Source organism: Arthrobacter sp. UM1 (assembly GCF_020483305.1).
Lineage (GTDB): Bacteria > Actinomycetota > Actinomycetes > Actinomycetales > Micrococcaceae > Falsarthrobacter.
In genome coordinates, this window is sequence record NZ_JACWAB010000009.1 from 1 (window position 1) to 56,745 (window position 56,745).

Genomic DNA, 56,745 nt, shown 5'->3' on the forward strand with positions numbered 1-56,745 from the left:
CCTTGGTCCGCACGCCGTCTTTGCCGGCGGCGATGACGCGGTGGGTGTGGGTCTCGGTCGCGCCCGCTTGGCTGAAGGAGACGATGTCGTTCTTCTTGAGGTCGGCGACCTGGGCGGGAGCGGTGAGCACGAGGGAGCCGACAGGGGCGGCTGTGCCCATGGAGGGCGTCTCCATGATGAAGGCCCTCAGGCCGAGCAGTGCGCCGACGAGGACGGTGACGCCGAACAGCGCTCCGGCGATGATGAGGGCGAGGGAGCCGGGGGAGATCCCGCGGCCGGGTCGAGCGGGCTCCTCGGGGGAAGGAGCCTCGGGTTCCTCAGGGCCGAGGAGGCGAGCCGGGGATGATGCTTTCGCTTCGTCGTCGACCCCAGGGGATGAATGGGTCATCTGACTGTTCTCTCAGAGAGTTCGCTGAAGGGACAGCGGACGCCGGCCCGGGGGAGTGCCGGCGTCCGCTGTGCCCCTCTGCGAAAGGGTGAAACTAGGCCGTGTAGGTCCAGGTCAGCGGCTGCGAGATCTGACCGCCGGCGGAGGCCGTGGTGGCGGAGGCCGGGAGCGTCGTCGTGATCTGGTAGTTGTTCGCAGCGCCGGCAGCCGGTGCCGTGAGGCTGATCGGGCCCTTGGCGGCGAGCGCCGCGGCGGTGCCGGACCAGATCTGCGTGCCGTTCTCCGTGATGACGATCTGCATCTGGGAGCAGAGGTCGATCGTCGTCGGGTTGTTGGTGCAGTTGCCCGGGGTGAGCGTGGCGGCCGTGGCGTTGACGGTGCCCGTGTTCTTGAGCGTGATCTGCGTGGAGACCGACTGGCCCGGGGACATGGCCGTGTTGCCGCCGTACTTGTTGATCGTGGCGCAGGTGGCGGCGTTGTTGGTGCCGTCCGTGGACGTGCAGGTCACGGCAGCGCCCGTGGAGTCCTTGCCCGTCTCCTGCATGACGAGGGAGCCGGCGCCGGCGGTGTTGTTGCTGTTCGTGATGGACGCGGTGTACGCGCCGAGGGAGCCGGTGAAGAGGCTGGCCGCGAGGGCGGTGGTGCCGAGGGCGGCGGGGACCATCCAGCTGGCGCGGCGGCGGTTCTTCGGGGAGATGCTGTTCATGGGGGATCCTCAGACGTGGGGGAGGGATGAAGACGAGCCGTGAGGCCCAGCGCAGGCGGGTATTCCTTGCGCTGAAGTCAAATCCTACACCACATCAGTTCATTTCGGAAAGGCCTCCGAACTATGTGACGTCCGCCATGCGCCCTCTGCGGACGCCCGCGCGCTCCCCGAGGAAGCCGGCGGGCGGGCCGTCCGCGGAGGCGGCCCGCTGAACGCCTCAGACGGCGAAGCCGCCCTGCCAGAACGAGTCGAAGGGCAGGCTCCCGCCCGTGACGCGGTGCCGGATGCCGGCGGTGACGAACTCCTTCGCCGTCGCCGCCGCCTCGAACGGCGTGGCGCCCTTGGCGAGCTCGGCCGTCACGGCCGCCGCGAGCGAGCACCCGGCGCCGGAGACGGGGACGTCCCCGACCTTCTCGGCGGAGAGGACCTCGAGGCGCTCGCCGTCGTAGAACACGTCCACGGCCTCGCGGCCCTCGAGCCGCACGCCGCCCTTGGCGAGGACCACGGCCCCCGCGGAGTCGTAGATGCGGCGCGCGGCCTCCTTGAGGTCCTCGACCGAGTCGATCGAGTCCATGCCGGAGAGGGCCGTGGCCTCGAAGTGGTTGGGCGTCACGAAGTCCGCGAGCGGGAGGATCTCCGCCTTGAGCGCCTGGTCCGTGTCCAGGGCGTGGCCGGGCTCCTGGCCCTTGCAGATGAGGACCGGGTCCAGGACGAGGTTCTTCGGGGCGTGCTCGCGCAGCGCCGTCGCCACCGTGCGGATCGTGTCCGGGGAGCCGAGCATGCCGATCTTGACCGCGTCGTGCTCGAACGCAGCGAAGTCCGTCTGCAGCTGCTGGGCGATCACGTCCTGCGGGAGCGGGAAGACGCGGTGGTCCCACTCGTTCTCGGGATCGAAGGACACGATCACCGTGAGGGCCAGCGAGCCGAAGACGCCGAGCGCCTGGAACGTCTTGAGGTCGGCCTGGGCGCCCGCTCCGCCGGTCGCCTCGGAGCCGGCGATGGTCAGTGCGTGCGCGGGGACGGAGAATGCAGGCTGAGTCATACTGCACATTCAACACCGAGGCCCGTGGCTTCGCGACCCCGTCTCGTCCTGCGCCGTGAAGTCCTGGGGCATGGAACGCCGTCAAGCGCCGTGAAGCCCTGCCCGGCCGCACGCCGTAAAATGGCCAGACCGCCTGTCCCCGCCCTGACGGGCGGACCGTCTCCGCCGACCACGAGAGAGCGTGCCCGTGAATTCCCCTCTGCCCGTCCGCATCGAGGAGCGCACGGTCCGGATCGAGGACCCGCTGTCCGCGACCCTGGCCCTGCGCGAGCGCTACGGCGACGACCGCGTCTTCCTCCTCGAGTCCCTCTCCGGCCCCATGGCCGACCGCCGGGCCAGCCTCATGGGCCTCACGGGCCTCCTCGAGGTGACCGTCTGGCGCGGGCGCGTGGAGGTCACCGGACACGAGGGGCTCGTCCGGCTCGCCCGCACCCGCCTCGAGGACGCGGGCGTCATGACGGGAGAGGGCGTCCTCACCTCGGACGAGGCGCTCTGGGAGCTTCCGCGGGCTCTCGACGCGATGGCGGACTTCCCCCGCTCGGCCGAGTCCTTCGGCTTCGGCGTCATGGCGTTCTACGGATACGACGCGGTCCGCTACATCGAGCAGCTGCCCCGCGTCATCCAGGACGCCGAGCACCCCGTGCCGGACGCGGCCTTCAGCCTGGTCCACGCCCTCGTCTCCTGCAGCCCCGAGGGCGGGGAGGGGCGCGTCAGCGTCGCCTCGGCGGACCTCTGGCCGGAGCTCGACGTCGACGCCCTCCTCGCCGTGCTGGCCGAGGCCCCGGGCGGACTTCCGGAGCTGCCGCAGGTGCCCGAACCCCAGGCCGTTCGGGATGAGATGACGGAGGACCAGTTCCTCGCCCTCGCGGACCGCTGCCTCGAGCACATCCGCGTCGGGGACATCTACCAGGTGCAGCTCGGCCACGAGATCACCGTGGAGAGCCAGATCGAGCCCGTCCACGTCTACCGGCGTCTGCGGGAGCGGAACCCCTCGCCGTACATGAGCCTCATCCCCATCGCGGGCCGCACGATGCTCTCGGCCTCGCCGGAGCTGTTCGTGCGCGTGGAGGGGCGCGAGGCCACGATGCGGCCCATCGCCGGCACCGCGCGCCGCTCCATGACGGGGGACGAGGCGGTGGACCGCGCGGCGAACGACCAGGCCACGGCAGACCTCCTCGCGGACCCCAAGGAGCGGGCCGAGCACATCATGCTCGTGGACCTCTGCCGCAACGACATGGGCCGCGTCTCCGTGCCGATGACCGTCCGGGTCCCGGACCTCATGGTCATCGAGACGTACTCCCACATGTTCCACATCGTCTCCAACGTGGTCTCCGGGCTGCGGGAGGGGGCGGACGTCTACGACATCATCCGGGCCTGCTTCCCGGCCGGCACCATGACGGGCGCGCCCAAGGTCCGGGCGATGGAGATCATCGAGTCCATCGAGCTCTCCCGCCGCGGCTACTACGCGGGAGCGTTCGGCCTCATCGGCTTCGGCGGGTGGACCATCCTGGGGCTCGCCATCCGCATGACGGTCTTCTCTGAGGGCGCCTACACGCTGCGCGCCTCGGCCGGGATCGTCGCCGACTCCGTCCCCGCGAGCGAGTGGCGGGAGACCCTGACCAAGCTCGGGGCGACCTACTGGGCCGTGACCGGGAAGGAGATCCTGTGAAGACCGTCCTCATCGACCCGTTCGACAGCTTCACCCACGTCATCGAGCAGTACCTGGCCGGGATCGGCGCGGAGCCCGTCGTCGTGCGCTCCCACCCGGAGAACGCGGCGCGCGTCGAGGAGATGGTGCCCGACGTGCTCGTCCTGGGGCCCGGCCCGGGCCACCCGCTCGAGTCCGGGCACGTGGAGCTCATCAAGGCGTTCGAGGGGCGCATCCCGATCATGGGCGTGTGTCTCGGCCTGCAGGCGATCGGGTGCCGGTTCGGGGCCACGGTCTCGCCGGCGGCGAACATCATGCACGGCCGCACCTCGGAGATCTCGCACGACGGCAAGGGCATGTTCGCGCTGTCCCCGAACCCTCAGACGGTGACGCGGTACCACTCGCTCATCATCGAGGACGCCACGCTCCCGGAGGAGCTCGAGGTGACGGCGAGGTCCGTGGACGACGACTACATCATGGGCGTCCGCCACCGTTCGCTGCCGATCGAGGCGGTCCAGTTCCACCCGGAGTCCATCACGACGGACGAGGGCCTCAACCTGTTCCGCGCCTTCTACCGGAGCTATGTGCCGGGCTTCGAGGAGAAGCAGGGGACGTAGGGCTCCCGTCTCCAGTCGGGGAGGGGCTGCACCGAGGCCCCCCCCGATTTGTGGCGCGTTTCGTGCGATTTCGGCCCGGTTTTCGCACGAAAAGCGCCACAAATCCTGTGGAGTCGGGCTGGGCTACTTCTGGGAGAGGTTGTCGATGAGGATGTCGTCCCCCACCGGCCTGGTGCCCCCTGAGGCGATGGTGGTGTCCGTGAAGACGCCTCCCCGTGTCGTCCGCGGCAGACTGGAATACAGCTTTCCGTTGATGTTGAACTCGCTCCCGCTGCCGTTGCTGTACACGGAGAAGTAGCTCCAGCGGTTCATCGGCACTGTTCCGGCGCGCGCGACGACGATCCAGGTTTTGCCGTCGTATCGCCGCACCGAGCCGTCCGGGAAGATGCCGAGGTGCATGCCCCGCTGCACGCTCCCGTTGGGCATCCGCACATTCTGGGTGATGGTCATCGCCGTGGTCAGCGTGGACGGCCTGACGTGGAAGCCGGTGGATGTCTTCCAGGTCGGATCGATCTGCTTCACCAGGCGCGGAATGGCGGTTGGGCTGCCGTCCAGGATGCGGATGGCGTTCATGCTCTCGAACCCCTTCCCCGCCTCGGTCAGAACGCTTGCGCCGGAGCCGGTTCCCAGAGCGCTGACGGCCGCTGGAGGCATGCCGGGAACGTCGTTCTCGAACGTCTCATGGTCCGTGTACACCCGCATCTCGGACACGAGAGCCTGGACTGCGGCGGAGCTGGAGACCCGGATGTAGCGGGCCCGGATGGGTGCGAAGCTGCGGTCTGTCAGAGCCCGGTAGGCGTCGGAGCGCGCCCACGAGGCGGCGCCGGTCCAGCGGGCGCCGTCGGCGGAGAGCTCGAGGCCGGCGCTCGCGCCCGTCGTCGGCATCGCCAGGCCGACTCCGCGGACCATGTACGGCTTGCCGAGATCGAAGGTGAAGGTGCCCGTGCCCGTCGAGGAGACGAGTCCCGCGTCCGGCTCGACGGACGAGTCCGCGATGCCCTCCGCCCGGGAGCTCGCGGTCAGCGCGCCCGTGAAGGTGTTCTGGGTCAGCCGCATGAGCCCGAGCCGCATCCCGGCGGCGAGGTTCACGGTCTGGCCGTCGGCCGGGGTCAGGTGGAACGGCTGGGAGAAGATCCCGGAGGCGCGGCTCGGCCCGTCCTGCTGGGTGTAGCACCAGTTGGAGCCGAGGTCGCCGAAGAGGCGGTAGTGGTTGGGCGAGCCGGTGCTGGCGAGGGACGTGTAACCGGAGCTGCGGATGTCCGCCGAGGCGGAGGAAGCGGCCCACGCGTCCCCGGTCCCGTCGTTCGAGACAAGGATCTGGTTGTAGGGCCGGCCCACGCTGAGGAGGAGCTGGCCGGTCGCGGCTCGGAGCAGATGCGGATCGGAGGAGCCCGTCTGCACGCCCGGGATGGCCACCTGCTTGGGGCGGGACCAGGTGCGGCCGAGGTCGTCGGACACCGCGGTGGCCACGCTCGTGTTCCCCTGCGAGGAGCCCTGGCAGACGCTCGGGTTGATGGCGCCGGCCATCCGGTATGCCACGACGAGCTGTCCGCGGGAGTTGAACTCCACGGTGGGCTCGGTGACGCCCTCGCCCCACGTGAGCAGCCGGGCGCCGATCTCGGAGACGCCCGTCCAGGTCCGGCCCTGGTCCGAGCTCGAGAGGAGGAACGAGGACCAGCGGCTGTCGCCGGTCTTGTGCGCGTAGGCCGTGGCGAGCCAGCGGCCGTCCGGCGCGATGACGATGCTGCGGTGGAAGTACAGGTCCGCGAGCGACCAGGGGACCCGGACAGCTCCCGCCGCGGTTCTCCAGCTCGCCCCGTTGTCCTTCGAGGTCCAGTAGCGGGTGGTGAAGCGCTGGAGCGAGACGTCCGGCTCCGGCTCGTACGGGGGCTTCGTGCCGTCCGGGTTCGTGGTGTCGGAGAGGCTCGGGGGCTCGTCGTTGCCGCCGACGCCCGGCTGCTCGAGCACGGGCCCCGGCGTGGCGCTGATGGGGCTCGGAGGCGTGCTCGTCGACGACGTGCGGAAGTTGACCGAGTAGAGGAGTCCCGTCTTGGTGCGCACGGTGTTCGTCATGGGGACGGCCTGGCTGAGGCTGGTCCACGTGGCGCCGCCGTCCGTGGACCGCTTGGTCTGCAGCTTCTCCGCAACACTGCCCGAGTCCATGTTGACGTTGTAGGACATGAGCAGGGTTCGGGCGGAGCCGCTCCCGGACGGGAAGGACGTCACGAACGGGAACTGGCGGTACTCCTGCGCGGCGGCGACCTCCGGCGTGCTGTCCGTGCTCACCTGGGACGGGTCCAGGACGGTCCGGGGCCCGACCACCGGGCGTGGCGCGGGAGCGGTGTCGCGGCTGTCCACGGCGGACGCGGCGGAGGCGGTCAGGGAGAGGACGACGACGGCGGCCGCGGTGAGGCGGGCGCGGCTCAGTCCGGGGGGGGGGGTGGTTCATGCGGTGCTCCGGGGAGGGGCGGCGGGGGCAGGGGAGCGAGCCGCTTCGAGGGGGACTCAGGAGAGCAGCGCGGGATCCTTGAAATGAATTATATTCATGAAATCCAGCAGGTCATTCGCAGCTTCTCTGCCGCTTCCGGCTTCTCTGCCGCTTCAGCCGTCCCGGCCTTCTGCGCGCGCGTTGTGGCGCGTTTCGTGCGATTTCGGCCCGGTTTTCGCACGAAACGCGCCACAAATCGAGAGGGGGGGGCGAGTGGGGGTGGGGGCCCCTAGGCCTCCAGCGCGTCCACGGCCTCGGTGAGGAAGGCGAGGCCGGCGTCGTCGTGCAGGAGGCCCTCGTAGGTGATGACCTCGTACGGCTTGCCCTCGGGGACGCCGTCCGAGGGGCGCACGTCCACGTGCGCCACCTCGAGGCCGAGCTCGTGGAGGCGGTCCGCCATCGCGTAGTCGGTGCGGGAGTCGCCGACGGTGCGCCAGACGAAGCCGGCCGGGTCCACGCCGTCCGCGCGCAGGAGCTCCAGCGCCCGGTCCGTCCCGAAGGCCTTGCCGAGGCGGTTGTCCTCGATGTCGGTGGAGATGATGGTCGGATCGATCCGGACCCGCTCCGAGAGGCCGTGCCGCTCCAGGAGGGCCGCCGCCTGCTGGTCGAATCCGGCCTGGGCGCGGACGTAGAGCTCGTTGCGCACGTCGGTGTTCTGCTCCACGGAGATCATGGCGCGCTTCGTCTCGTCGTAGAACATGAGGTCCGAGTGCTCCGCGGCGAGCGCCCGCACCTCGTCCCGGAGGGACTCCGGCAGGCGCATCGCATCGTCCACGTGGAGCTCGACGGACTCGGGAGTCGTCACCGAGAACCACGTGGCGCCCTTCTCGCAGACGGCGTGGACCGAGGCCTCCGCGCCGAGCCCCCGGCTGTAGAGCTCGGGCAGGACCGTCTGGGACACGAAGGCGTCCGAGCGCCCGGTGTTGAAGGCGATCGGCGAGCCGGCCCGGGCGAGGACGGCGAGCGCCTCGGCGATCTCAGGGCGCACGGAGCGGGAGACGGGGGAGGCGATGGGGCCGTCGACGTCGAGGAGAAGGGCGTATCGGGGGCTCATGCGTTCATCGTATGACCACCTGACCGGCCAGCGGCAGGGGACTCGCCCGGAGGGGGAGCGCGCGGGGCTGGGACTCAGGGTCGAGACCTACAATAGGCGTGACAGAGAGTCTCCTGCCCGCGCCCCGAACCGAAAGCCTGAGCCGAAGCACCGTGTCCGATCAGTCTCATTCCCCCTCCGAGCCCTCCGGGGCCGGCTCCTCAGCGCGCTCCGGCGCGCCGCAGCGGGACCTCTCGAGCCTGCCTGCCGAGTATTCGGCCTCGGCGCCGCGGGACGGGCGGAAGCGCCGCGAGACCGGCCGGGAGCGCGCTGAGCGGTACCGCCGGAAGCGGAAGAACCAGTTCATCGGCGTGATCGTGTTCTCGGTGCTCGTGCTCGCCGCCGTCGTGCTCGCCGTCATCGTCAACCGCGTCACGGACGCGCGCCACGCGCAGCAGGACCCCCTGGCCAAGAACGTCTGCACGGACTCGGTCACGCCCTCGGACCCCCAGCAGGCCACCGTCAACGTGTTCAACATGACCACCAAGACCGGCATGGCCTCGGACATCGCGGACAAGTTCCGGGAGCGCCACTTCAAGGTGGGTGCGGTGGGCAACTACTCGGGCTCGCTGACGATGCCCGGGCGGACGTCGGTGACGGCTGTGGTCCGAGCGAAGTCCTCGGCGCTGCCGCAGGCGCTCGCCGTGCAGCGGCAGCTCCCGGACTCGGTGTTCCAGGAGGACGAGAAGCGCACGAGCGGCACGGTGGACGTCTTCCTCATCGACCAGGTTCCGAGCCTCAACGAGCACGTGGACAAGAGCCCGGGAGGCCTCGTCTGCAAGTAGGGCCTCGACGGCACGCAGGCGCCCTAGCGCCTCGCCCGGTCCAGGTCGTCCCGATCCAGGTTGCCGCGGTTCATGAAGGCCGCGATGAAGGCCGCCACGAGCGCCGCGCACGCGGGGACGATGAGCGAGTGGCCGAGCGCCGTCGAGAACGGTCCGTGCAGCATCTCCGGGAGCGTCCCGCCCATGAGGGCCCCCTCGCCGCCGGTCTGCTGGGCGTGCGCGCCCCCGCGCGGGCCGAGGCCCTCGAGCTCGCGCGCGATGTTGGACTCCATGAGCACGGCGACGACGGCGGAGCCGAGCACCGCGCCGGACTGGCGGATCGCGTTGTAGACGCCTGAGCCGGCGCCCGTCTCGTGGGGAGCGAGCGAGGAGGACATGCCCGTGGAGAGGGGCGACCACATGAATCCGCTGCCCACGCCCATGACCGCCGAGACCACGAGGAACCACCAGATCGGGGTGTCCGCGGCCATCGTGAACGCGTAGAGCAGCATGCCGAGGCCGTTCATGCCGGCGCCGAACGCCGCGTAGGTGCCGGGGCGGGCCGTGCGGAGGCGGCGGCCCACGAACGGCGCGAGCACGCCCGAGACCACGGCCATCGGCGCCATCATGAGCGCGGTCTGGGTCGGGGTCATGCCCCGGACGTTCTGCATGTAGATCATGACGGGCAGGGGCATCGACGTGATGAAGAGGCCCACGAAGAAGATGGCCGCGTTGCCGAGCGCGAAGTTGCGGGTGCGGAACAGGCGCAGCGGCATGAGGGGCTCCCGCCGGTTCCGCGACTGCCAGAAGACGAACGCCGCCATGACGAGCACGCCGGCGGCGATGAGCATCGGGATGGTGATCGGCCCGAGGATCGAGCCCCAGTCGTGCGTCTTGCCCTCCTGGATGCCGAACGTGAGGAGGAACATGCCGACGGCGGAGAGGCCCACGCCCAGCCAGTCGAAGGCGTGCCGGGACGTGGAGAGGGCGGGGACCCGCCGCCACGCCATCCAGAACGCGAACGCGCCCACGGGGACGTTGACGAAGAAGATCCACTCCCAGCCGAGCCAGTCCACGAGGACGCCGCCCAGGATCGGGCCCACGAGGGTGGCCACGCCCGCCGTCGCGCCCCAGACGCCCATGGCCGCGCCGCGGTGGGCCGGAGGGAAGACCCGGGCGATGATCGCCATCGTCTGCGGGGACATGAGGGCCGCGCCGAGCCCCTGGAAGACGCGGGCCACGATGAGCTGGCCGATGTCCGGGGCGAGGCCGCACCAGAGGGACGCGAGGGTGAAGAGCGTGAGGCCCGCGAGGTACATCCGCTTCGAGCCGAACCGGTCCCCGAGGCGGCCCGTGATGAGCAGCGGCACGGCGTACGCGAGGAGGTAGGCGCTCGAGACCCACACGACCCCGTTGATGTCGGTCTGCAGGCCGCGCATGATCGCGGGCATGGCCGTGGTGACGATCGTCTGGTCCACGAGGATCATGAAGAAGCCGATGAGCAGCGCGGAGAGGGCCGCGTTGGCGCCCTTCCTGTCGAAGTCGGCGCCGCCGGGGGAGTGGGCCGCGGCAGCCGCCGCGCCGTGCGCCTCGGAGCGCGGAGACGCCCCGGCCGGCGCGGAGGGCTCGGAGTGCGGCTGCGGCGGGGTGACCGACGACGACATGCGGGTCCTTCCACGGGGAGTCAGGGGCGTCTCCCATCATGTCACTGCCCGGCGGTGGCCCTGCCCGGCCGGGCCCCGTCCGCAGCGGCCGCCGTTGAGGGGCTCCGACGCCCTCCACTAGGATGTGGACTCGAGCGCACGCGGGGCAGCGCGCTGGGCTCGCCGATCCGCAGCACCCGACCATGCCCCGCATCCCCGGGGCCAGAAGGACGCCATGACTCCCACCCCCGAGTCCCCCGAGCAGTCTCGCGCTGAGCACACCCGGCCCCGGGACGAGCGCCCCGAGCCGGCCGCGGCCCGCACCGCGCCCGCCCCCGGCACGGGCTCGGGCACCCGGTTCGCCCGAGTGGGCAGCGCGCGCTACGCCGTCGTCGTCGCCCTCATGGCCGTGGTGCTCATCCTCTCGAACATCGGCGCCTCGAAGGGCGTGGAGTTCGGGCCGATCATCACCGACGGCGGGTTCTTCCTCTTCCCCCTCGCCTACATCCTGGGCGACGTGGTGAGCGAGGTCTACGGGTTCAAGGCCTCGCGCACGGCGATCTACACGAGCTTCGGGCTGTCCGTGTTCGCCTCGCTCTGCTACTGGGTCATCATCGCGCTGCCCTCGGCGTCCTTCTACGAGGGGCAGGAGGCGCTCGCGGCCACGCTGGGGCCGGTCCCGCAGATCGTCGTCGCGTCCCTGCTCGGGTTCCTCACGGGGCAGACGGTCAACGCGTGGATCATGACGGCCATGAAGAAGCGCCAGGGCGAGCGGCGGCTGTGGATGCGGCTCATGGGCTCCACGGGCGTGGGCGAGCTCCTGGACACGCTCGTGTTCTGCGTCATCGCGGCGAGCGTCATCGGGATCACCACGTTCGCCGAGTTCATGAACTACTTCCTCGTGGGCTTCCTCTACAAGACGCTCGTGGAGTACCTGTTCGTGCCCGTGACCACGCTTGTCATCGGCTGGTTCAAGCGGGCCGAGCCCACGTACGGCCTCGCCGAGAGCGAGCAGACCCTGGAGAGCCTCCCCCGCTGATGCGCATCCTCCCCACGCTGGCGCTGCTCGCGCTCATGGACTCCTCGAGCTTCGGGACCTTCGACATCCCGATCCTCATGCTCGTCCAGCGCCGCGTCCGCGCCGCCGCGGTGCTCGCCTACCTGGGCGCGCTCGCGGCGTTCTACTGGTGCCTCGGCATGGCGCTCGTCTTCGGCGCGCGGGGGCTCGTGGACGCCGGGCAGCACCTCGCCCGGCTGCGCGCGTTCGCCGTCGGGGAGCTCGTGCTCGGCGCGGCCCTCATCCTCGGCAGCCTCTTCATGAGCCAGAAGCGCGCGACGGCGAAGAAGGAGGCCCGGCTCGCCTCCGGGGCGCCGCCCACCCTCATGCAGCGCTGGCAGGCGAGGCTCGTCGGAGAGCGGGCGAGCATCGGGGCGGTGGCCGGCATCGCGGTGGGCGTCGGCGCGCTCGAGGCCGCCTCGATGCTCCCGTTCCTCGGCGCGATGACCATGGTCCTCAACGCCCACTGGCCGCTCGGACTCGCGGCGGCCGTGCTCGCGGGATACGTGCTGCTCATGGTCACGCCGCCGATCGTTATGCTCTTGTTGCGCGTTTTCCTGGGCCCGCGTATTGAGAACCGCCTGGCCCGCGTGTACAGCTGGATGGAGAGCCACTCGACGGTGATCTTCGCCTGGGTCCTGCGGGCCGTGGGGGTGTTCCTCCTGTGGGACGCGGGCCACCGTCTCCACTGGTGGCGCTGAGTCTCAGACGGCCCAGGCCGGACGGCGCGGGCCGCGGAAAGGATCCGGCATGCACGCGGACGTGCCCTACGACTACCAGGAGTTCCTCTCCCAGGGGAGGTGGAGGGCGGCTCGGGCCGCGTACGTCATCCTGTTCCCGGCCGTGTTCTTCGCGCCCCTCCCGTGGTCGCTCCTGGCGGCCGCGGGCGTGGCGGCCCTGAAGGCGACGACGACGGCGCTCGGCCCCGCCGCCTATCGCCGCTACCGCGCGGAGTGGACCCGCCTGGGCAACGGGGCGGACCCGTTCGGCGGCGGCCGCGAGGACTCCCTGTACTTTCTGGAGACGGGCTGGCGGGGCTGGGCGCAATGCGGCTTCGTCGCGGTGATCGCGGTGCTCCTCGCTCTGCGCGCTGTCTCGCCCTGGTTCCTCGTGGCGGCGTTCGGGGCCGCGTTCGTCTCCGTCCTGTGGACGGTGTTCGCCGAGATCAGCCGGCGCAAGCGGTTCAAGGCGGAGCCGTCCGGCGCTCTGCCCCAGGGCACGATGCAGGGAGCGTGACCGAGGTGGAGACGGACAGAACACAAGTGCCCGCCGAGACAGGGCGGACCCCGGACGCCGGTGGCCAGCCGGAGATCCCCCTCGGCTTCTCGCAGTACGTGTGGCGCGGGCCGCGGCTTGTGGCCAGGGTGCTGGTGGCCGTCGCCGTCTTCGCCCTGATCTTCCTCGACGGGGCTCCGAGCTCTCTGGCCTACGGCGTCGTCCTGGGGTGGGTCGTGGCCGAGACCCTCGTGGCTCCGAGACGGTACCGGCAGTACCGCGAACGGTGGAGCCGGGAGCACGGCGGGGCCCACCCGTGGACGAAGCCGAAGGGCGACACCCAGTACTACCTCTCGACCGGTTGGCGGCGGTGGTTGACGGTCGTCGTCGCTCTCGTGAGCGTCACCCTGCTGTACCTGGGATCCCTCGAGATCGGCCTCTCGTGGCTGTCCCTCCTGGGCATCCTGGCGGCGCTCGCGTGGGAGGCTTTCGGCGCGGTCTTCGTGCACGACGGCGGCCCCGGAACCTCCGCCTCACACCCCGAGGACCCGCCCAGGCACCAGTCGGCCTGAGCCCTCGGAGGCGCCCGTCTCGCTTGAGAACCAGCTCGTTTGTTGCGAGTTGGAGGAAAGAGGCCGCCCATTCCTCCAACTCGCAACAAACGAGGAGGGAGAGGAGGGATAGGAGGGAGAGGAGGGAGATGAGGGGGGGGAGAAGAGAGGGGCAGGGCCGGGCTAGCGCCTCGTCGTCGTCATCCGCTCCGGGACGGCGCCGTAGTACCGGCTGAGGGCCTCCTCGCGGACCTCGGCGTAGGTGCCGTCCTCGATGCCCTGCCGCGCCCGGTCCACCATGCGCACGATGAAGCGCTCGTTGTGGATGGAGATGAGCGTGTGGGAGAGCATCTCCTTGGCCTTGAAGAGGTGGTGGAGGTACGCGCGGGAGTAGTTCGCGCAGGTGGAGCAGTCGCAGCCCTCCTGGAGGGGGCCGAAGTCCCGCTTGTACTTGGCGCCGGAGAGGTTGAGGCGCCCGTAGTCCGTGTAGAAGGCCGAGTTGCGGGCCACGCGCGTGGGGGAGACACAGTCGAAGGTGTCGGCGCCGTTCTCGATGGCCCAGAACATGTCGTCCGGCTCGGAGATGCCGAGCAGGTGCCGGGGACGGTCCTCGGGGAGCTCCTCGGAGCACCAGCGCACGATGGTCCCGAGCTCGTCCTTCTCCAGCGCGCCCCCGAGGCCGTAGCCGTCGAAGTCCATGGCGCCGAGGTCCCGGCAGGCCTTGCGGCGCAGGTCCTCGTAGTTGGCGCCCTGGATCACGCCGAAGAGCGCCTGGTACGGGCGGTGCGAGCGCTGCTCCGTGAGGCGCCGGTGCTCCTCGATGCAGCGCAGGGCCCAGAGCCGCGTCCGCTCGAGCGAGGCCTCCTGGTAGGGGCGGGAGTTCTGGAGCGTGGTCAGCTCGTCGAACGCGAACATGATGTCTGCGCCGAGGCTGTGCTGCACCTGCATGGAGATCTCCGGGGAGAAGCGGTGCAGGTCCCCGTTGAGGTGGGACTTGAACCAGACGCCGTCGTCGTCGATGTGCGCGAGCCGCTCCTTGCCGGGAGCCACCGCGTCGTCCTGCCCCGGCTGGGCCACGGCGTCCATGTTGATGACCTTCTTGAACCCCGCGCCGAGGCTCATGACCTGGAAGCCGCCCGAGTCCGTGAAGGTGGGACCCGGCCAGTTCATGAAGGCGCCGAGCCCGCCGGCCTCGTCCACGATGTCCGCGCCCGGCTGCAGGTAGAGGTGGTACGCGTTCGCCAGGATGGCCTGCCCGCCGAACTCCTTCACCGCGTCCGGCGTGACCGCCTTGACCGTGGCCTTGGTCCCCACGGGGATGAAGGCGGGGGTCTTGATGTCCCCGTGCGGCGTGCGGATGACGCCGGTGCGGCCGAGCGCCGGCTGCGGGGAGGCGCCGCCGGACACCTCGGCGGGGGTGCTCGTCTCGGCGAGGCGGGTGCCGAGGGCGAAGCTGAAGCGGTCTCGGGAGTTCTGCGCGGTCACCCTCGCATTGTCTCAGGAATCCGGGCTCGGGCGATCCGGGCGGGGCCCTGGCGCCGAGGGGCGGGGAGGCTTAGGCTCGGGGCATGTCAGTCGTCTACAACGCCCAGCTCAGCCCGACCAAAGACGAGCTCATCGCCGAGTGGATCGCGCAGCAGCCGTGGTTCGAGGGCGACGCCTCGAGCCTGGAGAAGGCCGCCGGATTCCGGTGGGACGATCCGGCGGGCGCCGTCGGCATGGAGCACATCATCGTCAGGGACGGGTCGGGGAAGCACTACCTCGTCCCCCTCTCCTACCGCGGCCTCGAGCTCGACGGCGGCCGCCTCATCACCCGCATGGAGCACTCCGTGCTCGGCACGCGGTACGTCTACGAGGCCGAGAGCGATCCGGTCTACCGCCACGCCGCCCGGGACGCGGTCCGCAAGGGGGAGCCGCAGTCCGTCGTCGAGCTCCACGAGGGCGAGGACGTGAGCGTCCAGGAGCCCACGATGGACGTCGAGGTCATCGGCGGCCCCGGCGACCTCCACCATGACGAGATCGGCGACTCCGAGATCAGCGTCAACTACACCCTGGACCCCTCCGTCACCGCGGAGACCGGCGTGCGGGGCACGTGGCCGGGGCAGGACGAGCCTGTCGTGTTGGTCACCGTGAAGTAGCGGATCCGCATGATTCCGGGGGTCCCGGAGCGCGCCCGCCCCTAGACTGGGGGCATGCAGCTGCTCCGGGACTTCTTCGCGTTCGAGCCCGGAATGCGCGACCGCGAAGCCGCGATCCGCTGCACCTTCGGCGTCATCGCCCCGCTCGTCCTCCTCATGCTCATCGGACGGCCGGATCTCACGGTCTTCGCGGTCTTCGGCGCGTTCACGGGCGTGTACGGGCGGAACATGGACTTCAACGAGCGCGTGGCCACGCAGGTCCGCGCCGGCGGCCTCATGGTGGCCGTCATCGGCCTCGCCGTGGCCAGCCACACGCTGTTCCACCACCTCAACCCGTGGCAGCTCGTGGCCGCCACGACGCTCGTGGCCGGGGTGGCGGCGAGCTTCGCCCGCCTCTGGGTGCTCCGCCCCAGCGGCTCCCTCTTCCACATCTTCGCGTTCGCGGCCATCGCCTCCCTGCCCTTCTCGCCGCCCCCGGCGGAGGCGATGACGACGGCGGTCCTCACCGCCCTCCTCAGCGTGGCCGTGGGCGCCGCGTGGAAGGTCCGGCCCGGGGTGCGGCCCCGCTGGCACCTGCCGAGCGGCGTCTACACCCTGGCGAATGTGCGGGACGCGCTCAAGGACGGCCTCATGAACGCGCTCGTGGCGGGCGTGGCCGGGTTCATCGCCGTGGCCGTGGGCCTGCAGACCGGGTTCGGGCACCACTACTGGGCCATGGTGGCCGCCGTCGTGCCCCTTCAGGCGCTGCGGGCGCGGCACGCGGTCTTCCGCGGCACCCAGCGCATCCTCGGGGCGGTGCTGGGGCTGATCCCGCTCGGGATCGTGCTCGCGCTGCACCTCGACGCGTGGGGGACCGTGGCGGCGGTGGCCGTGTGCCAGTTCATGGTGGAGCTGCTCGTCATCCGGCAGTACCTCTTCGCGCAGATGTTCGTGACGCCGCTCGCGCTGCTCTCGATCAGCCTGGCGGGCAAGGCCTCGCCGGGCGCCCTGCTGGGGGACCGGATCGTGGAGACGGCCGTCGGGAGCCTCGTGGGCATGGCGGTGCTGCTGGCGGTGCGCTACCCGGACCGGGTCGCGGCCCGGCTGCCGAGGCGGCCGCGGCCGTCGAGGCCGCGGCGAAGCCGAGCGAGCTGAGGGGCGCACGGCCTCGGGGCTGCCTCCCGCCTAGCGGCCCCAGCCCACGTGCGCGAGGGCCTGGCGGAGCAGCTCGCCCCGGCCGCCCGTGAACTCGGCGAGGACCGCCTCCGTCAGCGCCTCGTCCGGGGAGAGCCAGGAGAGCTCGAGCGCGTCCTGGCGGGGCTGGCACTCGCCCTGGACCGGGATGACGTACTCGAGGGCCACGGCGTGCTGCCGCTCGTCGGTCAGGCCGGACTGGGAGGGGGCGGGGAAGTACTCCGCCACGGCGTACGGGACCGTCGAGGGCGGAAGCTGCGGCATGGCCATGGGCCCGAGGTCCTTCTCCAGGTTGCGCAGGAGCGCCGCCCGGACGGTCTCCCGGTAGCGGACCCGGCCGGAGACGAACGAGCGGGTCATGCGCCCCTCGCTGTCCGCGGTGAAGAGCAGCCCCACCTCGCTCACGTAGCCCATGGGGTCCAGGCGCACGGGGAGCGCCTCCACGTAGACCATGGGGACCATGTGCCGGACGTCGAAGAGGTCGTCCTCGGACATCCAGCCCGGATTCTGGTCCGGTGTGCGCAGGTTCATCGGCGTGCAGCCTCCTCGATGCTCGCGGCGGCCTCGAAGACCGTCCATGCCTGGACCTGGGTGGAGAGCTCCACCGGGGTCTGGCCGGGGTACTCCCGCACGGCCTCGGCTCCCGGAGTGCGTGGGAACACGAGGACGCGCTCGGGGCGCTTCACGATTCCCGTGTGCGCCCAGCGCTCGCCGCGGCCGTCCCAGAGCAGGCGGGCGGTGGTGGTCACCAGCGTGGCCGCCCGGCTGCGCGTGTGCTCGGGCAGACGCTCGTCCACGGCCGCCGTCGCGAGGTAGCGGCAGAGGATGCCCGTGAACAGGCCGCCGTCCCCCTCGCCGTGTGTGGTGAGGATGTGGGTGCGGCGCTCCGTCAGGTGTCCCTTGACCGCGTCCACCGTGCGGGCCGCCCGGCGGAGGTTCTCCTCCCCGCCGAGCTCGAGCAGCGCGCCGAGCACCGGCCCCTGGTTGTAGCTGAAGACCGCCTCGTTGAGGACGGGCTCGCCCTTGGTGATCCGGACGCCGTCCCGGTAGAGGCCGCGATCGTCGAGCACGTGCTCCTCGAGCCAGTCCACGAGCCCCTGCGCCTTCTGGCGGTACTCCGGGGTGCGGCGGCCGAGCCGGGCCAGGTGGAGGGCCGCCGGCGCCGTCGCCGCCGTGTTCTTGAAGTCCCGCTTGGTGTTCCAGAAGAGGCCGCCGCCGAGGTCCTCCGTGGCCGCGGAGAGCAGCTGGTCCGTCAGGGCGTGCTCCAGCTTGAGGCGCTCGCCGGGGCCCGGCTTGCCGGCCTCGCGTGCGAGGGCGTCCAGGCGGCCCATGGCGAGGGCGAGCCACGCCATGTCGTCGTAGTACGAGTTGGTCACCCGGAAGAAGTTCCGGGAGACGAGCGTCTTGACCGTGCGGGCCGCGAGCTCGCCGGCGCTCGGCAGGCTCGGCCCGTTGACGCGCTCGCCGGTCCGCAGCTCCCGCCAGCCGACGTCCACGAGGGCGTCCGCGTAGTGGGCCTGCCACCAGTAGTGGAAGGGCCGGACGAAGTTGTTGACCGAGCCGGGGCGCCGCACCGCCGCGAGGTGCGTGCCGGGCAGGCCGAGCACCGGGCCGCCGAAGTGGCGGATGACCGAGCGCGCCGCCGCCGAGGCGATGGCCGGGAAGCTGTCCGTCTGGTCTGGGTCGGAGGAGGTGAACGCCATGAGACCAGCCTAGTGAACCCGAGCGAACCCGGCGCGCCAGTAGTGCGGCGAGACCGGCGGCTCGCCGTCCCCGAGCTCGACGGCGGCCGTGACGGGCCAGTTCGGATTGCGCAGCGCGCCGCGGGCGATGGAGACGGCGTCCAGCCCCTGGACGAGCAGGTCCTCCGAGACGCGCGGGTCCTCCAGGACGCCGACGGCGGAGACGAACAGGTCCGGCACCGCCTGCTTCACGGCGAGTGCGAGCCCGGCCTGGTAGCCCGGGCCGGAGGGTCCGTGGTACGGCCCGATCCCCGCGGAGCTGCACTCCAGCATCGAGACGCCCTCGTCCCGGAGGATCGGCGCGAGCGCCACGGTGTCCTCGAGGCTCCAGCCGTCCTCCGTCCAGTCCGTGGCGGAGATGCGGACCATGAGCTCCACGCCCTGGGGGAGGGCCTCGCGCACGGCGGCCGCCACCTCCCGCAGGTAGCGCGTCCGGCCCTCGAAGCCGCCGCCCCACTCGTCCGTGCGCCGGTTGGTCAGAGGGGAGAGGAACTGGTGGATGAGGTAGCCGTGGGCGGCGTGCAGCTGGACCACGTCGAACCCCGCCTCGGCTGCGCGGCGGGCGGCGGCCGCCCAGTCCTCGATCGAGGAGCGGATCTGCTCCGGGGTCATCTCCTGCGGCTCGGCCGTCCCGAGCAGCTCGCCCACGCCCGCGCTCGGGGCGAGGGTGGTCCAGCCGCCGTCGTCGGCCGCGAGCGTGCCCCGCGTGGCGGTGGGGTGGCGCTCCGGCTCGCCCTCGAGCCACGGGATTCCGGCGGCCTTGGCGCCCGCGTGGTTGAGCTGGATGCCGGCGAGCGCCCCTGCGCGTGGACGAACTCCGCCACGGGCTTCCAGGCGTCCCGGTGCGCGTCCGACCACATCCCCGGGCAGTACGGCGAGATGCGCCCCTCCGGGGAGACCCCGGTGGCCTCGGCGACGACGACGGCGAAGCCGCCCGCCGCCCGCGCTCCCAGGTGGACGAGGTGCCACGCGCCGACGATCCCGTCCTCGGCGGTCAGCGCATACTGGCACATGGGCGCCAGCATGGTCCGGTTCCGCAGGGCGAGGCTTCCGACGGCGGCGGGTTCGTTGAGCATGGCTCCACCCTAGGACGGTCCGCTGGGAGCGCACTCGGGCTAGGGTGTGAGGAGAAGCACAGTCGAGGCCCTCTCGCGGGGCTGTGAGGAGAGAGCATGCGCATCACGGACTCAACGGTCGCCCTCGTCACGGGCGGCGCGTCCGGACTCGGATTCGCCACGGCGAGGTCGCTCATCGAGGCGGGGGCGCGCGTCGTCGTCGTCGACCTCCAGAAGGAGGCGGGCGAGGCCGCCGCCCGCGAGCTCGGGGAGCGGGCGGTCTTCGCGGCCGCGGACGTGACCCGCGAGGAGGACGTGCAGGCCGCCGTGCGGACGGCCGAGGAGCTCGGCGAGCTGCGGATCGCGGTGAACTGTGCGGGCGTGGCGACCCCCGGGAAGGTGCTCGGCAAGGAGGGGGTGCTGCCGCTCGAAGCGTTCGCGAAGGTGGTGTCCATCAACCTCATCGGCACGTTCAACGTGGTGCGCCTCGCGGCCGAGGCCATGTCCCGGCTGGAGCCGGTCTCCGCGGGGGCGGACGGGTTCCCGGACTCGGAGGAGCGCGGGATCATCGTCAACACGGCCTCGGTGGCGGCCTTCGACGGGCAGATCGGCCAGCCCGCCTATGCGGCCTCGAAGGGCGGGGTGGCCTCGATGACGCTGCCGCTCGCGCGGGAGCTCGCGCGCTCGCTCGTCCGGGTGGTGACCATCGCGCCCGGCATCATGGAGACGCCTATGCTCGCGGGTCTGCCGCAGGCGGCGCAGGACTCGCTCGGCCAGCAGGTGCCGCACCCCTCCCGCCTCGGCAAGCCGGCCGAGTACGCGGGGCTCGTCCGCCACCTCGTGGACAACGCGCTCCTCAACGGCGAGGTCATCCGGCTCGACGGAGCCATCCGCATGGCGCCCAAGTAGGCCGGAGCCGGTCAGACGGTCGGCAGGGCCTTCTCGCCCGCCGTGACGGGGGCCGGGATCGAGTTGCCGAGCACCGGCGCCGGGCAGACGGCGTACGGGCCGAACGCCATGGGGTAGCAGAGCGCCCGGTTGAAGTCGATGACGGCGTTGTGCTCGCCGGGCGCCCACCCCTCGGGGCCCGGCCGGCCGAAGACCACCACGGAGACGAACCGCCAGCGCGGCGTGGACTTCCCGTTCGTGGAGTCGCTGAACGTCAGCGTGTACGCGGTGTTCTCCCCGACCTCGCCGCTGCTCTCGACGGCGGCGACGACCTCCTCGTCCAGCCCCGGGATGTGGAAGCGGACGGTGCCCTCGATCGTGGTGAAGACGGTGGTGTCGTCCCGGGCGGAGGCCACGCTCTCCACGTACGGGGAGGCCGAGGGCTCGAAGACCGCGGAGACGATCCAGGACGGGTCGTACGGGTAGGTGGGGATCTTGGCCAGCTCCGGCTTCGGGAGGCGGGTGCGGATCATGTACCGGCCGCCGCGCACGCCCAGCTCGATGTGGACCATGCCGTGGTCCACCCGGCGGCGCGAGCCGTTGCGGAAGAGGGCGTCGAAGGGGCGGCGGGCGGCGTCGAAGCGGGCCACGATGTCGGACTCGCCCTCCGCGAGCGTGACGGTTCCGCCCTTGAGCGGCTCGCCGGCGAGGTTGAGCAGGATGGGCGACTCGGGGTTCTGGGGCGCGATGTGCGCGGTGCCGTCCTGGGCGGACCACAGGCCGGGGACGCTGTCCAGCTCGGAGGGGCTCTTCGGCAGCCATTCGTAGGAGGCGAGCGTCAGCCATCCGTAGTCCGTGTGGAGGGACGCGAGCCTGCGGCCTCGCCAGTCGGCCCAGTCCAGCTCCTCCGGGCCTGCCCACGCGGGCAGGACGGGAGTGAAGAACTCGGGGGTCAGGTCCAGGCTGGGCATTGCTTTCCTTTCAGGTCCCTGCACTGCGGCCGACAACGGCGTCGGCACGTCAGACCAGGGTACCTTCACACAGCCTGGGAGCCCCATTCGGGGCAGGGGGCCTGCAGGGGCCCGGCGGACGCCGGGCCGCTACGGGGCGGTCTTGCCGCTGCCCTTCCCGTTGCCCTGGGCGCCCTGGGCGGGCGCAGCCGGGGCCGCCTTGGAGGCCGGGGGAGCGGGCTTGGACGCCGGGGCGCTCGGCTTCGGCGCGGGAGGCGACGACGGCGCCGGCTTCGCCGGGGTGCTCGGCTTGGGCTTCGGCTTCGGGGCCTGCGGCGGAGGCGTGTAGGCGGGCGGAGGCGTGTACACCGGCGGCGGGGTGTACGCGGGCGGAGGCGTGTAGGCCGGCGGCGGCGTGTAAGCGGGCTGCTGAGGCGCCTGCTGGCTGGGCTTCGGCTTGGGCTTCTTCGAGGGCTTGGGCTTCGGCTTCGCCGACGCCGTCGGAGTGGCGCTCGGGGAGGGCGAGGCGCTCTTGCCCGGGGAGGACTGCCCGGCTGAGGGCTTGGCCGAGTCCTTCGACTTCGCGCCGAGCGTCAGACCCCCGCCGGAGACGCCTCCGCCTCCGCCGACGACCGAGGCGAGCGCGAGGAGCACGAGCCCTCCGCCCATGAACAGGACCCCCGTTCCGCGACGGGACCGGCGCTGGCGGCGTCCGGTGATCCAGCCGATGCGGCCCGTGAGGAACACGAAGGCCGCGACGAGCATGAGCGCGACGGCGGCGACGAGCACCCCCGCGATCCAGCCCCCGAGCACGGTGGCGGCGACGACGCCGACGAGAGTCAGCCCCAGCACGGCGAACAGGGGCCATCTCGAGGCCGGCTCGCGGGTGAGCGGCTCGTCGTCGTCGTAGCTGTACTCGTCTAGCAGATCCTGCATGGGGAGATAGGCACCTATCGGATGAATGGACGAGGAAGGGGGTGTTCCTCTGGGGACCAGGCGAAGAGGCCTTTCCTCATCATAGAGCGCGGCTCGGTTCGGGCGGCCTTTCGAGATCGAATCGAGAGCAGAATGTGAGGTTCCGTCCCGTGTGGGGGTCTCGGAAGGCGATGCTGCGAGCCAGCAGGCCCAGGGGGCGGGCGTAGTCGTCCGGGGCTTCGTCGAGCAGCACGGGGTAGAACGGGTCGTTCTCGATGCCCAGCCCGAGCCCGGCCATGTGCAGGCGCAGCTGGTGGGTCTTGCCCGTGTGCGGTGTGAGGCGATACAGCGCCCGCCCGCGGCCGCTTGGCGCGGACGCATCGGGTTCGAGCACCGTGAGCAGCTCGATCTCCGAGTGGGCGTTGGGCGGCCCCTCCTCCTCGAAGGCGCGGAGCTGGGCCTTGACCTTGTTCAGGCGGCTGCGCACGTGGACGGGCCCCAGGGCGAGCCGGTCCGCGAGCTCGCCGCGCGGCGCCGGGGCGAGGGCCTCGTAGGACTTCTCGATCCGCCGCCGCTCGAAGAGCTGCTGGTAGGCCCCGCGGTCCTCGGCGCGCCGGACGAAGAGGACGACGCCCCACGTGAGGCGGTCCAGGCGGTGCAGGGGAGTGAGCTCCGGCTCGTCCAGAAGGCGGCGCAGCCGGACGAGGGCGGTCTCCTGGAGGAACCTGCCGCCGGGCGTTGTGGGCAGGAACGGGGGCTTGTCCGCGACGACGAGGCGCTCGTCCTCGTGCAGAAGCCTCACCTCGAAGGGAATGCGCTGCTCCGCCGGAGGGCTGCGGTAGTACCAGATGAACTCGGCGGCGCCGAGGGGCGTCTCGGGCCGGATTCGGGTGCCGTCCGCTGCGGCCACCTCTCCTTCGGCGAAGCGGCGGCGGATGCCCTCGGGGTCCACGTGGCCGAACCGCTCGAGCACGAACTCGAGGACGGTCCGCCACGGGCCGCTCAGCGGGACGCGGAGGCGGGTGGCGTTGACGCCGTCGCGGACGGGGAGCGGGCTCTTCACGGCGACTCGCTCTTCCAGTCCGGATCACAGGCCGCGATGCGGAGCAGGCGGGCGTCTCCCTGCGTGTCCACGGGGATGAAGCCGTGGGCCCGGTCCAGGTGCAGGAAGCCCTGCCGGTAGGTGAGCTGGGAGCCGTTGACGCTCGCGTGGCCGAAGTCCAGGACGTACTCGAGGCGCAGGGTGCGGGCGGACGCGCAGACCTTGGGGTCCGTGGCCGCCTGGTCCAGGTGGGACATGACGTAGCGCCCGTCCTCGGTGGGGGCCGGACCGTTGGTGGGCTGGACCATGTCCACGGGCGCGTAGACCTCGGCCAGCCCCGCGCCGGTCAGGGGATCCCCGGCGATGACGGTACCGCGGGGGACCCGCTCGCCGAGGCGCTTGAGGAGGGCCGTCTCGTCCTCTGTCACGAGCAGCGAGGTGGGGGTCAGGGCGTACTTCTGCCGGCCGTCCTCCACAGAGCGCTGGAGGCTCGGGCTCGCCGGCACGATGAGGACGGCGAGCACGGCGAGAGCCGCTCCGGCGCACCACCCTGGCCAGGCGGGAGGCAGCGGACGCCGGCCCCGGCGGGCGCGGCGTCGGAGAGCAGCCGCCCCGAGCGAGGCCGCCGTGCGAGCGGCCCAGGCGATCCCCAGCCCGGTCAGGGGCACGGCGAGGAGAGCCGCGAGGGAGGAGATGCGGAAGTAGTCGTTGTACCAGACGCCCGTGAGCGCCCAGCGCAGGTCCCCGCCTCGACCCCAGGAGCCGACGACGAAGGCCGCCACGGCGAGGCAGTACGACCCCACGAGCCACCTGAGCCTGGGGGAGGAGAGGGCGGCGGCCACGCCGAGCAGCACGAGCACCGCGAGCACTGCGTTGACGGGGTAGCTCAGCTGGGACTGCGTCAGGCTGTCCCGCAAAGCCGAGAGCGGCTTGCCCTGAAGCTCCCAGTTGGACGAGGCGTTGCGCTTGGGCCGGACCTGCCCCCAGACGACCGCGAGAGACACGAGCCAGAGCGGCGGGGCCAGCCTCCGCATCCACCGGTGCGAGAGGCGGGCCGCGCGGGAGAGGACGAACGGGGTGAGCAGGAGCATGGCCGTGTTGAGCATGCTCGGATGGGCCAGAAGGACCCCGGGCGCGGCGAGGACGAGGAAGAGGCCGGCGCGGAACGACGTCGTCGGCAGCCGCGAGCCGCCGCAGGCGGTGACGGCGAAGCCGAGCACCGCCGGCAGGAGGGCCACGGCGTACAGGTAGGGGTAGATGACTCCGAACTGGATGGGCAGATAGGGGAAGAGGGGCATGGCCGCCGCGGCCGCTGCGGAGCCCGCCGTGACGAGGCGGGACGGCCCGGCCACGACACGGGTGAACCAGAGGACGCCGAGCGGCCAGACGCAGGAGGCGATGACGAGGTTGACCGCGTTCATGGCCACCGGGACCGGGGTGCCGAGGAGTAGCGCGGGCAGGGCGGCGGTGTCATGCCAGGCGGCGGGGTAGAAGCTCGCCCGCGGGTCGAACGCGAGGAGGCCGATGGTCAGGGAGGAGGCATGGCCCGTCTCGACGATGTACTCGACCGCGGGAGCGTGGAAGATCGTGTCGTGCGCCTGGGCGAGCAGGTCCGGCTGGGGGATGGTGCGCAGGAGAACCCAGGCGATTCCGGCGGCGCTCGCGGTCAGCGCCGTGGCGAGCACGGCCCGGTTGTGCCGGGGCAGGCGGATCCGGGCGTCTTCGGAGTGGAGGAGGGGCCAGCGCTCCTCGGCCACAGCCCGCAGCCCCCACGCGAGCCCGGCGAGCACGAGCGTGGAGACGGCCAGCTGCCACAGCCCCCACCCGAGCTCGAGCGCGTCGAAGCAGACGGCTCCGAGGCCCACGGCGGTGGCGGAGAGCGGCGCGGCGGAGGCGAGCAGCGCAAGTCCCCTCAGACGGAGGACCAGGCCCGTGACGAGCCCGGGGAGGACGAGGACGGCTGCGCTCAGCGCCACGGCAGGCAGGGCGAGGAGCCAGGTCATGGCCGGTATCTCACTCCCTTGGGCGTTGCGTAGAAGCCGTGGTCCGCCAGAGCCCTGGTCACCGGGTGGCTGGAGGCGCCGAGCAGGTCCGCACCGTCGATCCGCTCGATGCTGACGGGCCCGATTCTCCCGCGACGGACCGCTACAGCATATGCGACGGCGGCCCGCGACTGCGCGCCCTCGTCCTCGGTGAAGGTGAGGACGGTGCGGCCGCCGCGCTCCACGTAGAGTGCCAGAGACCCGTCCACGAGGACGACGACGGCGCCGGCCTTGCGCCCGGGGCGGTGGCCTTCGGCCTCGGGCCATGCCAGGGCCGCGCCGTAGGGGTTGGCGGGGTCGGTGGCGGCCAGGGCGACGACGGGCTCGTCCGAGCGCTGGTCCGTGCCCGGGACGCGAAGCGCGTCCTCGGTGAACGTGCGCAGGCGGTCCACCGTCTCCGGAGAGGCGAACTGGGCGGCACCGAGCTGCTCCACGAAGTAGCCGCGCCGCACCGCCCCCGCGTCCTCCAGCGCGGACGCGACCTTGTAGACCGCGCTGAACCCGCCGGGGGTCTCCTCCGCGGCGACCGCGCCGCGGGTGAGCACTCCGTGCCGTTCCAGGAGCAGGTGGACGGACGCGGTGATCCGGACGGTGGGGTCCGGCTCGAGGGAGGGCAGCAGGGACCACCGCGCGGCGAGGAGGGGGTCCTGGGCCAGGTCCGAGCCGCCTTCTCCGGCTCCTGAGCCGCCGCCGAAGCCGGATCCCGCCGCGGACGGACCGCCGCTGCCGAGCGCGGAGCGGCGGAGCGCCGCCCGGCGCATCGCGCTCGGGCGCAGCGAGCGGGCCCGCGATGTCGAGGAGGCCCGCTTGTGCGCCGAGCCGCCTCCGCTGAGGAGGCTCCGCAGGGGCCCCAGCGAGTCGAAGGTGACGGCCGAGGCCCAGAAGAGGTCCCACAGGGCGGTTCTCAGCTCGGGCGCGGTGGCCGGAGACCCGGTTCTGCGCACCGGGGACTCGGCGAGCTGGCGGGGGAAGTAGGCGCCGGACGAGCTCATGAGGGCCAGCAGGTCCTGTTTGAGCTCCACGGGCCCCTCGTCCATCGAGGAGGACGCCTGCGCGAGGGTCAGGTCTGCGGTCTCCGCGGTGTGGAGGGAGATCCACCCGTCCGCCGAGCCGATCCGGCCGTGCCCTTGGACGATCACGTCTCCCCGCGCCACGAGCTCGTCCAGCATGGAGGGCGAGTAGTCCGGCACCCGGGCCGGGAGCACGAGGGTCTCGAGCGACGACGCCGGGATGGGCGAGCCGGTCAGCTGCTCGGCTGCGGCGAGCACGGCGTCCGTGCCGTGCAGGGCCTCGGCGCCCTTCTGGGCCCCGAGGACGTGGTGCCAGGCCGGGAGGAAGCGTCCGAGCGTGGGGCCGTCCACCGGCTCCACCTCGCTGCGGAGGCGGGCGAGGGAGCGCCTGCGGATCTGCCGCAGCACGTCCGCGTCGCAGAACTCCGGCCCGGTCCTCGCGGGCTCCGCCCGGAACTCTCCCTCGACGACGCGTCCCTGACGGGCCAGAGACACGAGGGCCGTCCGCGCCACGGCCTGTCCCAGGCCGAGGGCCGCTGCGGTCTCCGCCGCCGTCACGGAGGAGTGGGTCCGGGCGTACCGTGCCACAAGGTCCTCCACCGGGCTCTCCACCGGCTCGAGGAAGTCCGCGGCGACCCCGTGCGGGATGGGGGCGCCGAGGGCGTCCCGGAGCCGTGCAGCGTCTTCCACGGCGGCGACGACGTCCCTTCCGGCCACCCTGGTGCGGAACGCCCGGCGGGAGCGCACGAGCTCCTCGAGGAAGACGTTCGCCTGCTCTTCGGCGATGCACTCCTCGCTGTCTCGGGCGAGCCTCAGCCGCTGGGCCGCCTCGCCCGGGCCCAGCGGGCCCACGAGCCGGAGGAGGTCCGCCGCCCCTTCCAGGCCGGAGAGCCTCCGCGAGGGGGCCAGGCGCTGGAGCTCCTCCTCCACGGCGGCGACGATCTCAGGGTCCAGCAGCTCCCGCAGCTCCACCTGGCCGAGGAGCTCCCGCAGCAGCGCCGGATCGAGGGAGAGCGCAGCCGCGCGGCGCTCCGCCAGGGGCGTGTCCCCCTCGTACAGGAACTGCGCAACGTACCCGAAGAGCAGGGACGTGGCGAACGGCGAGGGCGAGGGCGTGGAGACGTCCGTCAGCGAGATCTCGCGCTGCTGGACGCTGCGGGCGATCCGCTGCAGCGCCGGGAGGTCGTAGACGTCCTGGAGGCATTCGCGGACGGCCTCGAGGATGATCGGGAACTGCGGGTAGCGGTGGGCCACCTGGAGCAGCTGAGAGGCACGCTGGCGCTGCTGCCAGAGCGGCGTCCGCTTTCCGGGGTCCCGGCGCGGAAGGAGCAGGGCCCGTGCGGCGCACTCGCGGAAGCGGGAGGCGAAGAGGGCCGAGCCTCCCACTTCCTGCGTCACCACGTCTTCCAGCTCGTCCGGGTCGAAGAGGAACAGCTCGGCGCCCGGGGGGTCCTCGTCCGTGACCGGGACGCGCAGCACGATTCCGTCGTCGGCCGCCATCGCCGAGGCGTCGATCCCGTACCTCGCCTGGATGCGGGCCCCGACGGCGAGGGCCCAGGGGGCGTGGACCGGCATCCCATACGGGCTGTGGAGCACGATCCTCCAGTCCCCGATCTCGTCCTTGAACCGCTCCACGACGAGCCGGCGGTCATTCGGCACGGTCCCGGTGGCCTTCCGCTGCTCGGCGATGTACCGCTCGAGGTTCCCGCGGGCGAAGGCGTCCAGCCCGGCCCGGTCCAGCTGCTCCGCCAGGTGGGACGGCAGGGGCCCCTCCGCGGCGGCCTCCCGGAGGAAGCGGCCGAGTGCCTCCCCCAGCTCCACCGGGCGTCCCAGCGTGTCTCCCCGCCAGAAGGGCAGCTTTCCGGGCTCGCCGAACGCGGGGGTCACGAGCACCCGGTCATGGGTGATGTCCTGGATGCGCCAGCTGGACGCGCCGAGCGCGAAGACGTCTCCCACGCGGGACTCGTAGACCATCTCCTCGTCCAGCTCGCCGACCCTCTTGCCGCCGCGCTCTCCCTCGGCGGACGCGAGGAAGACGCCGAAGAGGCCGCGGTCCGGGATGGTGCCGCCGCTCGTGACGGCGAGCCGCTGGGCCCCGGGCCGTCCCTCAATAGTTCCGGCCGCCCGGTCCCAGACGATCCGCGGCCGCAGCTCCGCGAACTCGTCACTCGGGTAGCGCCCGCTGAGGAGGTCCAGCGTCGCCTCGAACGCGCTCCGGGGCAGTGAGGAGAACGGAGCGGCCGCGGTCACCGTGGCGAACCACTCCTCGACGGGCACCGGCTCGAGGGCGCAGGCGGCCACCGTCTGCTGGGCCAGGACGTCCAGAGGGTTCCGGGGGATCGAGAGGGGCTCGATGGCGCCCTCGAGCATGCGGCTGACCACGATGGCGGTGTTGAGGAGGTCCCCGCGGTGCTTCGGGTAGAAGACGCCCCGGGAGACCTCGCCGACCCCGTGCCCGGCGCGGCCCACGCGCTGCAGGCCGCTGGCCACGGAGGGAGGGGACTCCACCTGGATGACCTGGTCCACGAGCCCCATGTCGATGCCCAGCTCCAGGGAGCTCGTGGCCACGACGCAGCGCAGCTCCCCGCGCTTCAGCGCCTCCTCGATGAGCGAGCGCTGGTCCTTGGAGACGGAGCCGTGATGCGCGCGGGCCAGGACGGGCGCGTCCTCATCCCGCCCCGCGCTCTGCCCCGCCTGGGCCATGACCTGCGCGGGCGGCGCGGAGGCCTGCTCCGGGTCCAGCCCGAATCCGAGCCGGTCCGCGTAGATCTCGTTGAGCCGGCCCGTCAGGCGCTCGGCGAGACGCCGCGAGTTCGCGAAGACAATCGTGGAGCGCTGGGCGAGGACGAGGTCCACGATCCGCTCCTCCACGTGCGGCCAGATGGACGCCTCCGGGGAGAACCCGGCTCCGCGCTGCTCGTGGCCCGTGCCGTGGCCGGTGAGGGGAGGGCCGCCGCGCGCGTTCTGCGGCCCGGCCGCGCCGGCCTCGAGGCTCGCGAGCGTCTCGGCGAACGTGGGGACGGACGCCGGGTCCTCCTCCGTGCGGTCTGCGGGCAGGGGAGCGGGCGTGCCGGGCAGCACGGAGGAGCCGCCGAGGGAGCCCATGTCCTCCACGGGCACCGAGACGGAGAGGTCCCAGCTCTTCCCGGACTCCGGGGCGACGATCTCGCAGGGCCTGCCTCCGGAGAGGAATTCGGCCACGCGGTCCCGGGGCTCCACCGTGGCCGAGAGGCCGATCCTCTGCGGACGCCTCTGGCCCCGGGCGGCGAGGTACGCGTCCAGGCGGGCGAGCGAGAGGGCCAGATGGGCGCCGCGCTTGGTCCCGGCGACCGCGTGCACCTCGTCCAGGATGACCGTGTCCACCGAGGCGAGGCTCGAGCGCGCCTGCGAGGTGAGCATGAGGAAGAGGGACTCCGGCGTGGTGATGAGGATGTCCGGAGGGTGCGTCTGGAGGCGCCGGCGCTCGCGGGCGGGGGTGTCCCCGCTGCGGACCCCCACCGAGACCTCGGAGGCCGGCAGGCCCAGCCTCAGGGCCGTCTGCCGGATGCCGATGAGGGGCGAACGGAGGTTGCGCTCCACGTCCACGCCGAGCGCCTTGAGCGGGGAGATGTAGAGAACCCGTGTCCCTCCGGCCCGGCGGGGGCGCTCAGGGGCAGGGACGCCCGGAAGCTGCGCCGGCTCCGCCTCCGCGCGGCGCACGAACTGGTCCAGCGCCCACAGGAACGCCGCGAGCGTCTTGCCGGATCCGGTGGGCGCGACGACGAGCGCGTCCTTCCCGGAGCTCACCGCGTTCCACGCGGCCTCCTGGACGCGCGTGGGCGCGGAGAACGCCGAGGCGAACCACGTGCGCGTGGCCTCGGTGAAGCGCTCCAGGATCCTGCTCATGCGCTCGATCCTCCCACGAGGGGCGGACACTCTAAGCGGACGCGGACCGGGGCTCTCCCTGGTCCGCGCCCTGCTCCTGCGACGGCCAGGCCCGGGCGGGTCACTCGTGGTGGTAAGGACGCCCGGCGGAGATCTCCTGCGCCCGGTAGACCTGCTCCGCGAGGATGAGGCGCACGAGCTGGTGCGGGAAGACGAGCTTGGACAGGGACCAGACGAAGTCCGCCCGGCTGTGGACGCGCTCGTCCACGCCATACGCGCCGCCGATGACGAGCGTCACCGAGCGCCCCCGGTCGAGCGGCTCCCGCAGGGTCCGCGCGAGCTCGGGCGAGCCGATGTTGCGTCCCCGCTCGTCGAGCAGGACCGCGAAGTCCCCGGCGCTCTTGCCCGAGAGCTTCGCGAGGATCGCCTCGGACTCCTCGGCGCGGGCCGCGTCTCCGCTCTTCGCGGAGTGGGGGATGCTCTGCCACGTCAGGTCGAACGGCTTGGAGAGCCGCTTCTCGAACCGGGCGATCCCGTCCGCCACCCAGGCCTCGTGTTTCCGCCCGACCATGAGCACGCGCAGCGCCATCCGCTCTCCTCTCGACGTGGTCCTCCCCCTATTCTCACACCGCCCCGTAGACGTGCTCGGGCCTCCCGGTGGTCCCGTACTTGAGCTCGAGCACGAACTCCCCGCCGCGGGCGGCGGCCGCGAGGTGGCGCTGGGCGGTCGGCCGCGAGACCCCGGCCTTCGCCGCCACCTGGGAGGCGGTGAGGCCCTCCGGCTCCGCGGCCAGAACCTCGCGCAGCCGGACGAGGGTCGCGTTCTCGGCCGCGGGCTCCTGTGCGGCGCGGACGCCGACGGCGAGCGCCCGCAGCGCCCGGTCCGCCACGTCCTGGTCCATCTCCGCCGCGCCGTCGAGGATCCGGCGGAACCGGGCGTAGGCGGTGAGCCGGGAGGTCAGCTCCGAGGCCTCGAACGGCTTGTAGAGCACGCCCAGCGCTCCGCGCGCCAGGGCGAGCCGCGTGCTCCTCGGAGAGCGGTCCGCGGTGACGAGCAGGGTGTCGGCGTCGGTCTCCCGCAGCAGGTCGGTTCCGAGCCCGTCCGGAACGTACTGGTCCACGAGCAGGAGGTCCGGCGTCGCATCCCGCAGGGCCGCGCGGGCCGCCGCGAGCGAGCCGACGGGCGGAAGGGCCCGGAAGCCCGGCAGGGACGCGACGGCCTCGCAGTGGAGCCCGGCCACCCGGTAGTCGTCGTCCACCACGAGCACGGTGTAGGCGCTCATCGCTTCTCCTCGCTCTCGTCCGTCTGCTCTGTGTCCGTCTGCTCTGCGTCCGTCCGGTCTGTGCCGGCCCCGTTCCGCCCGGTCTGCTCCCGTCCGATCTGCCCCCGCGCAGCCGGGTCTCCGGCCTGCGGGCCCTCGCCGGCCTCGGCGAGCACTCCCGGGAGCCTGGCGCACATCGTGGCGCCGGGCCACGCCCGCGCCTCGGGGGAGGCGGCGGCCGTCCCGCTCCCGCGCTGGACCGTCTCGCTCCCGCGCCAGGCCTCCTCGCCTCCTGCTCCGGAGCTCTCCTCCCCGTGCGCCGCGCCGATCCACACCTCTCCGCCCCGCGCGCGGGCGATCTGCCGGACGAGCGGCAGCCCGATCCCGTGCCCTCCGGCCTCGTCCCGGGCGGTGGGGAGCCCCGAGTACCCGGAGTCGAACACCCGCTCCGGCTCCGCGATCCCGGGCCCGGTGTCGGTCACGGCGAGGTGGAGGACGCCGTCGTGCTCCACAAGGTCCGCGAGGACCGCGGGGGAGGGGCCGCCGCCCGCCACAGCCGCGGAGACGGCGTTGTCGAGGAGGTTGCCGAGGACGGTCGTGACGTCCTGGAGCCCCTCCGGGAGGGCGAGGGCGGAGGGCGCGTCGCTCGACTCGCTCACGAGGACCGCCACCGAGCGCTCGTGCGCCTGCGCGGCCTTCGCGGAGAGGAAGGAGCGGAGTGAGTCGTCGCCGATCCGCTCGAGTCCCGGAATCCCGCTGCCGAGCCGGTGGGCTCGCGTGAGCGAGCGGACGTAGTCCGCAGCCTCCCGGGCGGAGCCGGAGTCCACGAGCCCCGCGATCGCGTGGAGCTGGTTGGAGAACTCGTGGCGCTGGACCCTCAGCGCGCTCGTCAGCGCGCGGGCGTCCGCGAGCTCGCGGCTCACCGCCTGGACGTGCGTGCGGTCCCGGAGGACGACGACGAGCCCGAGGTCCGTCCCGTGCCTCGAGACGCGGCGCGCCGTGCAGACGAGGACCCGCTCGCCGGCCACCACGGTCCGCGCCTCGCCCTGGGCGGTCCGGCCGTCCCGCACGCCGCGCAGCATCTCCGCGAGCTCCGGGGGAAGGCCGGCCTCGGAGGCGGGCACGTCCAGGCGGAGCCCCGGCAGCAAGGCGCGTGCGGACGGATTGGCGAGCCGGACGACGAGGTCTTCGTCGAGGCCCACCACGCCCTCGTCCACGCCGTGGAGGACCGCCTCCTGCTCTGTGGCCATGGCGGCGATGTCCTCCGGCTCCAGCCCGAGGATGTCCTGGTGGAGCCGGCGGGCGAACGCGGCGGCGGCCGCGAGTCCCGCGAGGGTGGCCACCGCCGTGATGAGGATCCCGTACTGGGCGTCGTGGAGCCACTGCTCGGCGAGCGGCTGGCTCTCGAACCCCACGGACACCTCGCCGACCACCCTGCCGTCCTTCCCGTGCACGGGGACCTTGGCTCCGGCGGACGGCCCGAGCGTCCCTGTGTTGCCGGTGGTGACCTCTTTGCCGGCGAGGGCCTCTGAGGGGTCCGTGCTGACCATCTGCCCGAGCCTCGAGGCGTCCGGGTGGGTGAGCCGGATCCCGGTCTTGTCCGTGATGACCACGAAGAGCGCGCCCGTGCGGTCCTCGGTGTCCGAGGCGGTGCGCTGCAGCGGACCGGCCTTCAGAGCGGCGCTGTCCGGGACCCGGCCGGCGGAGATGCGGGAGACCTCCTCCCTCACGCGGGCGTCGCTCGCCACGGCGCGCGCCAGGGTGAGGGACTTCTCGTGCGTCGTCGCGGTGATCTGCTCGTTGAGGTGCCACGCGTGGGCCGCGCCGAGGAGGACTCCCATGAAGAGGACGAGCCCGGTCATGACGAGCATGAGCCGCTGCTCGAAGGTGCCGCGGCGGCGCACGCCGGCGGCGGGGCGGCGGAGTCGCGCCGGCCGGCGCCGGGTGAGACGAGGGTCACGGCGGGTCATACGAACAAAATGCACGAAACGAGCCGAAAGATCAATTCGCGCACTATGAGCCAAAGCACACGGACGTGATGGGTGTCACGGTAGCGTCATCGCACGACTCACCACCACTCACACCGACCCAGGAGATCGCCATGCTTGTGCTCCTCGGCTTCCTCATGATCGGCGTCTTCATGGCGCTCATCATGACCAAGCGGATGACGCCCATCCTCGCGCTCATCATCGTCCCCACCGTCTTCGGCCTCTTCGCCGGCGCGGGGCTCGGCCTCGGCGACATGGTCATGAAGGCCATGAAGTCCATGACCTCGACTGCGGCGCTGCTCATGTTCGCCATCATGTACTTCGGCCTCATGATCGACGTCGGGCTCTTCGACCGCCTCGTGCGCCTCATCCAGCGAGTCTCGGGGAACGACCCCGTCAAGATCGTCCTCGGCACCGCGGCGCTCGCGGCGGCCGTCTCGCTCGACGGCGACGGCTCGACGACGTTCATCCTCACCACCGCGGCCCTGCTCCCGATCTACCGGAAGCTGCACATGAGCCCCGTGGTCCTCACCGTGGTGGCCGGCATGGCCAACGCCACGATGAACATCATCCCCTGGGGCGGCCCGACCGCCCGCGCCGCCACGGCCCTGCACCTCAACGTGACGGACGTGTTCGTCCCGCTCGTGCCGGCCATGGCAGTGACCATGGTCTGCGTCTTCGCCTTCGCCTGGCACCTCGGCCTCCTCGAGCGCCGCCGGCTCAAGGCCGCCTTCCCCGACGCCTGGAAGGGCCTCAACCTCGTCGAGTCCCGCCTCCCCGCAGCGGAGGCGGCCGACGAGCGCGCGGCCGGCATGGCGGACGGAGCCCTCGACCCGAACCGCTCCACGCTCCGGCCGAAGCTCTTCTGGTTCAACCTCCTGCTGACCCTGGCCATCATGGTCCTGCTCGTCCTCGACGTCATGCCGCTGCCGGTGGTCTTCATGATCGGCGTGGCGCTCGCGATCATCGTCAACTTCCCTCACCCCAAGGACCAGCTCGACCGCGTCACCGAGCACGGCCGCTCCATCGTCGCCGTCGTCGGCATGGTCATGGCCGCCGCGGTGCTCACGGGCGTCCTCAGCGGCACCGGCATGGTGGACGCGATGGCGCACTGGCTCGTGGACGTCATCCCGGACCAGTGGGGCTCGCACCTGCCGCTCATCACGGGACTGCTCTCCATCCCGCTGACGTTCCTCATGAGCAACGACGCCTTCTACTTCGGCATCCTCCCGATCCTCGCGCAGACCGCGAGCCAGTTCGGCGTCGACCCGGCCTCGATGGCCCGCGCCTCTCTCACGGGCCAGCCGTTCCACCTCCAGTCGCCGCTCGTCCCGGCGATCCTGCTCCTCGTCTCCCTCGCGGGCGTTGAGCTCGGCGACCACCACCGCAAGGTGCTCTGGCGCAGCCTCGTCCTCTCGCTCGTCATGCTCGGCGTCGCGCTCCTCACGGGCGCGGTGGTCTCCGGCTGACGCGGCGGCCGCGGCGGACCTCCCGTCCGCCGCGGCAGAGGGGACGACGACGGCTCCCGCTGCTCGTTCGGCACCCTTTCTGTCCGATAGGCTCGCACCGGGCGAGAGCCGCCTGAACGAGCCGATCAGCGGAGGATGCCTCAGCGTGCAGCGGGAGTCAGTCGTCACCATCAGCTCCGGGGAGTCGTGCGGCGAGCCCCGTTCCGAACCCCGCGGTGCGGACCTCGCCCGCCTCGCCGAGGCCTGCGCCCCGGACTGCGAGGGCCGCGAGGAGCCCGAGGCCGGCCGCCTCGAGCGCGTCCTGCGCGCATTCGAAGCCCAGTGGGGAGACCTGTCCTCGGCCAAGCCGAGCCGCGTCTGGACCGCCCTCGCGAGCACCGCCGCCCTGGACCTCGGCGCCGTCCGGATGGCCGAGCCGCACCTGGACGCGCTCGCGATCCTCGCCCAGGCGCGGGCCGCGGGGGAGCCCTCCTTCGAGCCGCCCGCCGGGAGCACGTGGGGCGTGTTCGCCGCGGAGCGCCCGGACCTCCGCCTCGAGGCGCGGCCCACCGGCCCGGCGGAGGGCACGTTCGCCGGTCCCGCCCCCTTCTCCCTGTCCGGCGTGAAGCCGTGGTGCTCGCTCGGCGGGCAGCTCTCGCATGCCGTCGTCACCGCGCACACGGGGGAGGGCCGCCAGGCGTTCGCCGTCGACCTCCGCGGCGAGGGCGTCCGCGCCGTCGAGGACCCCTGGCCCTCTCGGGGACTCGCCGAGATCCCGAGCGGCTCCCTCGAGTTCAGCGGGGCCCCGGCGTTCCCTGTGGGCGGCCCGGGCTGGTATCTCGAACGGCCCGGCTTCGCGTGGGGCGGCATCGGAGTGGCGGCGTGCTGGCTCGGCGGCGCTGTGGGCCTCGCGAGGACGGCCGCCCGCGCCGCGGAGCGCCGCCGCAAGGCGACTGACTTCCCCGTCACCGGCTCCCTCCTCGCGCGTCTCGACGCCGTGCTGGAGACGGCCCGCCTCAGCCTTGAGGCCGGCGCCGCCGTCGCCGAGGGGCGCCGGGAGAATCCCCTTCCCAGCGCGTGGGCGCTCGCCCTGCGGACCCGCAACACGGTCTTCCGTGCGGTCCGCGAGGCGCAGTCCCTCGCCCGCGAGATCGCGGGCCCCGCGGCGCTGGCAGGGGACGTGCGCTTCGCCAAGGCGGACGCGGACCTCACGGTCTACCTCGCTCAGCACCACGGCCAGCGGGACGAGGCCTCGCTCGGCGCCCAGCTCGTGGAGGAGGGATTCCCGTGGTGACCTTCCGGCACACGGACCCCTCGACGCCGGAGGAGGACTGGGCCGCGGCGGGGGCGCTCGACCTGCCCCTCCTCGATCCCGACGTCCTGGACCGGGCCGGGGGCATGGTGGTCGCGGCCGCCCATCCCGACGACGAGCTCCTCGGCGCCGCCGCCCTCCTCGCCGAGGCCGAGCGCCGCGGCCTTCCCCTCGTCACCGTCCTGGCCGCCCTCGGGGAGGGGTCGCACCCGGACTCGCCCACGCACGCCCCGAAGGAGCTCGCCGAGCGGCGGCGCGAGGAGTACGCGTCCCTCGCCTCCCGCCTCTTCCCGAGTGCGGACTCCCGCGTGCTCGGACTGCCCGACGGCGGCCTGGGCCGCCGCCGCGATGACCTGGACCGGGCCCTCGAGGACGCGCTGAGGGCGGTCCCCGCTCCCGCCGTCGTCGTCTGCCCCCACCGGGAGGACGCGCACGCGGACCACGTCGCGGTGGCGGAGGCGGCCCGGGCCGCGGCGCAGAGGGCCGGGGCGGTGTTGCTCGAGTACCCGATCTGGTACTGGCACTGGGCTCGGCCGGAGGACGGCCGGTGGCGCTCCTGGAAGCGGGTCGCCGACCCCGAGGGGCTGGACCGCCGCGCGCTGTGGACCGTGTACCCGTCTCAGACGGAGCCGCTCTCGGCGGCCGAGGGGGACGAGGCGATCCTGCCGCCGGGCGTCCTCGCGCACTTCCTCCGTGGCGCGGACACCGTGGAGGCAGCGGATTTCAGCGCGGCCGCGCAGGACGAGGAGCGCGATGCGTCCGTCGGAGCCTCCGTCAACGACGCCCGGACGGCCGCGGCGGTCTTCGACCGCCTCCACCACGAGTCCGAGGACCCCTGGGACCTCTACGAGTCGCCGTACGAGCGGCGGAAGCGGGACCAGCTCGTCGGGCTGCTCGAGCGGGAGCGGCTGTACGGGCGAGCGTTCGAGATCGGCTGCTCCGTGGGCGCGCTCAGCCAGGCGCTGCTGCGGGTGAGCCCGGACGTGGTCGCCGTGGATGCGAGCTCCGAGGCCGTCGGGACGGCGCAGCGGCGCTCGGAGGGCATCCGCGGCCTGGACTTCCGCGTGGCGACCGTCCCCGACGAGTGGCCCGAGGGCGAGTTCGAGCTCGTGGTCCTCTCCGAGACGGGCTACTACCTCTCTCGCGAGCAGCTCGAGGCGGTGTGGGGCCGGATCGAGGCGAGCACCCCGCGCACCTTCACGCTGGCGCTCTGCCACTGGCGCGGGGACGTGGAGGACTGGCCGCTCGACGCGCGCCAGGTCCACGCCTCGGCGCGCGAGCACTGGCCCGAGGCTGCTGTCCGCTCCGTCGAGGACCCCGAGTTCCTTATCGACATCCTCACCGTGGAGCGAGGCGCGTGAGCGGCCTGCCGAGGCGGCGCGTCGTCGGAGCGGGCGGCTCCGGGGTGGAGGCCGTCGGCGTCGTCGTGCCCGCGAAGAACGAGGAGGCGGGCATCGCCGCCGCCCTCACCGCCGTCTTCGCGTCCCTCGACCGCGCTCGCCGCGAGCGCCCCGGACTCCGGGTGAGGGCGGTCTGCGTGACGGATGGCAGCACGGACCGGACCGATGAGATCGTGCGGGAGCTCGCCGGCCGCCGGGCCGAGCTGGAGCTCCTGCACGACGAGCTCGGAACCGTCGGCGCCGCCCGTGCAGCGGGCTGTGAGGCCCTCCTCGGCTGGCACGCGGACTCCTCCCGCCTCTGGATCGCGACGACGGACGCCGACTCCCTCGTCCCCGCCGACTGGATCGCCGCGCACCTGAGGGCGGCCGACTCCGGGGACGACGCCTTCGTGGGGACCGTGGCCCCGGATCCGGCGGGGACCCGGCCGGACGTCCTGGCGGCCTGGCACGCGCGGCACCGCCTCGAGGACGGGCACCCGTACGTGTTCGGCGCCAACCTCGGCTTCCGAGGCTCCGCCTACCGGGCGGCGGGCGGATTCGAGCCGCGGGGCCACGGAGAGGACGTGGCCCTCGTGGCCGCCCTTCGGGCCTCGGGCGCGCGGGTGAGGTCGGCGGACGCCGGGCGGGTCCGCACCTCGGGCCGCCTGGAGGGACGCGTGGCCGAGGGCTTCAGCTCGTACCTGCGGGGGCTGGGTGATGCATGAAACGTGCATATCGCTTGCATTCAGGTCATGACTAGAGTTGCATAGTCGTACATCGATCTGAAGGAGGGGCAGTGTCTGCTGTTGGAACCACAGAGAGGACGGCGGCCAGGGGGCAAGCCGAGCTCTCCGTTCAAGAGATCCTTGCCCATTTGGAAGAGCGCATGGAGCGCCCCTTGATCGGACTGGCCGTCGACGCGTCCGCTTCTGCGATCAGCCGCTGGCGGAGCGGGGAGAGCATGCCTGGCCATGCCAAGGAGGCGCGGCTGCGCAATCTGCACACGGTCTTTCGGATGCTGGAGCAGACGGACGGCGCGCATGTCGCGAGGGCTTGGTTCATGGGGATGAACCCGCAGCTGGAGGACCGCTCACCCCTGGAGGCCATCGCTGAGGGGGATGTGAAGTCGGTCCTGGCCGCGGCTCGCGCTTTTGCGGCCGGGGCATGAGCCTTCTGGAGCCGGTCGCCGTCGACCAGCCTGAAACTCACACGTTTCTGACGGAGCGCATGGGCGAAGCGTTGCGCGCGAGGATTGGAGTATTTGGGCAAGTCGCATGTGCGAGGATCAGACCGTCAGCTGACGAGGGCTATCGTCCGGTGGGCCTTTTCGGCAACGGATGATCGAGGGGCTCCACTGGACGAAGGGATTCGCTACACCTCTCGTTTTGAGGAGCTGTCCTGCTATGCCCTATTCAAGGCGAGGCGACAATGCCCCCGCCAGGGGTTGTCAACACTCCGAAGCAAGCAGTCAGCATATTCGGATTGATCTGCACCAGCAGCTCGTAGCTTCGCGGTCAGAGGCTGAAGAAGGCCACCGTGTCTAAGACGTCAGGGGAAGGGTGTCTGTGGGCATGCCTTTCTTGTAGAACGCGCACATGCCGGTTGACGACCTTCCAGCGAGAATGGAGGTGCCTTCTCGAGTATCTTGGCTCCCCGAGGTGCGAAGGCGTCAGGCGTATTGGCGATCTTGCTTCAAGGCATGCGGGGGGGGGTTGCAAAATCGAAAATGAACGGTCTAAGTTTCGAGTGGTTCGAAACACAAGTTAGAGTGGCCTGTGTGGGTAGGCTCAGTAGTTTCGGGCTTCAATACCCACTGGATCGACACGGACACCCGTGTCACTCAATCACCCATATAGGAGAACCGTGTCTCATTCTCAGAACCAGCCTGGAGGCCAGCACAACCCGCAGGGCAACGACGCCCCGCAAGGCGTTCCGGGTCAATGGAACGGACAGCAAGGCCCGCAGTACAACGGGTACCCGAACCAGGGCTACCCCCAGCAGGGTTTCCAGCAGGGTCCGCCGCCCAAGAAGAAGCGGAAGGGCCTCATGATCGGGTGCGGGATTACCCTTGTGGTTCTGATCGCGATCCTCGTCGGTTGTTCCGCCCTCTTCAAAAGCGCAACCGATGCTGCGAAGAATGGCGGAAATTCCGGACAGGGCCAGTCATCTCAGATGGTGAAGGCGAGCGCGACGGCGACAGCCGCCGCATCCGTCACCTATGGTCCTATCGGCAGTGGGAGCAATGCAGACTTCTCCGGATCCTGGACCAAAGATGTCAAGGATGACGGCAAGGGGTACGGCGTTACCGTGCAGGACAAGTCAGGTAGCGCCTCTGCCAAGGTGACATGCAAGATTGTCAAGGACGGGAAGACTGTGGACGAAAAGTCGGCCACGGGAGCCTACTCAGTGGCGTCCTGCACAGGAATGTAGCCACGCATCCCTGTAGAAGCGCCCCGGAGTTGCTCTCCGGGGCGCTCTTCTTTGAATTAGAAAGTATGGCACCCGCGATTTTCGCCCTAGCGATTCCCGAATGAGATGACGAGTGTTTGGCGTGTCGATCGAATTGTTAATTTAAGTACACACTTCATACTTGGCTCTCTCGAAAAAATATCTCCCCCTCGGTGAATAATTCTTGGAAAGCATATTCGTGAGTATTCGTGCTGTAGTGGCACACACCACGGTTGAGCACCGTTGATGGGCTAGGTGGGGCCTGAGTATTCACAAAGTCGGAAGTTCATTGATACAGCTTGAACCTTCTTGTGTGCCTTCGAAAAACGCAGAGAGCGGTACAGGTGTGTGAAACATGCATTGGTTCCCAATGCTGACCTGCCCAAGCATCTCACGGATGATCGTGCCAGGTTTTCACGTCGTGGCGGAATTGTTGGTGATCGCGGCGCGCTACCACCTGGAGGAGCGGTCGGATGGCGGGTGGGAGGATGGATTCGTGATGCTTCTGTGCTTGTCTGTTCAGAAGATGGAAGAGGGCCCACCTCCTCAAACCGGGAGGGGCGCCGGCGTTGACGGGCGAACTCGAACCCTTTCAGGGCTGTCGCGGTCACCTGTTTTCCTTGAACAGTCGGGGACCTTGTCCCTGCGGTCCTGGAAGAATCATGTGGGGGTGGGCAGAAAGTGAGCCGCTTAGCTACCTCTGAGAACCCAACGGCGGAAGCTCCTCGCTTCCGTCGAAGTATCTTGTTGCCCGATGCCCTTCGGCTGGCACAGTTGAACATTTGTGCCGCACTTCACAAATCATCAGCTTCGGAAGAAGCAGGTTTGGCCAAGGGTCCAGGGGTGAAGTTTTCAGAGCGAGCACATCGCGAAATCGAGGCTGGTAGCCGGCTTACACGAGCAGATTAGTTCGCTTCGCGGTGATTCATAAGGCAGGTGGGATTTGAACTGTCCTGGAGTCAGATTCATTTGGAAGTATGAATCGCCAAGTACGCGCTACAAGATACGGAAGTTTGCGGGGGTCCTATCCCCTGCATTCGAGGCTAGCCTTTCCCGCGCTCTTTGGCTTCGATCTTGGCAAGACGTTCATAGACTCGTGTCCTTGCCTTGTACTGCTCGGGTACGAGTCGAAGATATCGTCTCAGAACTTCCTTCTCATCCTCGTGCCGGCCAAGTTTCCGAAGGATGATCGCGGCTTCTTCTGTGTAGTGAGGGGCTGGCCCTCGCTCAAAGATGTCCGCCTCTGCGCCACGGACGCCGATCATGGCCCACTCCAACGCGTCCTCATACCGTTTCTCACGTTTGAGCTGCCGGATAACCTCCACCGTCTGTAGGTAGTGGACACCTTCCGGGGCCCCGCGACGCAGCTCGAAGGCTTGTCCGGCCGTGGCTTTCTGCAGCATGGCTGTGGTCTCCAGCGCCCGGGTCGCGCTCTGCTCACTTGGAGACAGTGGCGGGAAGTTTTCAGCAGAGAATGGGAACGGCTCTGCAGAAGAAAGCGCCCGGATCCATGCGCGGCCTCGCGTCCCCTTCACGCCTCGGGCTAGGAACAGCAACACCTCAACTTCGAGTCCGTCACGCCCTTCCATGAGCTCATCGACAGCCAAATATCGAGAGGCGTAGCCGACGCGGAAGCCATCGAGCCACACTGCTAGATCACTAGCAGCAGACTTCGGGGCCTCAGAGTCTCGCCTCAACGTTGCTCGCCCAGAGAAGCAAGCCCGTTTGCGAACATCGAAGGTCATAGCGAACTCCGCCAAGTCATGCTTCGCGGCGGTGTTCATGGACACCACCTCTACCGGCTCCAGGAGAAGGTCTTCCCATGCAGGGGGACGGAGTGTGTCCTGAGCAGTGCTAGGACCATCGGCGGCAGGCTTGGGGTCGCTGAAAAGCCTTGACAGGAATGACATACATTCATCATTCCACTCCCGGAATCTCATCAGCCCTGGCGCTCGGCTCTCGACTGTGCTGAGATCTGCAGCAGATCGGGCAATGGGCACTTGGCTGGGGCCAGCTCGTTCAGCAGACGCACCTTCTGTTCGGCTAGGGCTAGCCGAGTTGTAGTCGTCGCCCACGAAGTCACCTCGGCGTCCGGTGGTCTTGTGGGGACCTGAGCGGCACCTGGGGGCCTGCATCTTGCTCTTCGTGCCCTCGCTGAGCGTTGTGGGCAAAATGTGGGCACGGCCTAACCCCTGGACATGAAGAAGGCCCCTCCTTCCCTGGTATCTCAAGGAAGAAGGGGCCTTCTCACTGGCGGTGACGGAGGGATTTGAACCCTCGGTACGGGGTTACCGTACACAACATTTCGAGTGTTGCACCTTCGGCCGCTCGGACACGTCACCAGTACCCGGCCACTCTACCGGACGCGCGCGGACCGGCTCAAATCAAGGGCTTGCGTCGCTCCCGCACGTCACGCTGACCGCCTGACCGCCCGTCTTCCGGGCGAGCGTCAGTCCCGAGTGTCCCTCAGCCCCCGGAAGAACCCCGTCAGCAGCTCGGCGCACTCCTCGGCGCGCACCTCCGGCACCACCTCCACGAAGTGGTTGAGCCGCGGCTCCCGCAGCACGTCGAACACGCTCCCGGCCGCACCCGCTTTCTCGTCCCACGCGCCGAAGACCACCCGCTGCACCCGCGAGAGCACGATCGCCCCCGCGCACATCGCGCACGGCTCCAGCGTCACGGCGAGCGTGCAGTCCTCGAGCCGCCACGCGTCCCCGAGCCGGGCCGCGGCCTCCCGCAGTGCGATCACCTCGGCGTGGGCGGTCGGGTCGCCGTCGCGCTCGCGGCGGTTGAACCCCGTGCCGAGCACCGTTCCGTCCGGGGCGACGACGACGGCGCCGATCGGCACGTCCCCCGCCTCGAGAGCGCGGTCCGCGGCCGTGAGGGCGAGGCCCATCCAGTCCTCGGCCTCCCGCCGGGACGGCGGCGGCGAGGCGCGGCGGGGGCGGGGATTTCCCGGGCTCTGGTCCATGCCTCAATGGTAGTTTTCTCTCATGCGCACTCTCGTCGTCGACCACCCTCTCGTGGCCCACAAGCTCACCGTTCTCCGGGACAAGAAGACGCCCTCCATCGTCTTCCGGAAGCTGACCGAGGAGCTCGTGACGCTGCTGGCGTACGAGGCCACGCGGGACGTCAAGACGGTCTCCTGCGAGATCGAGACGCCGGTGACCAAGGCCGTTGGCACGGAGTTCGCCAAGCCGACCCCGCTCGTGGTCCCCATCCTCCGCGCCGGGCTCGGCATGCTGGAGGGCATGATCCGCCTGGTGCCGACGGCGGAGGTGGGCTTCCTCGGCATGGCGCGCAACGAGGAGACGCTGGACATCATCACGTACGCCGAGCGCCTTCCGGAGGACCTGACCGGCCGCCAGGTGTTCGTGCTGGACCCCATGCTCGCCACGGGCGGCACGCTCAAGGAGGCCGTGCACTTCCTGCTCCAGCGCGGCGCCGAGTCCGTGACGTGCATCTGCCTGCTCGCCGCCCCGGAGGGGCTCACGGTCCTCGAGGAGGACCTCCAGGACGCGCCCGTCTCGCTCGTGCTGGCCTCGATCGACGAGCGCCTCAACGAGAAGTCCTACATCGTCCCCGGCCTCGGCGACGCAGGCGACCGCCTGTACGGAGTCGCGGGCTGATTGAAAGTCTCCCTAAGTAAATAAGACGACCGCTTGCAATAAAGGAGCGTTTCCACAAGAATCTGAACAGCGCCCGTTCTCCGGGCGCGGCGGTCCAGATCTTCTGAGGTTCCCGATGTCTTCTTCTCCCTCCGGCTACGTGCACGTCTCCCGTCGTGTGAACGCCTCCTCGCGCGGCGCCCACGGGAGCGCCGAGGCGCCGGGGGAATCGCCTGAGGGAGGGCGCGGCGAGCGGGTCGTGGCCCCCGGCAGCGCGGCCGGCCCCTACGGAACCGCCTATTTCGGCCAGGACGTCATCCTCACGGCGCCCATCGCCGTCGTCGCCGCCCCGCCGGCGCAGGAGACGGAAGCCGTGCCGGACACGGCGGCGCGGGGATTCGCCCTGTACGTGGGCCTGGACGAGCAGGACGCGGCCCAGTCCAACACCTCGCTGACGCGCGTGGCGCAGGAGGCGCGGGCCCTCATCCACCGCCTCGCCCCCTCGGCCCACTCCCATGCGGCCGTGGCCCTCGCGCCCACGGAGGTGCGGGGCCCGGGGCTCGACGTCGTGCGCCAGGCTCTCGCGGACCCCACCTGGCAGCCGCGGCCCGCCTCCCCGCGCCCGCGGGTGCCCCGGGACTCCGCGCGCGGCCGGCGGTCCGTCACGAGCACCGGCGTCCTCATCGACCTGGGGCGGCGGGAGGTCTTCCTCGACGGGCAGAGGCTCAGCCTCACCTACAAGGAGTTCGAGATCCTCTTCTACCTCGTGGAGAACGCGGGCCGGACGGTGGCCCGCTCGGAGCTGCTCAAGACCCTGTGGGGCCGGAGCGCGGCCGAGACGAGCGAGCGGACCATCGACGTCCACGTGCGCCGCCTGCGGGCCAAGCTCGGCCGCCTCGCCGGAGCCGTCCGGACCGTCCGCGGCGAGGGGTACCGTTTCCACGACCACCCGGAGGTCGTAGTCTGGACGGCGCCGGAGTACTCGATCTAGACCTCGCAGGAGGCCGCCATGCGCAAGCTCGCCATCGTCCGCCACGCCACGGCCGCATACCCGCGGGACGTTCCGGACCACGAGCGCCCGCTCTCCTCGTTCGGCCACGAGCAGGCGCCGCAGGCCGGCGAGGCCCTCCTCAAGGAGGGCTGGGTGCCGGAGGCGGTGCTCGTCTCGAGCGCGCTGCGCACCCGGCAGACCGCCGCCTGGATCGGCAAGGCGCTGGGGGAGAAGGGCCCGACGCCGCGCCTGACCGACGACCTCTACAACGCCTCCGCCGAGCAGATCCTCGCCGTGGTCAACGCCGTGCCGTCCACGGTGGAGTCCCTGCTCGTCGTGACGCACATGCCCGGCGTCCAGGAGACGGCCATGCGCCTTGCGAGCGCGGACTCGGACGAGGACGCCGTCATGGACATGGCGAGCTCCTATCCGCCGGCTGGCCTCTGCCTCTTCGAGACGCAGAAGCCGTGGGCCGAGCTGGACGGGCGGGACGCCGAGCTGCGCCGCTTCCTCACGTTCGGCTGACGCGCGAGCTGAGGCGGGCGCCGGGGCCGCTCAGGCGGGGCCCTCAGGACCGGGCGGACCGGTGTGCGAGCGCCCGCGCGGGCAGGAGGCACACCCCGACGAGCTGGGCCCGGCCCATGCCCTCCAGGTAGCGGCCGGCGCTGAGGCTCAGCGTGAAGATCGAGCCGAACATGGCGATCGCCGTCGCCCGCACGTCCGCGGAGGGGGCCGAGGGCGCCGCGGCCGAGAGCATGCCCGTCAGCAGACCGAGCATCCGCTCGCGCAGCTCCTCGGGGGCCGAGCCCCAGCGCTCGGGGCCCTGCCAGGACTGGGCCATCCAGAGCTTGCCGAACGAGGGGTACTCCTCGAGGAAGCCGAAGCCGCTGCTCAGGGCGGCCTCGAGGACGGCGAGCGGCTCGGCCGCCTCCGGGCGGTCCGCGGCGAGCCGCTCTTCGAGCTGCTCGAGCCCGAACCGCATCAGCTCCTCGACCATCTGGTCTTTGGACCCGAAGTTGTAGTACACCGATCCCTTCGAGACGCCGGCCCGCGCCGCCACGTCCTCAACGCGCGTCTCCGCCACGCCGGTCTCGCCCATGAGCTCCATCGCCGCGGAGAACAGCTTCTCCTTCGTGGCCTGGGTGCGGCTCGGGCGGCGGGAGATCGTCGTCGTCATGGGATTTCCTCGGTTCGGGGCGGGAACGCGGTCACGGGGTCAGGAGCGGACGGAAGCTGGAGAGAGACCAGCGGCGCGAGCGCGCGGCCGCCAGGACGCTGAGGCCCAGTCCCATCACACCGTAGACCACGAGCACCGTGAGCTTCTGGCCCGCGACGGCGGTGTCGCCGCCGTAGGCGAGCTGGCGCATGGCGTCCACCATGTAGCCCATCGGGAGGAACTGGTGCACGGCGTGGAGCGGCTCGGGCGTGGTCTGCCAGGGGAACGTGCCGCCGGAGGAGACGAGCTGGAGGATCATGAGCACCAGCACGAGCAGCTTGCCCGGCGCCCCGAGGAGCGCCACGATGCCGTGGATGACGGCGCTGAAGGCGAAGGAGCCGAGGAGCATCGTCCCCAGCACCATCCACGGGTGCACCGGCCGGAAGCCCACCACGAGCGTGATCGCGGCGAAGAGCACGAGCGCCTGCGCCGCCGCGATGACGAAGAACGGAATCCAGCCGCCCACGGCCACCCGGAAGAGCGAGGCGTTCGAGGCGAGCGCCCGTCGCGTGAGGGGCCGCATCATCTGCGTGAGGATGAAGACGCCGATCCACAGCGAGAGCGAGAGGAAGAACGGTGCCAGGCCGGCGCCGTAGGACTGGGCCTTGGTCTGCGCGTTGTCCTGGACCTTGACCGGGTCCGCGATGACCTTGGAGGCTCGCTCCTTGGTGGTCTCGCTCGGGTTGGGCACCTGCTCCGCGCCTTCGCGGATCTTGCCCGCGAGCTGGCCGTTGCCGTTCGCGAGCTTGTCGAGGCCGGTCTTCAGCTGGCCGGCGCCGTTCTGGGCGGAGGAGAGGCCGTCCCGCAGCTGCACGGCCCCGGTGTAGGCCTGCTGCTGCCCCTGCTTGAGCTGTCCGGCCCCCGTGGCGAGCTGGGAGGCGCCGCCGGAGAGGGTGTTCGCTCCCGTGGAGAGCTTCGAGGCGCCCGTCTGGAGGGAGAGCGCGCCCTGGTCCGCCTGCGCGGCGCCGGTGGCCAGCGCGCGCGACGACGTGGCCGCCGTGCTGATCCCGCCCTGCAGCTGCGAGGCCCCGGTGGCGAGGGTCTGGGCCCCCTGGGAGACCCGGTTGGCGCCGTCGGAGAGCGCCTGGACACGGGCGGCGGCCTGGTGCACGCGGGTGCGGGCCGCCTGGAGGTCCTGCGGGGCCGAGCTCGTGAGCACGCGCTGGCGGATGGCCTGGGCCTGGGCCTCGGTGATGGTGCCGTCGTCCACGAGCTTCTGGAGCGCGGCCGGGGCCTGCGCCTGGGCGTTCGCGTCCACCGAGTCCAGGGCGGAGACGCCGTCCTGGACGGCCTGGTTGAGCTCCGCGTTGCCGTTCGCCACCTGCTGGGCGCCGTCGGCGAGCTGCTGCGCCTGGCCGGGGAGGCCTGTCACCTTCTGGTTCATCGTCTCGAGGCCCGTGGCGAGCTTGTCCGAGCCCGTCGCGAGCTGCGAGGTGCCCTGGTGCAGCGTCGAGGCGCCGTTCGCGAGCTCCCCGGCGCCCGTCGAGAGCGAGGACGCGCCGTTCGAGAGCGTCGTCGCGCCCGAGGAGAGCTGGTCCGAGGCGTTGACGAGCTTCGACTGGCCGTCCACGAGCTGCCCGGCGCCCGTGTGGAGGCGGTTGAGGCCGGTGCCGAGCTGGCCGGAGGCGCTGCTCGCGTCCTTGGCCCCCTGGGTGAGCTGGTCCGCGCCGTTCGCGGCCTTGAGCATGCTGGAGTGGATGCTGTTGTAGCCGGAGAGGAGCTGGTCCGCGGTCTTCTCGCCCACCTGGGTGGCCACGGAGGAGTGGATGGTCTGCGTCAGCCGGCCCACGATCGTAGAGAGGACGTAGTTGTTCGCGTCGTTCGTGGTCACGGTGAAGAGGGCCTGCTTCGCGGAGTCGAAGCTCTGCGGTGAGGCCAGGTTCGCCGAGAAGTCCTTGGGGATGGTCAGGGCGAATCCGTACCGTCCGGAGCGCACGCCGTCTGCCGCGTCCTGTGCGTCGGTCCGGACCCAGTGGAAGGAGTCGCTCTTCATGAGGTCCTGGGCCACGTCGTCGCCGGCCTTGAGGCTCGTCTTCCGGCTCTGGCCGTCCGGCGTGGAGCTCGTGACCGTGGTGCCCTGGTCCTCGACGACGAGCGCCGCGTCGATCCCCTTGAGGTTGTTGTAGGGGTCCCAGTTGGCGTAGATGTACGTGGCCCCGTAGAGCAGGGGCACGAGGATGAGCGAGAGCATGGCGAGCTTCGGCAGCGTGCCGTTCGTCATGCGCTTCAGCTCGGAGAAGGCGATGCGCAGGGTCTTCATGCGTTGTCCTCGGTTTCCTTGGCCTCGGTGTCGCGGTCCTCGGTGTCGCGGCGCTCGTCGTCGCGGTGCTCGGCGTCGGCGTCTGCGGTTCCGCCGTCGTCGGCCTCCGCGGGCCGGCCCGTCCCGATCTCGCAGACGCGCCCCGCGAAGCCCTCCGGCGCCTCGGTGACCACGGCCACGACGACGAGTCCCGGGTGCTCGGCGGCAAGCTCTTCGAGCGGCTCGAGCCAGGCGCCCTCGCCGGCGCGACGGTCCGGGGCGTCCACGACGACGACGTCCACGTTCCCGTTCACCAGCGCGAGCCTCGCCTGGAGGCTGACGAGATCCGGGCCTGCGAGCTGCTCGAGGTAGTCCCCGGCGATGTCCGCGAAGCCGTTCTCCTCCAGCCAGGCCCGCGCGCGGCGGCGCAGGCCCCACGGCGGGGAGGTGGGGGAGAGGGCGAACTCCTCCGTGGCGAGGTCGATGACCCGCATCTCCGGGCCCGGCTCGCTGATCTCCGGAGCGTCCACGAGCGAGGAGCGAGCGCGCAGCCGCGGGGATCCCTCGACCTTTACCGTGCCGGCGCTCGGCCGCAGGCGGTCCGTGAGGATGAGCGCCAGCGCGGTCCGCGCCTCCTGGGTGCTGCCGACGACGACGGTCACCTCGCCCGGCGCAGCCTGCAGCGAGGTGGGGGTGAGGATCGGGGCGTGGTGTCCGCGGAAGGAGACCTGGTCTGCTGTGAGCACGGTTCGAGTGTAGATCAAACTGACCGGTCAGTCTAAATAAATTTCTGGGGGTGCAGCCCGGGGTGGAGGCGGCGGTAGAGGCGGGGGCGGGGCGCCTTCCCGGCAGTGCGGGGTGCAGCTGTCCTGCGCGGCGGCGCCGTTCGTCCGGAGGTGTGCTCAAGGTCACCGGGTTCAGAGGCCGCCGATTGGCGATGAACGCGGGATGTCTGTATAGTTATCTGTGGCCCAACGGCCGCAAGGCTTGTTCAAGAGCCGAGCGTGTGTAGCTCAACGGATAGAGCATCTGACTACGGATCAGAAGGTTGGGGGTTCGAATCCCTCCACGCGCGCTTCGCACAGCGCTTCAGCTGCACAGAGCACTTCAGAGAAGGCCCCTCCGCTTCGGTGGAGGGGCCTTCGTCGTGTTCGGGCCTGCGTGTGCGGCTCGCGCCTGCTCCGGGGGTGGATCCGCTTCGGCGGTGGGCTTTGTGATCGAGGGCGTCTGCGGAAATGGGACGCGATCTTCGGGAAAGCTGCATCGATCAGGCCGTGGATCCGCGGCCTGGCGGCTGGATCGTGATCAGTTTCCGGAAATCGTGTCGCGTTGCCCGAGGGGTGTTGGGCCAGGGGGTTCGGCTGGGCAGCCCTCGCGGCACTGGATCCCCAAAAATAGACCGGTATAAGTGACCCATGTCACGAAAGTGTCACACATTCGCCCCGGAATCCCGGGGAAGACACCTCCCGGCCCCCTTCCGGCCACTCTGGCGAGCTCAAATTAGACCAGCGGTCTAGACCGACTGCCGCGTAGTCTCGTTCCATTGCTCATCAGACGCCCAGGAGGACGAACATGGCCATTCAGCCGGAGCTCCGCGAGGACACCGCCCCCGCCGCCGCACAGGGAACGAGCTACGCCAAGCTGCAGCAGTGGGTGGACGAGGTCGCCGCGCTGACGCAGCCCGCAGAGGTCTACTGGGTGGACGGCTCCGACGCTGAGATCCAGCGCCTCCAGGACATGCTCGTGGACCGGGGCGTGCTCACCCGCCTCGACGAGGACAAGTTCCCGAACTCCTTCGCGGCGTTCTCCGACCCGGCCGACGTCGCCCGCGTCGAGGAGCGCACCTTCATCTGCTCCGAGAAGAAGGAGGACGCCGGGTTCACCAACAACTGGATGGACCCGAAGGAGATGCACGCCAAGCTGGACGGCCTCTTCAAGGGCTCCATGCGCGGCCGCACCATGTACGTCATCCCGTTCGTCATGGGCCACCTCGACGCAGACGAGCCGAAGTTCGGCGTCGAGATCACCGACTCGGCGTACGTCGTCGCCTCCATGCGCATCATGGCGCGCATCGGCTCGGACGTCCTCAAGAAGATCGAGGAGACCGAGGCGTTCTTCGTCCCGGCCCTGCACTCGGTGGGCGCTCCGCTCGAGGAGGGCCAGGAGGACGTCGTCTGGCCGTGCAACGAGGACAAGTGGATCGTCCACTTCCCCGAGGAGCGCTCCATCTACTCCTACGGCTCCGGCTACGGCGGCAACGCCCTGCTCGGCAAGAAGTGCTACGCGCTGCGCATCGCCTCGGTCATGGCCCGGGACGAGGGCTGGCTCGCCGAGCACATGCTCATCCTCAAGCTCACGAGCCCGGAGGGCAAGGAGTACCACGTGGCCGCGGCCTTCCCCTCGGCCTGCGGCAAGACGAACCTCGCCCTCCTGGACCCGACGGTCGAGGGCTGGAAGGCCGAGACGCTCGGCGACGACATCAACTGGATGCGCTTCGGCAAGAACGGCGAGCTCCGCGGCGTCAACCCGGAGGCGGGCCTCTTCGGCGTCGCGCCGGGCACCGGCTGGGGCACCAACCCGAACGCGATGCGCGGCATCGCCAAGGGCAACACGATCTTCACGAACGTGGCGCTCACGGATGACGGCGGCGTCTGGTGGGAGGGCATGACGGAGGAGACTCCCGAGCACCTCACCGACTGGCGCGGCAACGACTGGACGCCGGAGTCGGGCACCCCGGCGGCGCACCCGAACTCGCGCTTCTGCACGCCGATCGACCAGATCGACATGCTCTCCGACGACTACTACGCCCCGAACGGCGTGAAGATCGACGCGATCCTCTTCGGCGGCCGCCGCAAGACGACGGTTCCGCTTGTCACCGAGGCGCGCGACTGGAAGGGCGGCATCTTCATGGGCGCCACCCTCTCCTCGGAGACGACGGCGGCCGCCGCGGGCGCCACGGGCGTGGTCCGCCGCGACCCGATGGCCATGCTGCCGTTCATCGGCTACGACGCGGGCGACTACCTCAAGCACTGGCTCGAGACGAGCTCGCAGGGCAACCCGGACGAGCTGCCGCGCATCTTCCTCGTCAACTGGTTCCGCCGGGACCGCGAGGGCGGCTTCGCGTGGCCGGGCTTCAGCGAGAACTCGCGCGTGCTCAAGTGGATCATCGACCGCATCGAGGGCCGGGCCGAGGGCAGCGAGACGCCCATCGGCACGGTTCCCACCTTCGAGTCGATGGACCTCGAGGGCCTCAAGACGACCCGCAAGCAGTTCGACGACGCGGTCGCGTTCCGCGACGAGGAGTGGGCTGAGGAGCTCACGGGGATCAAGGAGTGGTTCGACCGGTTCGGCGAGTCCCTCCCGCAGGAGATGAGCTCCGAGCTCGAGCGGCTCGAGGAGCGCCTCTCCCGCTGACCTGCGGAGTGCCCGTCCCCGGGCCGGCGTTCGCGCCGATCCGGGAAGAGGGCAGACTCGGCACGGAGACCAGGCCCGGCACAATGGGGTGCCGGGCCTTTTCCGTGCCCTTTCCGGCCTCGGGCCGCCTCCGTTCCCGGCCGGCGTCCGGTGCGGTGACCGCCGCGGCGTCCGCGGGCGAAGACGGGCCTGGCCCGCCTCTGGCGCTGAGGGCCCCTCACTGGTTGACTGAACCGCGTGAAACCGGTCCACGCCCTCGCCGCCGCCGCCGTCGCCGTCATCTGGGGCGTCAACTTCCTCTTCATCCACGGCGGGCTGCTCGACGTTCCTCCGCTCGTTCTCGCGGCGGTGCGGTTCGTGTTCGTGGCCGTCCCCGCGGTGTTCTTCGTCAAGCGGCCGCGCGTGCCGTGGTGGGTGCTCGCCGGGATCGGCCTGTTCATGTCCGCGGGGCAGTTCGGGGCGGTCTACACGGCGATGTCGCTCGGGATGCCGGCGGGGCTCTCGCCGCTCGTGCTCCAGTCCCAGATGATCTTCACGGTCCTCATCGCGGTGGCGTTCTTCCGGGAGCGCCCCGGCCTGCTCGAGTGGCTCGGGCTCGCGGTGGGGGTCGCGGGCCTCGTCGTCGTCGGCATCGGCCGGGGGCTGTCCGCGCCGATCGGGCCGATGCTCCTCGTGCTCCTCGGCGGCCTCTCCTGGGGTGTGGGCAACACGTTCTCGCGGTTCGGCAAGGGGGCCTCGGGGCTGGGGATCGTCGTGTGGTCGGCGCTGTGGGTGCCGTTGCCCCTCCTCGCGCTCGCCTCGCTCCAGATCGGCCCGGGAGAGGTGGGCCACGCCTTGCTGCACTTCACCGGCCGGGCCTGGATCTCGACGGCGTACACGGTGGTCCTCGCCTCGCTCGTCGGCTACTCGATCTGGAACGGGCTGCTCGGGCGCTACCCGGCCTCGAAGGTGGTGCCGTTCTCGCTGCTCGCGCCGCCGAGCGGCATGCTCGCCGCGTGGATCGTCCTCGGCGAGCGCCCCAACGCGCTCGAGCTCATCGGCGGAGCCGTGCTCCTCGCGGGCGTCCTCACGGCCCTGCGGCCCCGGAGGCGGATTGCGAGGGGCGACGGCGGGGCCGGGGCTGACGTCGCTGCGAGGCCCGATGGCGGAGCGGCCCGAGACGCGGAACGGGCCCGCACCCCGGAGGATGCGGGCCCGCGGGGGCCGGACGCGGATCAGGCGCCGGCCGGGGTGCCCGGGTCGGCCATCCAGAGGTCGGGGCCGAACGCGTCGTAGTGGATGTCGGCCGGGTTGACGCCGAGCTCGATCGCCTGGCCGCGCATGGCCTGCATGAACGGCTGCGGGCCGCAGAGGAACACGTGGGCGTTCTCCGCCACTCCGAGGTCCTTGAGGCTGATCTTCTCGGTGTGGTGGCCCTCGCCGGCGCCCTCGCGGAGGAAGAGCTCAAGCCGGGCGTTCGGCAGGGCCTCGACGGCGCCCTCCACCTGGGGCTTGCGGGCCATCGTGGACTCGCTGCGATCGGCGTGGATGACGGTGATGTCGCGCTGGTCCCCGGCGTGCTTGAGGGCACAGAGGGCGCCGGACGTCACCGTGACGCCGATGCCGGCGGTGACGAACACGAGCGGGCGGCCGTCGTCGTCCGGCAGGGCGTTGAGGCCGAACGGCGGGGAGACCTCGAGGGTGCTGCCCTCGGCGAGGGTGTCGAACATGACGGGGGAGATCTCGCCGGCGTCGTCGCGCTTGACCGTGATGATCCGGTGCTCGGTGGAGGCCGGGTCGCAGGAGAGGGAGAACTGGCGCGGCTGGAGGAGGCCGTCCTCCGTCTTCATGCGGATGGAGACGTAGTGGCCGGGCTTGCCGGGCGCCACGGGCTCGGAGCCGGTGGGGACGAGCTCGAAGGTCTTGACGTTCTCGGTGTCGTTGCTGACGCTCGCGACCTTCCAGACCGTGTACCCCGTGTCCTCGGGGAGGGCGGCGTAGAGGCCCTTCTCCATCTTGATGAGGGCGTCCGCCATGAGCCAGTAGACCTCGTCCCACGCGGCGGCGACCTCGGGGGTCACGGCGTCGCCGAGCACCTCGACGATCGCGGCGAAGAGGTTGTCGTGGACGATCTGGTACTGGTCCTCGCGGACGTTGAGCGAGGTGTGCTTGTGGGCGATGCGGGCGAGGAGCTCCTCCGGGAGGGAGTCCGGGTGCTCGAGCAGCCAGGAGGCGAACTTCGCGATGCTCCCGGCAAGGGCCTGCGGCTGCGCTCCGTTCTTCTGGTTGGCGCGGGAGAACATGCCGTCGAGCAGCTCGGGGTGGTTGCCGAACATCGTCTTGTAGAAGAGCGGGGTGATCTCGGGGATGTTGGCGCCGATGACGGGGAGGGTGGCCTCGACGACGGGGCGGCTCTGAGCGGAGAGCATTGGGGAGTCCTTTCCTTGCATTTGAAATGCAAGATTTAGTCTACGCCAGTTTCTACCCGGTGTAGAACGTCAGTCCTCGGGGAAGGCCTCGCTCATCGTCACGAACCGCACCCCCTCCGCGGAGAGGACCGAGAGGGCCGCCTCGATTCCCTCGGCGGTGCCGGAGAGCGGCCGGTTCATGTGCCCGATGAGCACGCTGCCGCTCGGGGCCCGGACGGCCTCCGCCATGACGGCCGGCGCCGGGAACGTGGCCCCTCCGTCCGCGTTGACGGAGAAGGAGGCGATGCGCTGGCCGAGCGCTTCGACGATCTCCTCGGCGACGTCGTCCGCGAACGCCGTTCCCGGGCGGAAGAACCGCGGCCTCAGGCCGTGCTCCGCGAGGAAGCGGGCGCAGCCGGCCACCTCGTCCCAGACCTCGCCCGCGCTGGCCGTGCCGCGGATGCCCCACGCCGAGCGGCCGGAGACGGAGAGGGGAACGTGCCGGGTGCCGTGGTTCCCGATCTCGAACAGCGGATCCTGCGCCAGCTGCTCGAACTCCCGGGAATGGTGCTCGGCCCAGCGCTGGTTGACGAACAGGGTCGCCTTGGCCCGGTGGGCCCGGAGCGTCTCGATGAGCCGCCGGTCGAACTGCAGAACTGTGCCGCCGCAGGCGTCGAAGGTGAGGGCCAGCGTCCGGGGCCCGGGCGGCGCGCTGAATCGGACGGCCGCTCCAGCCGGGTGCGTGGACCACGTCCTCGGCAGCCGATTGCCGAACCGGTCTTCGATCTCCGAGCGGTCAGGCAGGTCGAGCGCGGCTCCGGCGGCCCCGTGGGCGCCGGGCGCGCTGCGGACGGGCCCCGAGGGGGAGACCGTGGAAGGGCCTGTGCCTCCCCGGCCCCGGCCGGGCGCAGCGCAGGAGGCCAGCGCCGGCGCGGAGATCGTCAGCGCAGCGCCTCGCGCAAGGACCTGCCTGCGGGAGGGCTGTGTTGCGGGGCGGGATGTGCGGTGCATGTCACCGCTGATGATACGGCGCTGGAACGCGCGGGGGCCTTCAGCCGGCGCCCGGCGGCCCGATCCCGGGGAAGCCCAGGCTCGCCGTGCTGCCCCTCCGCGGGCCGGGCCCCCGGTGCGGCGGACGGGAGGCGAGGCCGGCGACGACGACGTCGTCCAGCTCCGCGTAGAACCGCTCCCGGGCCCGGTTGAGGACCCCGCGCAGGCCGCAGCGGCCGTAGAGCGGGCAGACCGCCTCGCCGTCGCGCGTGCACTCGGCCACGTCCTCTCGGGAGTCGAGCTCCCGCAGGATGCCGCCCACGGTGGCCCTGCGCCCGGCGTCCGTCAGGCTCGCGCCGCCGCTGCGCCCCCGGGCGACCTCCACGAGGCCGAGATCCCGGAGGCGGATGACCGCCTTGCTCACGTGGTTGTAGGGCAGCCCCACGCTCTCGGCGAGCTGTCGACCGGTCTGCGGGGCGGTCTCCGCGAGGGAGACGACGATCCGCAGGCACAGATCCGCGAACGTGTTGAGCTTCACGGCTTCTCCTCTCCTGCGGTGGTCGGTCTCGTCTGGGTGTGCGGCCGCTGCTGCTCCGGCGCCTCGGGGCGGGCGGGGAGCCCGGTGCGGAACGGGAGCGGGCCGGGGCCGTCTCGACGACGGCGCCCGGCCCGGTCCGGCTCGGTCGGGCGTCCGGTCAGGCGCGGACGATCTCCAGGACGCGGTCCCGGATCGGGGCGAACACGGACTCGTCCCGGCCCTCGCCGTTGAACCGGAGGAACGGCTCGGTGTTGGACGGGCGGAGGTTGACCCACCAGGAGCCGTCCGCCGCCGTGAAGGTGGTTCCGTCCAGCTCGTCCGTGGAGACGGCCACGCCGTTGTGCTCCGGCGTCAGCTCCGCCTTGACACGGGCGACGGCGCCGGCCTTGTCCTCGACCTTCGAGTTGATCTCGCCCGAGGAGAAGTACGGCTCGTACTCCTCCGCGAGCTGGGAGAGGGGCTGGTCCTGGCCGCCGAGCGCCGCCAGGACGTGCATCGCCGCGAGCATGCCCGTGTCCGCGTTGAAGAAGTCGCGGAAGTAGTAGTGGGCCGAGTGCTCGCCGCCGAAGACCGCGTTCTCCTTGGCCATCTGGGCCTTGATGAACGAGTGGCCCACGCGGGTGCGGACCGCACGGCCGCCGTCGTGCTCGATGAGCTCGGGGACGGCGCGCGAGGTGATGAGGTTGTGGATGATGACCGGGGTGTCCTCGCCCGCGGCCTTGGCGCGGGCGATCTCGCGGCGGGCCACCATCGCGGTGACGGCCGAGGGGGAGACCGGATCGCCCTTCTCGTCGATGACGAAGCAGCGGTCCGCGTCTCCGTCGAACGCGATGCCGATGTCCGCTCCGTGCTCCCGGACGGCCCTCTGGAGGTCCCGGAGGTTCTCCGACTCGAGCGGGTTGGCGGGGTGGTTCGGGAACGTGCCGTCCAGCTCGAAGTAGAGGGGCTCGATCTCAAGCGGGAGGGCCGGGAGGATCGAGTCGCCGAGGACCGCGGGGGTGGTCATGCCCGCCATGCCGTTGCCGGCGTCCACCACGGCCTTGAGGGGGCGGATGCCGGAGAGGTCCACGAGACCGCGGAGGAACTCCGCGTAGCCCTTGAGGATGTCCTCCTCCGTCTCCGAGCCCCGGGTCTCCGCGGCGGGGATCCCGTGCTCCAGGTACTCCTGGGCCTTGTCCCGCACGTCGAAGAGCCCCGTCTCCGAGGAGATCGGGACGGCGCCGGCGAGCGACATCTTCATGCCGTTGTACTCGGCCGGGTTGTGGCTCGCGGTGAAGGTGACGCCGGCGGCCTTGCGCACGCCGCAGGCGTAGTACAGCTCGTCAGTCGAGATGAGGCCGATGTAGACGGCGTTCGCGCCCCGGGCAGTCGCGCCGCGGCCGAAGGCCTTGGCGAACTCGGGGGAGGAGGGGCGCATATCGCCGCCGATGAGCACGGTCTCGCCTGCGAGCCCCACGACGTCGACGAAGGCGGCGCCGACGGCCTCGACCGTCT

At 71.1% G+C, this 56,745-nt stretch carries 46 protein-coding genes, 2 tRNA genes and 2 pseudogenes (1 of these 50 only partly in view); 22 read left to right on the plus strand and 28 right to left on the minus strand.

Annotated features, from left to right (window positions below; genetic code table 11):
* From H9I38_RS09635 to thiD, 3 genes and pseudogenes are all read right to left on the minus strand, one after another.
* Positions 1-388 (minus strand): annotated as a pseudogene (locus H9I38_RS09635) (hypothetical protein); the annotation flags it as partial.
* 94 nt (positions 389-482) lie between these two features.
* Positions 483-1,094 carry a hypothetical protein gene (locus H9I38_RS09640; RefSeq protein ID WP_226338611.1) on the minus strand — a complete coding sequence of 204 codons (612 nt, stop codon included), beginning with the start codon at positions 1,092-1,094 and terminating at the stop codon, positions 483-485.
* 217 nt (positions 1,095-1,311) lie between these two features.
* Entirely contained in the window at positions 1,312-2,145 is an 834-nt protein-coding gene (thiD, locus tag H9I38_RS09645) for a bifunctional hydroxymethylpyrimidine kinase/phosphomethylpyrimidine kinase (protein ID WP_226338612.1), read from the minus strand.
* A gap of 178 nt (positions 2,146-2,323) precedes the next feature.
* Here thiD and H9I38_RS09650 point away from each other — a divergent pair, with 178 nt between their 5' ends.
* Positions 2,324-3,805, plus strand: coding sequence for an anthranilate synthase component I family protein (locus H9I38_RS09650; RefSeq protein ID WP_226338613.1), 1,482 nt, complete (start codon positions 2,324-2,326; stop codon positions 3,803-3,805).
* The gene (locus H9I38_RS09655; protein ID WP_226338614.1) at positions 3,802-4,401 is read left to right on the plus strand and encodes an anthranilate synthase component II; all 600 of its coding nucleotides are present in this window, start codon (positions 3,802-3,804) and stop codon (positions 4,399-4,401) included. Before H9I38_RS09650 ends, H9I38_RS09655 begins: the two co-directional genes overlap by 4 nt.
* A gap of 123 nt (positions 4,402-4,524) precedes the next feature.
* On the opposite strand, the gene H9I38_RS09660 is transcribed toward H9I38_RS09655, so the two are convergent.
* On the minus strand, positions 4,525-6,687 hold the full coding sequence (locus H9I38_RS09660; RefSeq protein WP_226338615.1) for an exo-alpha-sialidase: 2,163 nt from the start codon (positions 6,685-6,687) through the stop codon (positions 4,525-4,527).
* Positions 6,688-7,118: 431 nt separating this feature from the next.
* Positions 7,119-7,943 carry a hypothetical protein gene (locus H9I38_RS09665; protein WP_226338616.1) on the minus strand — a complete coding sequence of 275 codons (825 nt, stop codon included), beginning with the start codon at positions 7,941-7,943 and terminating at the stop codon, positions 7,119-7,121.
* Between the two features lie 152 nt (positions 7,944-8,095).
* On the opposite strand from H9I38_RS09665, the gene H9I38_RS11005 reads away from it, so the two are divergent.
* Positions 8,096-8,767, plus strand: a complete 672-nt coding sequence (locus H9I38_RS11005; protein ID WP_226338617.1) for a LytR C-terminal domain-containing protein — start codon at positions 8,096-8,098, stop codon at positions 8,765-8,767.
* A gap of 23 nt (positions 8,768-8,790) precedes the next feature.
* Here H9I38_RS11005 and H9I38_RS09675 read toward each other — a convergent pair whose 3' ends face one another.
* Positions 8,791-10,410: a DHA2 family efflux MFS transporter permease subunit gene (locus H9I38_RS09675; RefSeq protein ID WP_226338618.1), complete on the minus strand. Its 1,620-nt coding sequence runs from the start codon at positions 10,408-10,410 to the stop codon at positions 8,791-8,793.
* 214 nt (positions 10,411-10,624) lie between these two features.
* Between H9I38_RS09675 and H9I38_RS09680 the strand changes: the two genes are divergently transcribed.
* From H9I38_RS09680 to H9I38_RS09695, 4 genes are read left to right on the plus strand one after another with little or no spacing between them, the layout of a single operon-like run.
* Positions 10,625-11,428, plus strand: a complete 804-nt coding sequence (locus H9I38_RS09680; RefSeq protein WP_226338619.1) for a queuosine precursor transporter — start codon at positions 10,625-10,627, stop codon at positions 11,426-11,428.
* Entirely contained in the window at positions 11,428-12,147 is a 720-nt protein-coding gene (locus tag H9I38_RS09685) for a GAP family protein (protein WP_226338620.1), read from the plus strand. Before H9I38_RS09680 ends, H9I38_RS09685 begins: the two co-directional genes overlap by 1 nt.
* 49 nt (positions 12,148-12,196) lie before the next feature.
* Entirely contained in the window at positions 12,197-12,682 is a 486-nt protein-coding gene (locus H9I38_RS09690) for a hypothetical protein (protein WP_226338621.1), read from the plus strand.
* A gap of 26 nt (positions 12,683-12,708) precedes the next feature.
* Entirely contained in the window at positions 12,709-13,233 is a 525-nt protein-coding gene (locus H9I38_RS09695; RefSeq protein ID WP_226338622.1) for a hypothetical protein, read from the plus strand.
* Positions 13,234-13,395: 162 nt separating this feature from the next.
* Here the strand turns inward: H9I38_RS09695 and tgt are convergent, their stop codons facing one another.
* The gene (gene tgt / locus H9I38_RS09700; RefSeq protein WP_226338623.1) at positions 13,396-14,697 is read right to left on the minus strand and encodes a tRNA guanosine(34) transglycosylase Tgt; all 1,302 of its coding nucleotides are present in this window, start codon (positions 14,695-14,697) and stop codon (positions 13,396-13,398) included.
* An 83-nt stretch (positions 14,698-14,780) separates the two neighbouring features.
* On the opposite strand from tgt, the gene H9I38_RS09705 reads away from it, so the two are divergent.
* Both H9I38_RS09705 and H9I38_RS09710 read left to right on the plus strand, forming a co-directional pair.
* Positions 14,781-15,350: a maltokinase N-terminal cap-like domain-containing protein gene (locus H9I38_RS09705; protein WP_226338624.1), complete on the plus strand. Its 570-nt coding sequence runs from the start codon at positions 14,781-14,783 to the stop codon at positions 15,348-15,350.
* Positions 15,351-15,404: 54 nt separating this feature from the next.
* The gene (locus H9I38_RS09710) at positions 15,405-16,484 is read left to right on the plus strand and encodes an FUSC family protein (protein ID WP_226338625.1); all 1,080 of its coding nucleotides are present in this window, start codon (positions 15,405-15,407) and stop codon (positions 16,482-16,484) included.
* A gap of 30 nt (positions 16,485-16,514) precedes the next feature.
* Here H9I38_RS09710 and H9I38_RS09715 read toward each other — a convergent pair whose 3' ends face one another.
* The 3 genes and pseudogenes from H9I38_RS09715 to H9I38_RS09725 all read right to left on the minus strand — a co-directional run bounded on the left by H9I38_RS09715 (position 16,515) and on the right by H9I38_RS09725 (position 19,341).
* The gene (locus tag H9I38_RS09715; RefSeq protein WP_226338626.1) at positions 16,515-17,054 is read right to left on the minus strand and encodes an NUDIX hydrolase family protein; all 540 of its coding nucleotides are present in this window, start codon (positions 17,052-17,054) and stop codon (positions 16,515-16,517) included.
* Complete coding sequence (locus H9I38_RS09720; RefSeq protein WP_226338627.1) at positions 17,051-18,226, minus strand: glycoside hydrolase family 76 protein; 1,176 nt, start codon at positions 18,224-18,226, stop codon at positions 17,051-17,053. Before H9I38_RS09720 ends, H9I38_RS09715 begins: the two co-directional genes overlap by 4 nt.
* Positions 18,227-18,235: 9 nt before the next feature.
* A pseudogene (locus tag H9I38_RS09725) lies at positions 18,236-19,341 on the minus strand (NADH:flavin oxidoreductase/NADH oxidase).
* Between the two features lie 96 nt (positions 19,342-19,437).
* On the opposite strand from H9I38_RS09725, the gene H9I38_RS09730 reads away from it, so the two are divergent.
* Entirely contained in the window at positions 19,438-20,229 is a 792-nt protein-coding gene (locus tag H9I38_RS09730) for an SDR family NAD(P)-dependent oxidoreductase (RefSeq protein WP_226338628.1), read from the plus strand.
* Between the two features lie 11 nt (positions 20,230-20,240).
* On the opposite strand, the gene H9I38_RS09735 is transcribed toward H9I38_RS09730, so the two are convergent.
* From H9I38_RS09735 to H9I38_RS09770, 8 genes are all read right to left on the minus strand, one after another.
* The gene (locus tag H9I38_RS09735) at positions 20,241-21,179 is read right to left on the minus strand and encodes a DUF1684 domain-containing protein (RefSeq protein WP_226338629.1); all 939 of its coding nucleotides are present in this window, start codon (positions 21,177-21,179) and stop codon (positions 20,241-20,243) included.
* 129 nt (positions 21,180-21,308) lie between these two features.
* The gene (locus tag H9I38_RS09740) at positions 21,309-22,094 is read right to left on the minus strand and encodes a hypothetical protein (RefSeq protein WP_226338630.1); all 786 of its coding nucleotides are present in this window, start codon (positions 22,092-22,094) and stop codon (positions 21,309-21,311) included.
* A 79-nt stretch (positions 22,095-22,173) separates the two neighbouring features.
* Positions 22,174-23,136, minus strand: coding sequence for a pseudouridine synthase (locus H9I38_RS09745; RefSeq protein WP_226338631.1), 963 nt, complete (start codon positions 23,134-23,136; stop codon positions 22,174-22,176).
* Positions 23,133-25,118 (minus strand): DUF6541 family protein, encoded by a 1,986-nt coding sequence (locus H9I38_RS09750; protein ID WP_226338632.1) that lies wholly within the window; start codon positions 25,116-25,118, stop codon positions 23,133-23,135. The genes H9I38_RS09745 and H9I38_RS09750 overlap by 4 nt, the downstream gene beginning before the upstream one ends.
* Entirely contained in the window at positions 25,115-30,052 is a 4,938-nt protein-coding gene (locus H9I38_RS09755) for a DEAD/DEAH box helicase (protein ID WP_226338633.1), read from the minus strand. The genes H9I38_RS09750 and H9I38_RS09755 overlap by 4 nt, the downstream gene beginning before the upstream one ends.
* Positions 30,053-30,152: 100 nt before the next feature.
* Complete coding sequence (locus H9I38_RS09760) at positions 30,153-30,620, minus strand: 23S rRNA (pseudouridine(1915)-N(3))-methyltransferase RlmH (protein ID WP_226338634.1); 468 nt, start codon at positions 30,618-30,620, stop codon at positions 30,153-30,155.
* A 34-nt stretch (positions 30,621-30,654) separates the two neighbouring features.
* Positions 30,655-31,314 carry a response regulator gene (locus tag H9I38_RS09765; RefSeq protein ID WP_226338635.1) on the minus strand — a complete coding sequence of 220 codons (660 nt, stop codon included), beginning with the start codon at positions 31,312-31,314 and terminating at the stop codon, positions 30,655-30,657.
* A complete protein-coding gene (locus H9I38_RS09770; RefSeq protein ID WP_226338636.1) occupies positions 31,311-33,263 on the minus strand; it encodes an ATP-binding protein in 1,953 nt (650 codons plus the stop codon). Before H9I38_RS09770 ends, H9I38_RS09765 begins: the two co-directional genes overlap by 4 nt.
* A gap of 131 nt (positions 33,264-33,394) precedes the next feature.
* On the opposite strand from H9I38_RS09770, the gene H9I38_RS09775 reads away from it, so the two are divergent.
* The 6 genes from H9I38_RS09775 (at position 33,395) to H9I38_RS09800 (ending at position 39,850) form a co-directional block, all read left to right on the plus strand.
* On the plus strand, positions 33,395-34,750 hold the full coding sequence (locus H9I38_RS09775; RefSeq protein WP_226338637.1) for a CitMHS family transporter: 1,356 nt from the start codon (positions 33,395-33,397) through the stop codon (positions 34,748-34,750).
* Positions 34,751-34,895: 145 nt separating this feature from the next.
* The gene (locus H9I38_RS09780) at positions 34,896-36,023 is read left to right on the plus strand and encodes an acyl-CoA dehydrogenase family protein (protein WP_226338638.1); all 1,128 of its coding nucleotides are present in this window, start codon (positions 34,896-34,898) and stop codon (positions 36,021-36,023) included.
* Positions 36,020-37,402: a bifunctional PIG-L family deacetylase/class I SAM-dependent methyltransferase gene (locus H9I38_RS09785; RefSeq protein WP_226338639.1), complete on the plus strand. Its 1,383-nt coding sequence runs from the start codon at positions 36,020-36,022 to the stop codon at positions 37,400-37,402. Before H9I38_RS09780 ends, H9I38_RS09785 begins: the two co-directional genes overlap by 4 nt.
* Positions 37,399-38,145, plus strand: a complete 747-nt coding sequence (locus H9I38_RS09790) for a glycosyltransferase (RefSeq protein WP_226338640.1) — start codon at positions 37,399-37,401, stop codon at positions 38,143-38,145. The genes H9I38_RS09785 and H9I38_RS09790 overlap by 4 nt, the downstream gene beginning before the upstream one ends.
* A 71-nt stretch (positions 38,146-38,216) precedes the next feature.
* The gene (locus tag H9I38_RS09795) at positions 38,217-38,588 is read left to right on the plus strand and encodes a hypothetical protein (protein ID WP_226338641.1); all 372 of its coding nucleotides are present in this window, start codon (positions 38,217-38,219) and stop codon (positions 38,586-38,588) included.
* A 695-nt stretch (positions 38,589-39,283) separates the two neighbouring features.
* Positions 39,284-39,850, plus strand: a complete 567-nt coding sequence (locus tag H9I38_RS09800) for a proline-rich domain-containing protein (protein ID WP_226338642.1) — start codon at positions 39,284-39,286, stop codon at positions 39,848-39,850.
* A gap of 1,061 nt (positions 39,851-40,911) precedes the next feature.
* On the opposite strand, the gene H9I38_RS09805 is transcribed toward H9I38_RS09800, so the two are convergent.
* From H9I38_RS09805 to tadA, 3 genes are all read right to left on the minus strand, one after another.
* The gene (locus H9I38_RS09805; protein WP_226338643.1) at positions 40,912-41,652 is read right to left on the minus strand and encodes a hypothetical protein; all 741 of its coding nucleotides are present in this window, start codon (positions 41,650-41,652) and stop codon (positions 40,912-40,914) included.
* A 467-nt stretch (positions 41,653-42,119) separates the two neighbouring features.
* Positions 42,120-42,210 (minus strand) — tRNA-Ser (locus tag H9I38_RS09810).
* 107 nt (positions 42,211-42,317) lie between these two features.
* Positions 42,318-42,839: a tRNA adenosine(34) deaminase TadA gene (gene tadA / locus H9I38_RS09815; protein WP_226338644.1), complete on the minus strand. Its 522-nt coding sequence runs from the start codon at positions 42,837-42,839 to the stop codon at positions 42,318-42,320.
* Positions 42,840-42,861: 22 nt separating this feature from the next.
* Here tadA and upp point away from each other — a divergent pair, with 22 nt between their 5' ends.
* The 3 genes from upp to H9I38_RS09830 all read left to right on the plus strand — a co-directional run bounded on the left by upp (position 42,862) and on the right by H9I38_RS09830 (position 44,992).
* Positions 42,862-43,497: a uracil phosphoribosyltransferase gene (gene upp / locus H9I38_RS09820; protein ID WP_226338645.1), complete on the plus strand. Its 636-nt coding sequence runs from the start codon at positions 42,862-42,864 to the stop codon at positions 43,495-43,497.
* Positions 43,498-43,612: 115 nt separating this feature from the next.
* Complete coding sequence (locus tag H9I38_RS09825) at positions 43,613-44,467, plus strand: winged helix-turn-helix domain-containing protein (RefSeq protein WP_226338646.1); 855 nt, start codon at positions 43,613-43,615, stop codon at positions 44,465-44,467.
* An 18-nt stretch (positions 44,468-44,485) separates the two neighbouring features.
* The gene (locus tag H9I38_RS09830; protein ID WP_226338647.1) at positions 44,486-44,992 is read left to right on the plus strand and encodes a SixA phosphatase family protein; all 507 of its coding nucleotides are present in this window, start codon (positions 44,486-44,488) and stop codon (positions 44,990-44,992) included.
* 43 nt (positions 44,993-45,035) lie between these two features.
* Here the strand turns inward: H9I38_RS09830 and H9I38_RS09835 are convergent, their stop codons facing one another.
* The 3 genes from H9I38_RS09835 to H9I38_RS09845 are packed head-to-tail and all read right to left on the minus strand — an operon-like array spanning position 45,036 to position 48,668.
* Positions 45,036-45,644, minus strand: a complete 609-nt coding sequence (locus H9I38_RS09835; protein WP_226338648.1) for a TetR/AcrR family transcriptional regulator — start codon at positions 45,642-45,644, stop codon at positions 45,036-45,038.
* Positions 45,645-45,675: 31 nt separating this feature from the next.
* Positions 45,676-47,943, minus strand: a complete 2,268-nt coding sequence (locus H9I38_RS09840) for a YhgE/Pip family protein (RefSeq protein WP_226338649.1) — start codon at positions 47,941-47,943, stop codon at positions 45,676-45,678.
* Positions 47,940-48,668: an ABC transporter ATP-binding protein gene (locus tag H9I38_RS09845; RefSeq protein ID WP_226338650.1), complete on the minus strand. Its 729-nt coding sequence runs from the start codon at positions 48,666-48,668 to the stop codon at positions 47,940-47,942. Before H9I38_RS09845 ends, H9I38_RS09840 begins: the two co-directional genes overlap by 4 nt.
* A gap of 256 nt (positions 48,669-48,924) precedes the next feature.
* Between H9I38_RS09845 and H9I38_RS09850 the strand changes: the two genes are divergently transcribed.
* From H9I38_RS09850 to H9I38_RS09860, 3 genes are all read left to right on the plus strand, one after another.
* A tRNA-Arg gene (locus H9I38_RS09850) sits at positions 48,925-48,997 on the plus strand.
* 497 nt (positions 48,998-49,494) lie between these two features.
* Complete coding sequence (locus tag H9I38_RS09855) at positions 49,495-51,336, plus strand: phosphoenolpyruvate carboxykinase (GTP) (RefSeq protein ID WP_226338651.1); 1,842 nt, start codon at positions 49,495-49,497, stop codon at positions 51,334-51,336.
* A gap of 237 nt (positions 51,337-51,573) precedes the next feature.
* Entirely contained in the window at positions 51,574-52,611 is a 1,038-nt protein-coding gene (locus tag H9I38_RS09860) for an EamA family transporter (protein ID WP_226338652.1), read from the plus strand.
* On the opposite strand, the gene H9I38_RS09865 is transcribed toward H9I38_RS09860, so the two are convergent.
* The 4 genes from H9I38_RS09865 to H9I38_RS09880 all read right to left on the minus strand — a co-directional run.
* A complete protein-coding gene (locus H9I38_RS09865) occupies positions 52,551-53,744 on the minus strand; it encodes a globin domain-containing protein (protein ID WP_226338653.1) in 1,194 nt (397 codons plus the stop codon). The two genes, H9I38_RS09860 and H9I38_RS09865, sit on opposite strands and share 61 nt — an antisense overlap.
* A 69-nt stretch (positions 53,745-53,813) precedes the next feature.
* Complete coding sequence (locus H9I38_RS09870) at positions 53,814-54,734, minus strand: polysaccharide deacetylase family protein (protein WP_226338654.1); 921 nt, start codon at positions 54,732-54,734, stop codon at positions 53,814-53,816.
* A gap of 40 nt (positions 54,735-54,774) precedes the next feature.
* Positions 54,775-55,251, minus strand: coding sequence for an RrF2 family transcriptional regulator (locus H9I38_RS09875; protein WP_226338655.1), 477 nt, complete (start codon positions 55,249-55,251; stop codon positions 54,775-54,777).
* A 157-nt stretch (positions 55,252-55,408) separates the two neighbouring features.
* Positions 55,409-56,745 carry the 3' portion of a phosphomannomutase/phosphoglucomutase gene (locus H9I38_RS09880; RefSeq protein WP_226338656.1) on the minus strand. It continues 73 nt past the right edge of the window, so the window shows 1,337 of its 1,410 coding nt (coding positions 74-1,410); the start codon falls outside the window, past its right edge; the stop codon is at positions 55,409-55,411.

Excerpts from the sequence above, each read along its gene's own strand:
- H9I38_RS09640 (WP_226338611.1), bottom strand. The coding sequence starts at position 1,094 with ATGAACAGCATCTCCCCGAAGAACCGCCGCCGCGCCAGCTGGATGGTC.
- thiD (WP_226338612.1), bottom strand. The coding sequence starts at position 2,145 with ATGTGCAGTATGACTCAGCCTGCATTCTCCGTCCCCGCGCACGCACTG.
- H9I38_RS09665 (WP_226338616.1), bottom strand. The coding sequence starts at position 7,943 with ATGAGCCCCCGATACGCCCTTCTCCTCGACGTCGACGGCCCCATCGCC.
- H9I38_RS09675 (WP_226338618.1), bottom strand. The coding sequence starts at position 10,410 with ATGTCGTCGTCGGTCACCCCGCCGCAGCCGCACTCCGAGCCCTCCGCG.
- H9I38_RS09680 (WP_226338619.1), top strand. The coding sequence starts at position 10,625 with ATGACTCCCACCCCCGAGTCCCCCGAGCAGTCTCGCGCTGAGCACACC.
- H9I38_RS09685 (WP_226338620.1), top strand. The coding sequence starts at position 11,428 with ATGCGCATCCTCCCCACGCTGGCGCTGCTCGCGCTCATGGACTCCTCG.
- H9I38_RS09690 (WP_226338621.1), top strand. The coding sequence starts at position 12,197 with ATGCACGCGGACGTGCCCTACGACTACCAGGAGTTCCTCTCCCAGGGG.
- H9I38_RS09705 (WP_226338624.1), top strand. The coding sequence starts at position 14,781 with ATGTCAGTCGTCTACAACGCCCAGCTCAGCCCGACCAAAGACGAGCTC.
- H9I38_RS09710 (WP_226338625.1), top strand. The coding sequence starts at position 15,405 with ATGCAGCTGCTCCGGGACTTCTTCGCGTTCGAGCCCGGAATGCGCGAC.
- H9I38_RS09715 (WP_226338626.1), bottom strand. The coding sequence starts at position 17,054 with ATGAACCTGCGCACACCGGACCAGAATCCGGGCTGGATGTCCGAGGAC.
- H9I38_RS09720 (WP_226338627.1), bottom strand. The coding sequence starts at position 18,226 with ATGGCGTTCACCTCCTCCGACCCAGACCAGACGGACAGCTTCCCGGCC.
- H9I38_RS09730 (WP_226338628.1), top strand. The coding sequence starts at position 19,438 with ATGCGCATCACGGACTCAACGGTCGCCCTCGTCACGGGCGGCGCGTCC.
- H9I38_RS09735 (WP_226338629.1), bottom strand. The coding sequence starts at position 21,179 with ATGCCCAGCCTGGACCTGACCCCCGAGTTCTTCACTCCCGTCCTGCCC.
- H9I38_RS09740 (WP_226338630.1), bottom strand. The coding sequence starts at position 22,094 with ATGCAGGATCTGCTAGACGAGTACAGCTACGACGACGACGAGCCGCTC.
- H9I38_RS09750 (WP_226338632.1), bottom strand. The coding sequence starts at position 25,118 with ATGACCTGGCTCCTCGCCCTGCCTGCCGTGGCGCTGAGCGCAGCCGTC.
- H9I38_RS09755 (WP_226338633.1), bottom strand. The coding sequence starts at position 30,052 with ATGAGCAGGATCCTGGAGCGCTTCACCGAGGCCACGCGCACGTGGTTC.
- H9I38_RS09760 (WP_226338634.1), bottom strand. The coding sequence starts at position 30,620 with ATGGCGCTGCGCGTGCTCATGGTCGGGCGGAAACACGAGGCCTGGGTG.
- H9I38_RS09765 (WP_226338635.1), bottom strand. The coding sequence starts at position 31,314 with ATGAGCGCCTACACCGTGCTCGTGGTGGACGACGACTACCGGGTGGCC.
- H9I38_RS09770 (WP_226338636.1), bottom strand. The coding sequence starts at position 33,263 with ATGACCCGCCGTGACCCTCGTCTCACCCGGCGCCGGCCGGCGCGACTC.
- H9I38_RS09775 (WP_226338637.1), top strand. The coding sequence starts at position 33,395 with ATGCTTGTGCTCCTCGGCTTCCTCATGATCGGCGTCTTCATGGCGCTC.
- H9I38_RS09805 (WP_226338643.1), bottom strand. The coding sequence starts at position 41,652 with ATGAACACCGCCGCGAAGCATGACTTGGCGGAGTTCGCTATGACCTTC.
- tadA (WP_226338644.1), bottom strand. The coding sequence starts at position 42,839 with ATGGACCAGAGCCCGGGAAATCCCCGCCCCCGCCGCGCCTCGCCGCCG.
- upp (WP_226338645.1), top strand. The coding sequence starts at position 42,862 with ATGCGCACTCTCGTCGTCGACCACCCTCTCGTGGCCCACAAGCTCACC.
- H9I38_RS09825 (WP_226338646.1), top strand. The coding sequence starts at position 43,613 with ATGTCTTCTTCTCCCTCCGGCTACGTGCACGTCTCCCGTCGTGTGAAC.
- H9I38_RS09830 (WP_226338647.1), top strand. The coding sequence starts at position 44,486 with ATGCGCAAGCTCGCCATCGTCCGCCACGCCACGGCCGCATACCCGCGG.
- H9I38_RS09835 (WP_226338648.1), bottom strand. The coding sequence starts at position 45,644 with ATGACGACGACGATCTCCCGCCGCCCGAGCCGCACCCAGGCCACGAAG.
- H9I38_RS09840 (WP_226338649.1), bottom strand. The coding sequence starts at position 47,943 with ATGAAGACCCTGCGCATCGCCTTCTCCGAGCTGAAGCGCATGACGAAC.
- H9I38_RS09855 (WP_226338651.1), top strand. The coding sequence starts at position 49,495 with ATGGCCATTCAGCCGGAGCTCCGCGAGGACACCGCCCCCGCCGCCGCA.
- H9I38_RS09865 (WP_226338653.1), bottom strand. The coding sequence starts at position 53,744 with ATGCTCTCCGCTCAGAGCCGCCCCGTCGTCGAGGCCACCCTCCCCGTC.
- H9I38_RS09870 (WP_226338654.1), bottom strand. The coding sequence starts at position 54,734 with ATGCACCGCACATCCCGCCCCGCAACACAGCCCTCCCGCAGGCAGGTC.